Raw genomic sequence first — 57671 nt, forward strand, 5'->3', positions numbered from 1 at the left:
TTTCTGTGAACAGTTTTTTCTACACTTTTAATGTTTCCGTTTTTTCCACTGATAGAGAAGGACAAGCAGTGCCCCGGCAGCAAAAAGTGCCGCAACTACCTGAGATACGGCGATTTGTGTTCCCGGGATCAGCAGCTGGTCTGTCCGAAGGCCCTCGATCCAGAATCGTCCGACTCCATATCCGATGGCATAAATTGCCAGCATCTGGCCGTCAAATTTTTTGTGTCTGAACATGATAACAATGAGAATCAGCAGTGCAAGGTTCCACAGCCCTTCATATAAAAACGTAGGGTGTACCTGAATATAAGTATTCATATGGCTTCCGCTTCCCACAAACACAGCCTGGTCATACAGCCCGGCATCCACAATCTCTGAAAGTCTTCCGTGCTTTACGAAATAGTCTGTGGGGATCTGCATAGCCAAAGGCCCGTTGGTAAAGCCTCCGAATGCTTCCCTGTTGAAAAAGTTCCCCCATCGGCCCAGGATCTGGCCGATCAGCAGCCCCGGCACCGCAATATCCGCCAGTTTGAAAAATTCTATTTTCTTCACTCTGCAGAAGATGACCATCACAATGACCGAAGCAATAATCCCTCCATAAATGGCAAGGCCTCCGCTCCTGGTATTCAGTATCTCCGTCAGATGATCTTTGTAGTAATCCCAGGAAAAAATAACATAGTAAAGTCTCGCCCCAATGATAGCAGGAATCATCACCGCGATGATGAAATCAAAGACCAGATCCGGATTGACTCCGTTTTTCTTAGCCATTCTGGCCGCCGCAAGCATCCCCAGAAGAAATCCCAGTGCAATGACTATACCGTAATATTTGATCTCAAATCCTCCGATGCTGATGCCCTCTCCCACATGTTTGAACACAATGCCCAAAAATGGAAACCGGATTTCATTTTCCATAATCGCATTACTCCTTTCCGTCGTTTCATCTTATCCCATTTTTCTTTTCTTTTCAAGGTTCTTATGGTAGACTTGTTGTATCAATGTCCTTGGATCACAGGACTATATTTATGCAAAGACATGAAGAAAGGAATCAATACACAATGAAATTAGGAATCGTAGGACTGCCAAATGTAGGTAAGAGTACTTTGTTTAATTCTCTCACAAAAGCGGGTGCCGAGTCTGCCAACTATCCGTTCTGCACCATCGATCCGAACGTAGGGATCGTTACCGTGCCGGATAAAAGGCTGGACGTGCTGTCTGAGATGTATCACTCAAAAAAAGTCATTCCCGCAGTCATCGAGTTTGTAGACATCGCAGGTCTCGTCAAGGGAGCATCCAAAGGGGAGGGGCTTGGCAACCAGTTTCTGGCCAATATCCGTGAGGTCGATGCCATTGTCCATGTAGTCCGCTGCTTTGAAGATGAAAATATCGTCCATGTAGACGGTTCAGTCAGCCCGCTTCGCGATATCGAAACCATCAATTTTGAGCTGATTTTTTCTGACATCGAAGTTCTTGACAGAAGGATCGCCAAGTCAAAAAAAGGTTCACGAAATGACAAGTCCCTCGCCCGGGAGGTAGAACTTCTGGAACGGGTAAAAGCTCATCTTGAGGACGGGAAGCTGGCCAAGACATTCGTGACCGATGACGAAGAAGAACAGGAAATCCTGGATTCCTGCAATCTCTTAACGATCAAGCCTGTGATTTTTGCCGCCAATGTCTGTGAGGATGATCTCATGGATGATGCCGCATCCAACGAGTTTGTAAATGAAGTGAGAACTTATGCAAAAGATGTAGACGCCGGTGTTTTCGTGATCTGTGCCCAGATTGAACAGGAAATCGCAGAACTGGATGATGAAGAGCGAAAAGAATTTTTAGAGGATCTGGGTCTTAGTGAGTCAGGCCTTGATAAACTGATCTCTGCCAGCTATTCACTGCTTGGCCTGATCAGTTATCTGACATCAGGGGAAGACGAGACGAGGGCATGGACGATCACAGAAGGAACGAAGGCGCCTCAGGCAGCCGGAAAGATCCATACGGATTTCGAGCGGGGCTTCATCCGTGCCGAAGTAGTTTCCTATGATGACCTTGTTGAAAATGGAAGCATCGCAGCAGCCAGAGAAAAAGGGCTGGTGAGACAGGAAGGAAAAGAATACGTCGTACAGGACGGTGACGTGATCGTGTTTAAGTTTAATGTGTAAAATTTTCTGTATGATTTCCGTTCGGCTCTTAGAATGCCTCACTCCAATCATGCAGAAAATAGATATCATATCTGCTGGAGAAGACATCCTGCCGGATAGAAAGTGCTGTCTTGCAGCAGCTTCTTCTTGCAGAGAGAAACCGCCGTGGTTCACAAATGTGAACCGCGGCGGTTTCTTGGTATATGTAAATAATCTTCTCTCACTTAGTTGATGATGCGCACTGCTTTGCACGGTGTCCGGTATCCCATACTGGATACTTTGATGCCTCCCCTTGGATATGGGGCGGAATTGCTCGCGTGGACGACCTGACCGTTTCCGATGTACATGGTCACATGGTTGATCCGGCCTCCCCGTTTATAGAACAGCAGATCCCCCGGTCTGACGCTGCTGATGGAGATGGTGCGTCCATCGTTTGCCTGGGAATAGGATGTTCTGCTGATGTTGTAGCCAAAATGTCCAAGCACCTGCTGAGTAAATCCGGAACAGTCCGTACCGTTTGTCAGGCTGTTTCCGCCGTAGCGGTACTTATTCCCCACAAACTTCAGGGCATAGTTCACGACCTGCTGACGGGTAGTTCCTGAGGAACTGTCTCCGCTCTCCTGAGAAGAGGAATTCTGACTTTCGCTCTCGGTTGTTCGTTCTGTACTCGTGGTACTCTTTGCCGGCTTTTGTTTTTTCACCGTTGACTTTGCACTGGTATAGTAATACCCAAGACTGACGTAATCTTTTGCCAGATAGCCTTTGTCTCCGTCTGCCTTCACATTGACCCACTCTGCGGATTCTCCGAGAACTTTGTAGCTGTCATCTCTGGAGACCAGGGTCAAAACTTTTGCTTTGGTGGACTGTTTCTGTCTGACTTTCAGTGTGTCCACTTTCACGACGGCTTGTTTCGGAAAATTATGTTTCTTAGCGTAACTGTGGATATCACTTCCCCAGATCAGATACTCGTTCTTCACATAACCGGTCACTTTTCCGGAACGGATCCTGCTCCATTCTTTTCCCTTTTTCAATACAGTGCCGATGTTTCCTTTTTTGAACTTTCCCACCACAGGGCTGGAAATGCTCTTTTTCTTTCTGATGTTCAGTACGGAGCGCACGTCGGGTGCTGCTTTTCCTTTGTAAAAAGAAGCGGAAAACTCAGGCTCTTTTGTCTGTTTCTGCACCGCGGCCGCTGCCGCCTGTTTTGCTGTCACTTTTGGTTTTGCGGAAGTCGCTGCCGCCTGCTTTTTAACTTCTGTAATATGCTGCGTCTTTGTCGTCTTCTTCACTGCTGCTGCAGCCGAAGGTGTTTTTACTTTCTTCTTTGGTGCTGAACTGTCTGACTCTGTGTACTGTTCCATAGCTGCCGCAGATCCCGCAAGACCGGTCTGGTACTGATCGCCTTTGGCGTCTGCGAATGTGGAAACTCCGAGAATGAATGCCAGTGACAGTCCGGCTGCCATCGTTCCCTTTGCTATCTTATGCTTCATATCCCTCTGTGTCTCCCTCTCCTTCCTGCGTATTGTGAACTTATTACAACATTATTAAAATTAACTTAACACATTCTGTGTAAAATGTCAACGAATCGTCATATTTTGACAAAACTCTATGTCAGGAACATTAAAAGGACCATGCCGGCAAAGGCATGGTCCTGCAAAATACAGTTATATATTTTTAATCCGTTCAATGGCTTTCACCGTATTCTCATAATTTCCGAAAGCCGTGAGCCGGAAATAGCCTTCCCCGCTCGGTCCGAAACCTGATCCCGGTGTTCCCACAACATTTGCGTGTTCCAGCAGATGATCAAAGAAATCCCAGGAGGACATTCCATCCGGAGTCTTCAGCCAGATATAAGGAGCGTTGACTCCTCCTGACACAGTATATCCCGCATCTTTCAGACCCTCATAGATCACCCTGGCATTGTTCATGTAGTAGCCCACCTGCTCTTTAAGCTGTGCTTTCCCGGCTTCAGAATAGACAGCCGCTCCCGCTTTCTGCACAATATACGGTGCGCCGTTATACTTTGTACCGTGGCGCCTTGCCCATAAGTCGTGAAGTTTTACATCACCGCATGTAAGATCTTTCGGCACTACAGCATATCCCAATCGTACTCCGGTAAATCCTGCATTTTTAGAAAAACTCTTTAACTCAATGGCACAGGTTCTTGCGCCTTCACATTCGTAGATGGTATGTGCCACATCATCCTCTGAGATATATGCCTCATATGCAGCATCATAAATAATGACTGCCCCATTTTTATTTGCATAGTCTACCCATCCCTGAAGCTGATCCTTTGTAATCGTAGATCCCGTCGGATTGTTCGGGAAACAGAGATAAATGATGTCCGGAACCTCTTTCGGAAATTCCGGTGCAAAATTATTCTCCGCCGTACACGGCATATAGATTACATCGCTCCATGTCTCGGATTTCGGATCATAGGTTCCTGTCCGTCCGGCCATGACGTTGGTGTCCACATAAACCGGATACACCGGATCACAGACCGCAATCTTATTATCCTGTGCAAAGATCTCCTGGATATTTCCCGAATCACACTTTGCTCCGTCACTGACAAAGATCTCATCCGCCTCAATCTGCGCACCCCGTGATCTGTAATCACCGTCCACAATAGCGTTTCTTAAAAATTCATATCCGAGGTCCGGTGCATAACCGTGAAAGGTCTCCGCTGCGGCCATCTCATCCACAGCGCCGTGAAGCGCCTCGATGATTGATGGAGCCAGCGGCTGTGTCACATCCCCAATTCCCAGACGGATCAGATCTTTTTCCGGATTGGCTTCCTGATATGCATTGACCTTTTTGGCAATGGTTGAAAATAAATAACTTCCTGGTAATTTCAAATAATTTTCGTTGATCTTAAACATGATGTCCTCCTAATAATTTACTGTGAAAGTCCGTTTAGTATCTATATGAATCCCGGATCATCTTTGCCATTTCAATCAGTCCCACACCGCTGTTCATACTGCGGCGCTGAATATACTCGTGGGCTTCCTGTTCTGAGATCCGGTTGTTTTTCATCAGCAGTTTCTTCGTTTCTTCGATTATTTCCAGCTCTTCTCTCGTGCGCTGTCTCGGCCTTTGCTGTTTTTTCTTCTGGGCATTGCTCAGAGCGTCCGACATTTTCCGTACTTTTTTCATCAGAAGCGGAGGCTTTAAAGGCATCGGCAGATACTCCATCCCCCGGATATCCAAAAATTCCAGACTCGCCTGTGGAGCTAAAACAATCATCCTGAATCCGTCAGGGAGATATTCTCTCAGTTCACTGCAGACCATGTCCGCAAACTTGTATCCGCAGACGATCAGCCCGTCTTCCAGGCTTTCCGCCCGCTGCATGATCTGGGAGCCTGTGACACAGGCAGCCGTCACTTCAAATCCGTTTCTCACAAGCAGATTTCGGATACTCCTTGTCTGCTCCTGTTTCGGGAAAAGAACAAAAATATGAACCAAGCTTCCCACCTCCCCGTATGAATGACGCCTGCCTTCTGCCGGTTAAATCTTGTACAAATATTCATCTATTTCCCACTGAGAGACAGTTTTCTGATAGGATTCCCATTCTCCCTGTTTTGCATCCAGATACCGGTCAAAAATATGATCTCCGAGAACCTCTTTCATGAATTCACTGTCCTTGAACAAATCCATCGCTTCCTTCATATCCCTTGGAAGAGCCCCGATGCCGGCCTTTAATTTCGCCTTCTCTGTAACTTCGTACTGGTTCTTTGTAGATGCCTTTCCAGGCTGCAGTTTATTTTCAAGACCGTCAATTCCTGCCGCCAGACTCACTGCAAGCGCAAGGTAAGGATTGGCCGCGGAATCCGGGCTTCTGAATTCCAGGCGTGTTCCGCTTCCTCTGGCCGTCGGCACACGGATCAGCGGACTCCTGTTTGCAGGAGACCATGAAATATCCACCGGAGCCTCATAGCCCGGCACGATCCGCTTGTAGGAATTCACCAATGGGTTTGTGATCAGCGACATCTCCGGCGCATGCTTCATAAGACCCGCCATAAAGTGGTACGCCTCGTCGCTGAGTCCCAGTTCGCCTCTGGAATCCGCAAATATATTCTGCCCTTCACTCCAGAGCGACATATTCAGATGCATTCCGGAACCGTCCACACCGGAGATCGGTTTTGGCATAAAGCTCGCATACAGCCCATGCCGCTTTGCAATATACTTCACGACAAACTTAAATGTAAGAATATTATCTGCAGTGCGCAGTGCATTGTCGTATTTAAAATCTATCTCATGCTGAGCCGGTGCCACCTCGTGGTGGGAGGCTTCGATCTCAAATCCCATATTTTCCAGATTCAGGATCATATCTCTTCTGGCCGCTTCTCCAAGATCCAGAGGCGCCACATCAAAATAGCCGGCTTTCTCGTGTGTCAGCGTCGTAGGACATCCTTCCTCGTCCGTGTGGAATAAAAAGAATTCACACTCAGGCCCTACGTTAAAATTATATCCGAGTTTCTTGCTCTTCCTGAGCACTTTCTTCAGGATATAGCGGGAATCCCCGATGAATGGAAGCCCGTCCTGTCCGTACACGTCACAGACCAGCCTCGCGACTTTTCCGCTCTGGGAATGCCATGGAAATATGAGAAAACTGTCCAGATCAGGGTACAGATACATGTCGGATTCTTCTATCCGCACAAAACCGTCCACGGAAGATCCGTCAAACATACACTTATTATCCAATGCTTTTTCCAGCTGTCTTGCGGTGATCGCCACATTTTTCAGCGTCCCGAACACATCGGAAAACTGCAGCCGGATAAACTGTACGTCATTTTCCCTGACCAGATCTATGACGTCCTGCTTAGTATATCGGTCCATATCATCACTCCTCTTTTCTTTTTTATTCGGCTTTAAAATACAGCCGGCAGTTAACATAATTTTATCAAGTTACATTTTTATTGTCAATCAGAGCAGAGGGAACACCGCCCTCCTGAAATAGAACTTTCCGATGAAAGAAAAAAGGGGCACCTTTAATAGACTTAAAGGTACCCCGTTGTACGTTTAAATTTGTGCAATGTCCACAACTGATAAATTGTCTCTGCTTCCTGATTCCAGGCTGGTGAGCAGTGCGTCTGCCGTATCCAGGCTGGTCAGACAAGTCACACCGGTTTCAATCGCATACCTGCGGATCAGGAATCCGTCCCTGCTGCGCCCTACTCCCTGAGAAGGTGTGTCAATGATCAAATCTATTTTATCATCTAAAATCAAATCAAGCAAGTTCGGAGATTCTTCTTCCAGCTTGTTGATCGAATGGGCAGGCACGCCGTTTTCATTCAGCACTCTGCACGTGCTCCTCGTGGAGAAAATTTCATATCCGAGATCCACGAATCTTCTTCCGATATCCACCGCATCGATTTTATCTGAATCCTTCACCGTGAGAATCATCTTCTTGTACTTCGGAAGGTTAATGCCCGCTCCGAGAAATGCCTTGTACAATGCCTCATTGTAGTTTTTGGAAACTCCCAGACACTCTCCGGTGGATTTCATTTCCGGCCCTAAGCTGACTTCTGCGCCCCTCAGTTTTTCAAAAGAGAACACCGGTTTCTTGATTGCATAATATTCAGACTCTTCCTGGAGTCCCGGCTTATATTCCAGATTCCTGATCTTGGCTCCGGCGATCACTTTGGCCGCCAGATCTACGATCGGAATTCCGGTTACCTTGCTGATATAAGGAACGGTACGGCTGGAACGAGGATTTACCTCGATGACATAAACCTCCTCGTCACAGACAATAAACTGGATATTGATGAGTCCAATAACGTTCAGTGATTTTGCCAGTTTCCTTGTATACTCTGCGATTACCCTTTTCACCTTTTCGCTCAGGTTAATGGACGGGTAAACAGAAATACTGTCACCGGAGTGGATTCCGGCGCGCTCGATGTGCTCCATGATACCAGGGATAATAATTTCTTCCCCGTCACATACGGCATCCACTTCCACTTCTCTTCCGACCAGATATTTGTCGATCAGGATCGGATGCTCCTGGGTCTGGCGGTTAATGATCTCAATAAAGGATACAATATCTTCATCGGAAACAGCAATCTGCATTCCCTGTCCGCCGAGAACATAAGACGGCCTTACCAGAACCGGATACCCCAGTTCATGTGCTGCGGAAAGCGCCTCCTCACATGTAAATACGGTCGTTCCTTTCGGTCTTGGAATACAGCACTCTTCCAGAATCTCATCGAACAGTTCTCTGTCTTCCGCCGCGTCTACATTTTCTGCGCTTGTTCCGAGGATCGGAACTCCCATCTCCATCAGAGCCTGCGTCAGTTTAATCGCAGTCTGTCCTCCGAACTGTACCACGGCTCCGTCCGGTTTTTCCAGATCCACGATGCTCTCCACATCCTCAGCAGTCAAAGGTTCAAAATAGAGCTTATCCGCCACGTCAAAGTCTGTGGAAACCGTCTCCGGGTTGTTATTGACGATGATGGTCTCATACCCTGCGTCTCTTAATGCCCATACGCTGTGCACAGAGCAGTAATCAAACTCGATTCCCTGTCCGATCCGGATCGGTCCGGAGCCCAGTACCATGACCTTTTTCTTCTTACTCAGTTCTTCTACTTCATTTTCACTTCCGAAGACGGAGTAATAGTAAGGAGTACTCGCCTCAAATTCTGCTGCACATGTATCGACCATCTTATAAGCCGCATGAATACCGAATTGGTTTCTCAGTTCCTTGATCTCTTTTGCAGTTTTTCCTGTCAGCTTTCCGATCACAGAATCAGGGAATTCTAAGCGCTTAGCCTCTGCCAGCAGTTCTTTCTCCAATTCTCCTGCTTCTTTCAGTTTCTTTTCCATCTCTACCAAAACAGCAATCTTGTCCAAGAACCAGCGGTCGATCTTCGTGATGTTGAAAATCGTGTCGTAGTCAAATCCTCTGCGGATCGCCTCTGCGATCACATAGATTCTCAAGTCGTCGATCTTCTCTAATTCCTTTGTCAGTTCTTCGTCTGGCATTTCCCCATAATTACCGAAGATCAGGCTGTCCACGTTCTGTTCCAGGGAACGGATGGCCTTCATCAGTGCACCTTCAAAATTATTGCAGATGCTCATGACTTCCCCGGTTGCTTTCATCTGAGTGGTCAGTGTCCTCTTTGCATGAATAAACTTGTCAAACGGAAGACGCGGCATTTTTACCACACAGTAATCCAGCATCGGCTCAAAACTTGCATAAGTCTTTCCTGTGATGGCATTTGGAATCTCATCCAGATTATATCCGATGGCGATCTTTGCCGTCACCTTTGCGATCGGATATCCTGTAGCCTTGGATGCCAGTGCAGAAGAACGGCTGACACGAGGGTTTACCTCGATGACACAATATTCAAAACTGTCCGGATTCAGAGCAAACTGTACGTTGCATCCGCCGTTTACTTTCAGTTCTGTGATAATGTTTAATGCAGAAGTACGAAGCATCTGGTATTCTTTGTCCCCTAATGTCTGGGAAGGAGCTACTACGATGCTGTCTCCGGTATGAACGCCGACCGGGTCAATGTTTTCCATATTACATACGGTGATGCAGGTTCCGTTGGCATCGCGCATCACTTCATATTCGACTTCTTTCCATCCGCCGATGTAACGCTCTACCAGAACTTCTCCGACACGGCTCAGCCTGAGACCATTTTCCAGGATCACTTCTAATTCTTCTCTGTCATGGGCGATTCCTCCGCCGCTTCCCCCTAACGTATAGGCCGGACGGCAGACGACCGGATACCCAATCTCCTCGGCAAACTCAGCACCCGCAGGAATGTCTGTGACAACTTTTCCTGCCGCGATAGGCTCACCGATCTTTTCCATCGTATCTTTAAATTCCTGGCGGTCCTCAGCCTTTCTGATCGTAGTGGAGGAGGTACCGATCAGGCGCACTCCGCTTTTTTCAAGGAAGCCGTTTTCCTCCAGCTCCATCGCCAGATTCAGTGCAGCCTGTCCTCCCAATGTCGGGAGAATACTGTCCGGTTTTTCCTTTTCTACGATTTTTTCTACAACTTCCGCAGTCAGCGGTTCAATGTAAACTTTATCTGCGATATCCTTATCGGTCATGATGGTAGCCGGATTAGAGTTCACCAAGACAACTTCGATTCCCTCTTCCTGAAGGGCGCGGCAGGCCTGGGTTCCTGCATAGTCAAACTCTGCTGCCTGTCCGATGACGATCGGTCCGGACCCGATGACTAATACTTTCTTAATACTTTCAATCCTAGGCATTTTTTGCTCCTTTCATCATTTCAATAAATTCATCAAACAAGTAAGCGGTATCTACCGGTCCCGGACTGGCCTCCGGATGGAACTGCACGGTACGGACATTTTTCCCCTTATACCGCAGTCCTTCAATACTCTTGTCATTGACATTGATAAATGAGATTTCTGCCAGATTCTTTGGTACGCTCTCTTTTTTGATCACATATCCATGGTTCTGAGAAGAAATGTAGACACGGCCGGTAGCCAGATCTTTTACCGGATGATTTCCGCCCCGGTGCCCGAAGCGCATCTTCCTCGTATCCGCTCCGTTTGCCAGCGCCATCAGCTGATGCCCCAAACAGATTGCGAAGATCGGCACATCACTGTCATATAATTTTTTTATTTCTTTTATAATGGACACACATTCTTTCGGATCTCCAGGCCCGTTGGATAACATGATCCCGTCCGGCTGATCCCCAAGGATTTCCTCTGCCGTTGTAAACGCCGGATAAACGGTCACATCACAGCCTCTTTTGTTGAGAGAATTTGCAATGTTGCTCTTTGTGCCCAGATCTAACAGGGCAACTTTCAGTCCGTCTCCCGGAAAATGTTCTTTTTCTGTTCTTGATACGGTCTTGACTGCATCTTTTACCTGATACCCTTTTAATTTTGGAAGGATCTCATCCAGATCATAGTCCGGATTAGTTGTGATCATGCCTCCCATACAGCCTTCTTCTCTCAATATCTTCGTGATCGCTCTCGTATCCACTCCCTGGATTCCTGGAATATCGTTGGCGATCAGATAACTTTCCAAATCCTGCTCACTTCTGAAATTACTTGCGGTTCTTGATAACTCTCTTACAATAAAAGCTGAATGCCATGGCTTTACGGATTCTGCATCCTCAAGACATACGCCGTAGTTCCCAATCAGCGGATATGTCATGACGACACCCTGTCCCTGATAGGACGGGTCCGTAAGCACCTCCAGGTAGCCTGTCATCGATGTATTGAATACAACTTCGCAGATAACTTCTTTCCTGGCGCCGAAACTTTTTCCTTTAAACACTTGCCCATCTTCCAAAATCAAAAATGCGTCCATGAATCTGTTTCCTCCTTAAAAATGTGCATAAAAAAAATATATCCAAAAATAAAAATCACGAATCCAAGCATTGATGCGCAGACGCAGTTCAATGCAATATGTGGTATTATTTTAGATATATCTCTCTACAAATTGTAAAAATTCTATCACAAATAAAAACCTTTTGCAAGGGTTTTTGACAATTATTTTTCGTTTTTCGAAAAAACACATCCGCAAAAACTTTGCCTATACAAATCAAACTTTTGTGATAATTCCACAGAGCGTTTATAACCGTTTTTCTTTTTAAAATCGGACGGCAGAAACTTTACCTGATACTCTTTTTCTAATTCCTGTCCAATTTCATTGAGCCATTGGGCATTTTTCAGCGGACTGATGGTAAGTGTCGTGGTAAAATAGTCACTCCCCAATTCGCCTGCCTTTTTCGCCGCCTCAGTCAGTCTCAGCCGATAGCACCGAAGACATCTGTTCCCGCCCTCCGGCTCTTGTTCATATCCTCTGACTGCCTGATAGAACTCTTCCGGCCGAAACTCTTCCTTTATAAAAGATACCTTTTCCGGAAATTCCATCTCTGAGATCAGGCGCTTCTGCTCCTCAGCTCTTTTTTCGTATTCTTCTTTGGAGTCGATGTTAGGGTTATAATAATACACTGTGATTTGAAAATACTTTGAGAGATATTCCAAAACATAACTGCTGCAGGGGGCACAGCAGCTGTGCAGCAAAAGAGAAGGCCTCCCGCCCTCAAGCCCTTCTATAATATTGTCTAACTTTTTTTGATAATTTTCCTTCATCATTTTCACTCCTGTGTATTATTATACACGAAAACAGCAGGAATTCAATTTATCAAAGTTGGAAATTGGACAAAGAGGGAAAGATTCATATTTTCCTTACGCATCTGTGCACAACCAGCGGAGCGTTTTTATTTCATAGGGAAGGTCGTAGAACTTTCCTATGAAATAAAAATAGCATTGCCTTCTGGAATAACTCCAGAGCCGGCAATGCCATTTTTTATTTAAATTTAACTGCTGTGCCGTAGGCCATGATCTCGGCAGCACCAGACATGACTTCTGCTGATGCATAGCGGACACATACAACTGCATCTGCTCCTAACGCTTCAGCCTCTTCTACCATACGTTTTGTGGCGAGAGCACGAGCCTCATTCATCATCTCCGTGTAGGCTTTCAGTTCGCCGCCAACCAGATGCTTAAATCCCTGAGTAATGTCTCTCCCTACATTTTTGGTCTGGATGGTATTGCCTTTGACCATTCCTAAGGCTTCAAATTCTTTTCCCGGTATTGTTTCAGTAGTTACTAAGATCATCTTCCTCACCACTCCTTACTTCCTTAATGCGTTCAACGAGTACATAGACGGAGACACCTGCCAGGCAAAGCGGGATCAGACCGATCAGCAGACGGAGACCGACAGATAATGGAATGAGAACAAAAATCATTCCGAAGTATCCTAATAGAAATGCGATTGTGAAAACCGTCACGATGATTGGGGCAATCAGCTTCTTTTGCATATATGATGCGCCTCCTTTTTGTATTAATGATATAATACAATAATATAATAAAGTTTGTGAAAAGTCAATTAGAAATTTCCATTTCAGCATGTCTCTTTAACCAAACAAAATATTTAATTATCTCCCTGGTTATCATCATATATTCTTTTTGACTAGCTTCATTGATTATGTAGGTAAATGCATTGTCCGCCTCTTTTGGAATTGAAAAGACAAATGAAATCCATTTCATTGATTGCTCAAATATTTTCTGTTCTATTGAAGACGTCCCTTTTCCTTTAAAAAAAGCAAAAGTATTGATAAATCCATTATCCCTCATAAGAACTGGAAGTTTTCTGCAGATGGTTCTTAACTGCTCTCTTTTGCTTTTTATACTTTCCTGTACTTTTGGATCTCCAAGATCTTTTGATTCTTCAATATATTCTATGAGGTCGTTAATTGCATGATAGGAAGCCAATGCCCTACGACGATTTAAATCTACAAAGTGATTTTCCATTCTTTACTTCCTCCCTTTTCATTTCACTGATTGTCACACTTCCTTTTCCAGTATTAAGATTTCTTCCAATCTGATATTCTTTACCTTCTTTTTCATTCGTTTCAATCCATCTAGAAATTTGAGGAAGCACAGGTGCTTTTACTGGTCTGACAAGATCCTTGAATTCACAAATAAATCCATACAAAATACTTCCTTCCGGCAAATATTCTTCTGTAAACAGTGCCTGGTTTTCGAGTCTGTTGCGAGTAATAATCTCTGTATGATATCTAGTAAAATATCTAAAATCTTTATCAGATACGATTCCAATATGTTTAATCACTGTTTGGGAAAGTCCAAGCTTTCTTAAAAGATCCTTTATCACATTATCTTTATAGTTAACTGCCTGTAATTTATATCCTCCAATCCATTCTGTATCATCGTGATGAGACCACTGACATATCACACCATCTACAACCCGCCTTTTCAGTCCCTTCAATTCTTGGTAAACATTATCACATTCATATTCGTTCCATGAAATTTCTAAAAAGAATTGTTCTAAACAGTTTACACTTGTTAAAAGCCTGTAAATCCCATGTGACGATTGAACGGAAAAAAACAGCAGCCTTAAATCTGAAAAGGAAAGTTTTGCCTGATCCGGTGATTGATTTTGAATTATTTTTTTTAGCTTACCGTCCATTTTATAGAGCAGACTTCCTTTGAACGTCCCTGCATCTATTTTAGGGAAATCATCACTTCTTTGGATATTGCAGTCCGCTCTAAAATCTCCTTCGCCTGACCCTGCACAAACTGGCGTATTTGCTATACACCAAACTGCATTTGCTCTGTTTTTCATGCTCATAATATTCGCCCCCTTTTTCTCACAGTGCATCTTTGAACAAATCCTTTAAATCCTCTTTAAGAGTATCCAAATGAAAAACTTCCAATCCGGCACGGCGTGCAGATGAATATGCCTTTGTTATATTTTCATATCCATCAGACTTTACACCTTCTACTGCTTCACGTTTGCTCAGTGGTGTTATCAATATAGGTTTTCCATATACACCGCCTAACGCATAAGCTGTATACTCCCGTGACTTTGCGTTTTCTGCTGACATAAACCCAGATTTACATTCAAAGACAACTGTTTGTCCCGATCTCAGCAATAAAACAAGATCCAATTCACAAAATTTTTCTTCCTCCCTCCAATCATGTTTGCGTACTTTTACACTATGAGATAAACTCTGAAAAAAATCTGCATCTTGCTTTGACATTTCTTTTACTGCATTCCAAATCACTGCTGCCGCCATATATTCCAGAAAATATCCAAAAAGATAATTTGTTCTATTCTTTAACGACTTTTTTATTATCTTAAAATCATCATCAGTTACTTCTCCCTTATGTTTTATACCGTCAAGCAATTTAAAAAACTCATTTGCATTATTTTCTTTCTTATTCCACTTATTTGACTCGATTAACTTTTTCCGTACTTCTTCATTTACTTGATATAGTTTGGAATAAAAATTAGAATAAGCCTTCAGCAGATCTAAAAAATCTTCTTCATTTTTGTCTTTATTAATAGATACAGCATTACTGATCTTCGATTCGTATCCTGCCAGACGAAACAGGTTGTGTAAATCTATCGTATCGCTTCTATAACTATTGTTTACAGCTCCAAATTTCCACTCATTTCTATCATAATAGCCAACAGTAATCTTTTGTGTATTGCCCTCCAAGTACATGACTGTATGGTTTGAACTTGTATCGGCATTATCCTCTATATATTTCATTGTGGTAAATAATATATTTCTCTGTCCTCCCGTGACATTCCAAATAAAGTTTTTATTTTTTCTGTCATCAATACACTTGTCAATTTCTCTAATATAATTTTCACACTTAAATCTTCTAGGTAATTTTATATCATCAGAGTCAATCCATGGCATTCCCTCATATCTGTCGTTATAAACTGTAGAAAAATTTTCGTCCCACATCTTATTTAAAAATCGTTTATTTTCCCCGTCTTCATAAGTCAAATTTATAATTTCTAAAGATTTATTTTCCCGATTTTTTAAATTTTCTAACGGCAGATAATTTACAATTTGATTTAGTGTAGAACACATGACATATACATCGCATTTTTCCTGAGCTTGTCTCCATCTATTTTCTAAATCAGTCATAGACAGCCTCCTCATTTCCCAGTATAAAACTGCCAAATCCTCGATGCTTTTGAACAATTACATCCGACAGTATCTCCGATAATAAATTTTTATTTTGTTCATTCGTGTTAGATTTAAAATAACTGCTTTTTAACAGATATAAACTTCCTTCTGGGATGACTTTTTTCAATTCTTTGGGCTTATTCTTTGCCATATCCCATCCTCCGGCTGTCTCTGGTTTTCCTATAATCTTTGACAAGACCGAAATTCCTTTTTCTTTTAATACACTCTCCAGACTTTTTTCATTCTTCATAATAAACGGTGTGGTAAAGATCAATTTTAGGTTTTCACTGCTGCTTTTCTTTTTGTTATATTCTCTAACATCTTTATGATACTCGTCCAATGACCCCAAAAATAGTTCCAGCCTGGCCATCCTGGCCTCTCCCCCTAATAAAATATTCGCTCTAAATCCCTTTGATATTTCATCATGTATCTCTGCCTCGATAAGAAAGCAAGTATTCTTATATGTATAATCTCTCATTGTTGTAAAATATAGATGTTCTTTTTTTGCTATCTTCTTATTATGTTCCAATTCTATTCCTGTCTTTTGATATTCACCTGCAAACTCTTGTTGATTCTTTAAATAAATTTCTTCTTTTTCAGATATATCATAGCAAGTCATAAATTCATATAAACTGATATATTTTCCCGAAGCTGGTTTAACTTTTTCTTGAAGCTGTGGATTCGTATAAAGCAATCCCTTTTGAAAATCACTATCCCGAATGTCACCCTCCTCATTTACCATAAGATCTCTCGGAGCAGGAAGATAAATTTCATTCTCCATCTCTAAATATATCTGTCTGATTTTTAAATTCTCTTTTAAAACATCTTCCAGTATTGTCGTATTTCTTTCTATAAGAGTTTTATGTACCTCATTCAAATACCCATTTTCCATCAAACTCGTACATATTGCACCATAAAAAACAGAGGGATATGGAAAAAATCTGCTTTCCACATAATTAGAAGTTTTTTTATCCAATAAAGTCCCATCCCGAAACATAACTGTATCCCACGGTTCTATTTTTAATGTAATAATCCCCATCCCATTCCTCCTATTTTTCACTGAAAGATGCTAATTTCTCTGCTATATGCATCAGATCAAAATAAGCATTAAAGTCTATGTAAAATCCATCTTTGGCTTCTTTTGTAACATCATTTCTTAAATCAATTAACAAATCAGTTAATTCTTGTTTTTCCTCAGAACTCCTTCCCTCGCTCTTCCTTCCCACAATCCTTTTTGTCTCATTATTCATAATCAATCTTAAATCTGTATATTCATCCACACCAAAGTTTTCTCCCCAGCCCGTGAATTCCTCTTCCATTTGAAAAATAACACTTCTTGAAAACTGATGCCTGCATAACGCGGAAATCAGGCTGTAAAAATGATCCTGCATTCTATCCCCTTTTACAAAAATCATTCTTGAACCACTGCCTCTATATAAAACAGAGAAACAGCATCCCCCTTTTCCGTCTTTTCTATAATGTTGTTTTACTTGTTCCATGCTCTCTCTGGACTTTTTCAGAACATATCGAAGCGGCTCCTTGCAGTGCGCAACTATAATACTTTGAGAAAATGTCATTCCTGAATCACACATTTCAGTCCAGTCTGACTCCAGCTTCTTTGTAATATCCTTTATACAAAAAACAGGACAAAAAAAGAGCATATCATCTCCCCCGGCATAGATCACAGCGTTCTCGTTCTCTGTTACTCTTTTCACCTTTTGGTTAATGAATTCTTTCTCTTTTATGAAAAATTCATTTGCTGCCCGACTTATTTTTTTCTGATAATTATGTAATTCCTCATCCCTCTCCCATCCTTTTTCCCCTGAGATGTACATCCCCATATCATCAATATCAATTCGTACTAGTGCGTAATATAGAGAACCAAAGTTCTCTGTTGATGGAAATGCAATGCGTTTTCCTTCTTTTCTTTTGTTACGGCATTCGTTGCACAAATACTCTTCATCAACTAGAGCGTCAGCTAACCGAATTCCACAAATACTACAAATATGGGATGTCACTTTTTCTTCAGATTCTTGTTTCGGCAAAAATGCGTTCAGCCTATTATTTTTATACGCTTGAAATTTTCGGTACAAAAATTTATATGTCTCCTGATAATTCTCTTTCATAGAACATACGGTAATAAAACATGGCAGATCTTCAGAACATCTCTTTCCTTCTTTCATCAATACATCCAAAATCTGTTTTTCTACTTCTTCAGAAGTTTTATCTGTCTGAAATTTAGCAATAAAAAAATTCGGAGGATCTCCGACAACACCCTCACCCAGCAATAATTCGCAGGATTCAAACTCTCTTTGAATTCTTTTTTTAATCCATAAAATCTGCTTAATGACTCTCTGACTGCTTCCGTAAAGATCTGCAGTCTTTTTGGCACGACTAATGTATTCTTGAACACCGCTGACTGATACCAACAGTAACTTTTCTCCCATAATTACCCCTCTATTAAATGCTTAATGTATGTTTGACAATAATTTTCAACAAAATCATTATATTGATCTACCCAAAATTCACTGACAACAGGTATGACTTTTGAATTTCCACCACAATAACAAGATACATTTAATAAGTACTCTTTTGTTCTGGTCCTCTTGCAAATACATCTCTTTAAATCATCAAAAAATTTATCCCTTCCTCTTACTCTTCCAACGTTGATCTTCTTCAAGCATAAATATTGAGTATTCTTCCTATTAAGAGCAATATTTTTCTTTTCATATGAGTACTTTATATATTTTTTATCCGTTATATCAGAAATTAATTGAATCAGTACACTTATTATATCTGTTTCTATTGGTACAATATCGCCATCAATTTCAACAATTTTAAATGCTCCATACCCCTTCCGGCTTCTTTGTCCGATTCCTCCAAGATAAGAGGTCAGTTTTAAAATTTGCAAGTATTCATCTAATTTCTTAGAGTCATAGGAAAGCAATTCAATTTCAATCGTTTCTCCAACCTTAAAAAAATTTCCAGATCCCCCTTTCCCTAATTTAACAGGTTCTGTTTTTAGTCTATCAAATTTATATTGACGTATGCTGACCGGAGCCTTTCTACCTAAACTTCCAAACAACGCTGATTCTTTACGATACAACTCTTCTGCGGAATCAAAGCACTGTACAGCTCTCCACCAAAATCTCATGGCAGACTTTAACTCTGTAATACGAAATTCTAATTCCTTATTATTAGCACCATGTGTCCCCATAGCCGTTATTAATTCTAACTTAATTCTTTTTTTCAAGATAGCCATAACCAACCGCCCCTTTTGCCCCAAAATTACATACTTGAATACACTCAAGAAATGCTTTTTCTATATCATCTTTATCCCTATTGCCTTTTCCAATTATCATTTGTATCGTTATATCTTTAATTTCTACTGCATAGAAATTTACCAAATTTGGGTTTTTTAGTGTTGGAAAATTCATTTTTTCCCCAGTTTGTGATTGCTGATAATAATTACCATACTGATTAGAAATGATATCCTTTTTGATTGTGTATTGTTCCGGGGTAGCCGTTAAAAATATAATTTGTCCTTCATTGTCTTCATCGCCAAACCAATTTTTGATTTTTGCTTCAGATATGTGCCCATCTTGTTCACAAAAGGAACGAAAGACTCCTTTGATTGCTGTCGCTGGCAGCTCAGGGATACCATATAAAAAATTCATATGAAAATATAAGTCTTTCTTGATTGTTTGACCTGCCCCAATCAGCATTCTGCTTTCTCCAAATCTTTGCAAAGAAAAGTTTAAAGTATGCCATTTCTCTTTTGAATATATTGACTGTATTTTATTTTTTTTATGATGAATATACTCTTTAGGTATATTAGGAGTTCTGACAATCAAATCTTTTTTGGAACTGGTAAAATAATAATGTAGATATGGATTTTGAATATCCAACAGCTCTTGCTCTGTATGCTCAATTCTAGTCATGTATTCTTTCCCTTTTAGTTGGTCATTACATTTTTTATTGGCATTATTGCTTTCAGGATGAACAGAGATCAAGATTGCAGTTTTACATAATTTCATTGTATCTCTTACACACTCAGCATAACTTTCGTTATCAGAAGGAAATTTGCATTGATCTTTTTTCATTCCCCCTTCACCAAACAAATAATAGTATATGAACTGGAAAATATGTCTCTCAGAATCATTTTCTGACCTCTTTGTAAACAGAAACTCCATCGTATAATCCAGTCCAAATTTATGGACATAGGATGGTATTTTTTTGAGGAGATTCATATCCGAACTACTAAATTCTTTCATGCAGTCCATTATATAAGTCAAACATTCCTTTTCTGTTTTCAACTTACTTACCCTCCTCTGTCTTAATCGCCACGAAAGAAGTAATTCCCTTTCCTATTGTCGTATCTCCGCCAAGTTGAATCATTCCCTCGACTCTAGGGAATATGTTTGATTCTGCTTCCTTTATTTCTTCCCCCTGTTCCTCCAATATTGTCTTAGCAAAAGAATTTTTATCACAGTTCTGCATATCTTCTACAAAATTATATAGTACAGTCTGTTCCGGCAAAAATTCTTCTGTAAACAGTCCGCCATCCTGTACGACTCCGTTATCTCCAATTTTAATTCGGGTAATCACCTCTGTACTGAATTCACAAAAATAGGAAAACATATCATTGCTGACCATGTAAATATCATTTTGTATTTTATTTCTTAGATACTTATCTTTCTCTGAAACGATAAAATCCGAAGGAAATTTTAATTCCTTATTTTCCTGAACTTGAAATTCAAAATCTTCCAGTATTTTTTTGTCTCCTGGATTTTCATTTTTACCTATCATAATTATTTTATTATCATCAAGTGTTTCTTCCCATTCTCTGAACTTTATTGTTAGGTTCTCAAACCTTTTAGATCCATCAATCTCATTTAGAAACCTATTTAAAACAAATGGACAGGTCACCCATACAAATAACTCTTTTCCACTACTTTTTACAGGTAGAAATAGAATCCTGGCGTCTGTAAAGCAGATCTTTCCTGGTTCTCCCTGATCCGATTCACTATCACTCTCTTTACCAAAATAGTCTTTATGTTCACTGATACTTCTAAAAGTCCCTTTGATACTCGATGCCTCTCCCTTAGGAAATCCAGTGTGCTTTTCTCTTTGTATCGGAAGGTCAACAACCCCTAATTCAGTTCCTGTTCCCATATGTAAAGGTGTTTCATTTCGATAAAATACTAGAAATCTCATAATCAATACTCAGCGTTGTTGTAATAGCTGTTTCTCCTTTTTGTTTAATATTTACATTTTTCATGCAAATTCATTTCTACATTACTAAAAATCAAGTTATAAATACTATACCCCATTTTGTTGAACTTCCCCTCAACCCCCTTATTCACAAAAAAAGACAGAAATTGTATATTTACAACTTCCGTCTAATTATATCTATGCAAAGCACACTTGTAAGAACAGCTATCGTCAGCTATTCTAATGAATTTACTATTGTTTTTCTTATCCCATTTTGAAGCGGATTGGTCCCCATATCTCTGTACGACATTCTTATTCATCATATTTATATCTGAATCCCCAAATCCTTAACCATTCTATCTACTATTTTACTACAATCATCCTGTTTTCTCAACAAATTCCAAAAAAATTCTTCACCTATATTTTAAAGATAAAATTGTAGAAAATTTATGTAATAGAAAAGAACTTCAGTATGTCTAATGTTTTTGTTTATCTATGTGGCAAAAGATGATCCTTATGCAACTGCAGAATTTCAATACATCTAATGTTTTTATTAATCTTTCGTTGTGCTGCCAAATGCGTTCCCTGGCTCGAATTTCAATACATCTAATGTTTTTATTAATCATTTCTCCCTGAAATATACAAAGGATGGGAAGGAATATTTCAATACATCTAATGTTTTTATTAATCCATGCACGGAACCCGTAAGGGGTATCTATACAAGCAATTTCAATACATCTAATGTTTTTATTTATCAAAGTGCGTGAACGATGGGAAACGTGAGTACGAAAATTTCAATACATCTAATGTTTTTATTTATCTTTTCCCGTCAATCTTGCACCCTATTTTTTTTGCATTTCAATACATCTAATGTTTTTATTTATCTTTTCCCGGTTCCAAAAGAGCGTCTCAGGGCGCAGAGGCTAATTTCAATACATCTAATGTTTTTATTAATCCATTCTCCCTGAAATATACAAAGGATGGGAAGGAATATTTCAATACATCTAATGTTTTTATTTATCAAAGTGCGTGAACGATGGGAAACGTGAGTACGAAAATTTCAATACATCTAATGTTTTTATTTATCGGAAAAACAGAACAGTATAAAAAGACAAAGATTGTATTTCAATACATCTAATGTTTTTATTTATCGGAAAAACAGAACAGTATAAAAAGACAAAGATTGTATTTCAATACATCTAATGTTTTTATTTATCGGAAAAACAGAACAGTATAAAAAGACAAAGATTGTATTTCAATACATCTAATGTTTTTATTTATCGGAAAAACAGAACAGTATAAAAAGACAAAGATTGTATTTCAATACATCTAATGTTTTTATTTATCGGAAAAACAGAACAGTATAAAAAGACAAAGATTGTATTTCAATACATCTAATGTTTTTATTTATCGGAAAAACAGAACAGTATAAAAAGACAAAGATTGTATTTCAATACATCTAATGTTTTTATTTATCGGAAAAACAGAACAGTATAAAAAGACAAAGATTGTATTTCAATACATCTAATGTTTTTATTTATCGGAAAAACAGAACAGTATAAAAAGACAAAGATTGTATTTCAATACATCTAATGTTTTTATTTATCTGGAAAATTAGGTGAAGAGTCCTATGCATTTACCTTATTTCAATACATCTAATGTTTTTATTTATCCAGATGGACAGATCCGAGGGAAGGAAGAATTGAGAATTTCAATACATCTAATGTTTTTATTTATCGTAGCGGAAAATTAGGTGAAGAGTCCTATGCATTTACCTTATTTCAATACATCTAATGTTTTTATTTATCGTAGCACAGTGTGCCTGTTCTATTCGGCTTCACAAATTTCAATACATCTAATGTTTTTATTTATCGGAAAAACAGAACAGTATAAAAAGACAAAGATTGTATTTCAATACATCTAATGTTTTTATTTATCGATGTAAGCCAGCTGGAAGATCTGGCAAAAAGGATATTTCAATACATCTAATGTTTTTATTTATCGTAGCACAGTGTGCCTGTTCTATTCGGCTTCACAAATTTCAATACATCTAATTTTTAAATTTTTCGTTCCCGATCGGTCGGTGAGATTTCAATACATCTAATGTTTTTATTTATCCTATCGAATATCGAAGCAACCTTTATCCGTGGAAAATTTCAATACATCTAATGTTTTTATTTATCGCTTCTGGGACATATAGAGTGGTGGAGGATGCGGAATTTCAATACATCTAATGTTTTTATTTATCGCTTTTACTGGGATAACTAACAGGTCCGCAGCTATCAATTTCAATACATCTAATGTTTTTATTTATCCAACGCTTTTAAGCCATTTCTATTTTTCATGATACTCTATAAACCCTTATTTTTCAACGTTTTTTAGATATTTTCCCAACCTCCGCTCTATAATTTCAATTTCCTTCCATAACTTCTCCTAACCCGCATAAAACCGAGCTTTCTTCCATTTCTAATAAAAACAAGGTTGGGAAAACGCCTTCCTTTTTGTGAAATTAGACTCAATCTCAAGACTTAATTTACAGTATCTTCAGCAGGACGATCCAATGTTCTACCCATATATTATGAGTTATTCACCACTATTTCCTTCGCGCTTTTGAAATGCGCTCCTCCAATAGTGGTAAATAACTTTCGAAAAGTGGCACCTTTTTTGACAGAGGCCCTTCTCCAACAGACATTACGTCCATTTTCCACATGATTGGAGTGAAGCATTCTAAGAGCCGAACGGAAATCATGTTAAAAATGTCACAGTATTAAACTTTCCCCCACATTATCTTCCGGATTCCCCAAAATCTCTTCCCCAAACACATTATCATTCATCAGCTTGATAATGCAGACAAAGTCCTCATCTTCATCCAATACTTTTTTAAGATCATTCCTGAGCCTAATCAACTTAGAAGGGGACATTTCTCCCCGAAACACAGATTTTTGAAAATGGGTCAGATACTTTTTGCAGATTTTAAATACCTTTTGAACACGCTTTTCATTTACGTCATAAAAGACGAAAGCATAATTATAATTCATCTTCTTTTTCATCTACATCTTCTCCTTCAGGCAGAACGGATGGAATTCTTTATCCTCTAATATAAACTTAATAAGCTTATAACAGTCCAATTTTAAGGCAGTTCGATACGTTACCTTTCGTTTTAATTTTGGATGCTGGAATGCAGTTTCCATTCGCTTTTCAAAGGCTTCAATAAATATTTTTCTTCCATCTTCATTTAAGAGACAGTAGTTTACTCTCTTATCAAAATGCTTCTCTACTTTCAGCTGCTTTCGATTCACCAGGTCAAAAATCGTCCGATATACAATCACAGGTTTGAACACTTCACACATATCAAGGCTAAGCGAAAACCTTCCTTCTGACGGCTCATGCAGGAAGCTGATTCTCTGATCCAGATGTGTTCGGTAAATAGCTGAGATTGTCTTCGTATACAAAAGAGTATTTCCAAAGGAAATCAAAGCATTGATAGGATTATCCGGCGGACGTTTAACTCTTTTGTTCATAACAAAGTCCTCCGGAAGAAAAGTTTTAAAATCCTGATAAAATCTCTGCCAGGCTTCTCCTTCCGCCGACATCAGCTGTTTAATATCTGATGCTTCATTTACCTGTCTGATGAATTCACCTCCAAGCCAATCGATGGTTGTCTTCACTTCATCATTGTCGTGCTTATAATAATGATATAAAACCTCCCTGATATTTTCTCCGATTCCGCATACAATGGCCCTTGCGATTACTATCCGCTTTGTCTGATGAGCCTCTGCCTGTTTCATTAAGAGCCTGCCGCTCATATATTGGGGCTTCGGATAAAATGTACCGCTGTATCCCTCATAGTAGTTAAAAAAATGTACAACCACATGATTCTGTGATAAAAAATCTAATAGTTTTGAATTCATTGATACCTCATTAAGGCAGTAGATTTCTTTTGTATTTTCAATGGGTATGTAAATATTCTTTCCGTCTTTTCTGAAACATAAGGAATTATCTTTTCGTGTCAATTCTCCCATCGATGTAATATATTTTGTACTTCCCATACCTTCTCCTCCTACTCGATATAACAGTACTCATAGTACGCACATTTTTTACACTTTGGCTTTCCTAATACTTCAGGAACTTGGTCACTTTCCAGCAATGATCGGATTTGTTCCTCATACAGCTTCAATTTTTCTTCCAATTCCGGCGTCAGTTCTACCACTTCAACCTTCTTGTCTTTTTTGTTTTTCTCTACAAATTCAAGTTTTCCTTTTCTGGTAATCCCGTTTCTTTTCAGCACTTTTAGATAATATAAAATCTGCCACCTTGCCGCTTCCGGGTCCGCATCAGACTTTTTGATCTCTGTCAGATATTCCTTCGTCAAACGGTCCAATTTAATGTTTTCAATCGCTAGTTCTGTATTTTTTCCCTGCTCTGCTTTCTGCTCATGAATCGCCTTTCCGATCTTAACCTCCTCGCTGTTATCCTCAAGGTTCATTCGGCTTCCAAACAAATAGCACTGCCGTTTACAGTGAAAATAATAATTGATTAACGTACCATTGATCTCCATATGATTCCTCCATCCTACAAAAAATCCGGTGTGCCGTCTCTTCCTTCCAGCAGCATTTTATTGAGCCTTCCATTCTGGAAATACTTCTCTCCATCCTCGATCATATATAGCTCTCCGATTTTGTCACTATACATTAGGTCTGTTCTCTGGATGGTATAAGTAAAGTAATTCATCTTACTTCTGACTTCTGAAAGTTTATATTTTTTCTCGGAATAGTCCATTTCCTGATCCATCAAAAGTTTTTTGTACTTGTCCCAGATCTCCTTTCCGTCAACCACGGTTCCATCTTCCTCCTCTACTTTTCGGCAAAGGTAGACCGACATGCTCCACATATCATCCTGAATCAGCTGCATTCTTTTTTCAATTTCTGGATGATTTAACAAACCGAGCTGTTTCGCAAAAAAAGCTGCGATTCCATGATCTCCCGAAGTCTCCATAAATGTCTGCTTCAATACCTCTAATACAGACTTGTAATATTTCTGAAACTCCTTCTCTGAAAGTATCGTTCTCATTTCTTCATTAGCCAGTGTGTATTCCAGATTATCAATTCTGGCATCTCCATCCCGGTAAATGTGCCGCGGATCATCCATTTCAAAGAAATAGACAACTGCGTCTTTCTTCTTACAGGACCTGTTGATCCTTCCCATAAACTGTTCCTCACTGTCCAGCTTGGACCAGTTTTTATATCCGATGTCCATGTCAATATCCACGCCGGCCTCGATCATCTGGGTTGACACCAAAATCATGCCCTGCTGTCCTGCAGTATCAATCTTTTTCAGCACCTGCTTTCTCTCCAGAATACTCTGATCTCCTGTAAGCAGTTCCGCCGGAAGTTCCAGCCGTCCATCCTCCTGAAGCATTTGAAAAAATGTATACGCAGATTCTTTTTTTATGAATTCTACCAGTATCTTTTTCTTAAGCTTCTGCTGCTCTAAAACATGGTCCAGCAGATCTTCCATGGTAAACTCTTTTTTCATAAGACTGTAATCTGCACGTACTCTGTTTTTAAAAACCGGATGGGAATAGAATTTTTCTCTGTTTCTGATCAGAGGCACGGCATTTTCAAGTTCCGGAGATAACACATCCAGGTTGGGCAGTGTGGCGGACATTATAATAATTTTCATATTAAGAAATGAGGCGAATTCTTTTAAAAACAAAATAATCTCTGTCCAGATACTGTTTCGGTAACTTTGGATTTCATCTAATACAAGAACGCTGTTTGCCAGCTGATGAAATCCAAAGGTACTTTCTTTTCTTCTTCCAAATATCGTGTCAAACAGACTGACATGAGTCGTCAAGATCATCGGATAATTTAAAAACTGGCGGTTCAGCAGTGCTTCCTGATAATATTGAAGCTCATCGGTTTTTCGTTTGGCCCGGTCCATTGGAATCGGCTTCATGGAGTTTACCACTGCGATGTCCTCCATAACCTTTGATCCCCCAAATATTTTTTCCATGGACTCAAGATTTTGTTCAATCAAAGTATTAAATGGATACACATAAAATATCTTTCCGATACCAGAGTTCTGTTTCATAAGCTGAAAGCTTAAGTTGACAGCCAAATTCGACTTCCCGCTTCCGGTCGGCGCTTCAACGAAAAAAACGTTCTGATCCATATGTTTTTTTAATTCCTGCTCAGCATCCAAAAAAAGCTCCGTCCGCATTATATTCATATTCTCTTCTTTCCGCAGATCCTTTTCTTTCAAATACTTTTCCTGCTCGTATTTACGGATTCCGTGATAAAGTTCTGTCCCATAATATTGTCTGCAGAACTCATCCATATGCTCCATTCCGCCAAAATGTCTGATCTGCACTCCACTCATATATTCTGATGCAGCATAATGGTCACTGGCGACCAGCAGAGAATAAGCCAGCCGTTCATACGCGTAAAAAAGAATCTGCCTGGTCCGGCTTTTTCGATCGCGCGCTGCTTTTTTTAAATTTCCTGCGGCTTTCCCAAGTCTTTCTCTTTTAAGCGAACACTGAAACGGCTTTTTATAAAAATTAAGATGGTCTTGATCTTCCAGCATTTCAATCAAATGATAGATATCTTCATCTTCAAAACTTTTAAGATATTTTTCAAATGTGTCTAAATCGCTGTGGTGTTTTGCTATCAGATAAGAATTCAGGAACAGGAACTCTTTCAGCTGCTTCTGATCACTTTTGTCAAGTGCCCATACTTTTTCCATAAAATATTCAAAATAAAGAACAGCCGAAATCAAAGAATGATGGCTATTTGAAAAAATCTTTTTAGCCTCCGGCATTTCATGACCCATCTTTTCCTTCTGAAAATAAGGATTTACTTTTCCAAAATCGTGAAAGGTCACAATTCCAAAGATCATACTCCGAAAAAGATTCTTCGCTTCCCAGGTGAGATGATCAAAATATTTTTCTTCAAAAACTTCCATGCAGTGCCCCAGTTTCTTTTCCTCAAAAATTCTCAGAAAATAAGCTTCTGCCAGATTGGTATGCTCTTTTAATGTTTCTTTTTTCCTGTCATCTTTCTTTGGCTTGTGAGCAAAATACCGCTCCGGTTGTTTGATCAGATCCTCTATTTTTACAACGGCTTTATCAAAATACATATCTGTTCCCCCCCTATAATGTAAAAATCCGCCGGAAAGAATCCTGCATATAGGCAGAATTCTCTCCGACGGCATTTTAATAAAATACAATGATATTTTTCCCTGCCCGGTATAAGGGCAGTTCACACTCTTTTACATATTGGTTCGTATAGACAAACGGCTCTGTGACATAAAGATTTGTGTAAGGGTCCAACGCATACGGCAGTCCTTCCTCATACTTATAGAAGTCTTCTTCCTCATCGTCGTCTTCATCCAAATATGCAAATGTGACTTTCCCTTTTGGCAGCAGACAATCCAGCTGTCTGTTTTCCGGCGGAATTTCCTCTGCCTCCATGATCTCAGGATTCAAAAGATCCGCAGGATGATCATTCTTCCCAAGATAAGGAGAATAAACACAGCGCCTATCCATCAAAGTTTCAGAAAGTTTACGGCTCTCCTCACCATCCAGAAGAATAAAAATATCCCACTCCGGTGATTCCAGCCATTGCTCTTTTATGATCAGATTGCCGCCCTGCTCTCTGGAAGCATACCCGACGGAATTATTAAAATATTGGATTTTTTTCGGAATCCAGCCTTTCTCATTCTTTGGCACAATGGAAAATCTGCAGTCTTTGAGACGTTCATAAAACTCCGGGAAACCTGGTCCTTCCGCAGAATCCTTTTTCCGCTTTTCTGTTTTTATGGATTCATAGCCTGAATAGCCAAGTATGGCTCCAAAGATTCCGAGAAGAACAACTTTATGAATCTGGCCATAAGTAAAATAGTAATAACTGTTCACATCCGGCTTTTTGAAAAAAGCAGTCCTTCCTTTCAGAGTAACCTTGCATACTTCCATTGGCTACACCTCTTTTTGTGTAATAATATTATAGTATTTTGCTCCCTTGATTTCACATTCTAATTTGGTTGTATATGGATTATAGTAAATTTCCACACTCTTGATTTTGTCAGCAAGTGCATCTAAAAATTCTGTATCTTTAAATGCAATCACATTTTTGTCTTCACCCTTTGTGAAGGTGATGTATTCAGAAAGATTTGGTAAATATAAATCCTGCTCTGTCTCCACAAACAGAGCAAACTCATTTTCGCAGCCTTCTTTTGCGTTGGTGGCAAAAGCAGTTGCTGAAACTAACGCTGTGCGTTTGAAATTCTCATAGTCTTCTTCTGTGTACCCGTCAGTCACACCCAGCTGTACAAACTCTTTATATGCCAGAGGGTTCACCACAAACGGATAGAAATAATGAGCCTCATTGCTGACGATTTTTGTTCCGAGTGTAGAGTTTTTCGCTTCTTCCTTCTTATCATCTTTTGATCCGTCCCTGAACGGAGACAAGATCTGCTGTTCCTCCGGGCTTGTCCCCTCATATTTATTGAATCCCTGCCCAAACTGGACGGCCCCGGTAATAGATATATTATTTTTTTCTTCAGCAAATGTGGCCCCAAAGTTTTTTACATCTACTGCCTGAAACAAATTTTCGATTACTTCCTTCGTGTCATTACATTTTTTCAGATCTTCTATATCATATAAATGTTCGTAACGCTCTTTCAGGGAATTTGGAACCAATGTCACTTCGCCCTTTTTCCCCTCGGAAAATTTCATAGATTTGATATAAAGAACCTTTTTTCCTTCATTCTCCCACATTTTTTTCATTGGATATTTCAGTGCCTTATCACTGCCAAAGGTTGTTCCGTCCTGCGTAGTTTTGGGATACCCGGTAAAATCCGCATTCCAGTTGGCCATAATTGAAGAAATCCCCAAAACCCCATATACTCTTTTATCCATTTACTTATCCTCCTTTGGTACATAAATCAAACTGCTGTGTAAATACCCTGCGATCATCAAGTCCTTCTCAATATCCCCTTTCAGCTCATATTCTGTTATCATGCAGTAAAGGTTATTAAAACGTCTGCTTGATACTCCAATATCATAATTATATTTCAAAAAAAATTGTACCAGTTTCTTTTTTAAGACTGCATCTGTTTTTGCATTTATAAACGGATTTGCCAATGCATGTGTCTTCTTTTTTCCTTTATTTAATGAAATATAATACTGCACCAGCTGTCCGACTGCAAAGAAATATTCATCAGCTGACTGTATCTCCGGTGTTTCCTTCGCATCCAGTTTTGCCTTTAGATCGGTCACTATCTGATTTATTTTATTCTCCATCGTATCTTCTCCTTTATCCGAAAAATATTCCAACAGTGAGTGGCGCAAATTAAAGCAGTCCATGGCCTTAAAAATGTAACCTTCTTTCAATGCTCCCAATACTAAATCTAAAGATACGTTTCCCAGAACTTTTGCTGCCTGCACCTCTTCATCTTTGTACAGCCAGTCAAAAACAGCTTCCCTGGAAATGATAAGATTCCGCTTGATATATCCATCGTTCATTCCCAGTTTATCCTGCTGAGTAAAATAATTGCCCCTAAGAAATTTAGAAAAGAAAACTGCGTCCAGCAGACTCTGTATCTTCTCTTTCGTATAATAAGCGCCATATTCCGTTCCTTCTTTATGCTCTTTCGGAGTATAGGAAAGGGCATTTCGATATACGAATGGTTTTTTCACAGAAGGATGATAACATGGAACAATATCGCTGCTGTGGATTTCTACTTCTTTTCCTTTTTGAATCCGAAGATAATATCCCTTAAAGTCACGGTCAATGATTTCATTGTTTTTGAACGCACATATCGTCCTTTCATCCGTATCTATATATACATTGGATTTACCCGCCATGGCATAGTTCATCAGATGATCAAAAAACTGTTTCTGAAGAAGAACTTCTTCTTTGTTCAGCAGAAACGGCACCTCAATTTTCTTCGTTCGGCTGGACAGAAAAGGTTTTTTTGCATTCATTCCGAGATTGTTATTCGGCAGTCCGTATACTTCGCCTTCCACCTCCAGATTATAATCATTGCTGTTATAAATATTCGGCACCAGATATCTGTCATTTTCCCGTTGATACTGCTCCATCGGCGCTTCAAAAAATAATTTCAGATAATCTTTTTTGGATAGATCCACATCCAGATGAAAGATATTCTCTTTTATCCACATGCGGATCTTTTCTGCGATATCCTTTGGAACACATCCGATTTCTTCTTCCAGCATTTGATAAATCTTTAATGTCTGTCCCTTATATTTAAGCTCCGGATAAATGACTGCATCGAAGTAACGGTCAATAGCTTCCGTGTTCAGTTTTCCATTTTGAAAACTCTCTTTCTTTACAAAAAATGAAAAATAATTATTGGAATGAATGATCTTTTTATTGTCCTGCGGTTTATTCATATCGATCAGCCTACTGTAATAGTCATACTGGCAGATTTGAGTGAAATAACGGTTGGTGCGGTTTATCTGACCGCTTTTTTTATCGAGCTCAATTTCCACAGGCTCACATAAGGTTCCGCCTTTCTTTACAATCAGATAGGTTCCATTGGCCGGTATGTAAGAATCGAACAGCAGATTTCTGTTTTGCTGTAATTGTTCCCTGAATATTTCCGTACACTCTCTAAGCAAAATGCCACCTCCTACATCCACCTGTAATTTACAAAACCAGCCCCCCGCGCATTGATTTCTCCCAGTCCTGTTCCCAGCGTCATATAGCTTAATTCCTGTGACAATTCATTATCTGCTACCTTTAACGCGATTTTATCTCCTAAAAGTTTTATTTTCTTATAGGATACAGTGATCGGCGTTCTGTTTTTGACCTCGATCATACGAATGAATTCAAAATCTTCATTGATCTTTGTATCACAGAACGCATTATATTTTTTAACAAGGTTTACAGTCAGTCTTTTCTCATATTCCTGTAAAGAAAAAACACCCCTCCAGTAGCGTTCTGCTTTCACAATCACCGGAGAGATAGAATAAATCGTATCAATAATTTTATTTTCTTTGGGGATAATTTTGATTTCGCAGGTTAATGCCTGCATCTCATCGGATCGCTCATGAATTAATTTTTCGGAAAATACTTTTGCAAGCTGTGGATCAATGGTGCGGATTGTTATGACATACACCTTATCCTTTTTATAAATTTTGTCCTTTTCCAATGGATATGGATTTCCGAAAGAATAATTCTTAAATTGATTCGTCTCATGAAATTTCAGAAGTGCTTCGTCTCTGCTCAGACAAATGTCAATTAGTGCGGCTGTCTTCTTTTGAACTGCTTCTACCGGTATATCTTCTAACAGATATACTTTTAGCCGGATTTCAAAAACTTTCAAATCCACTGCCCCACCCCTTTCTTTTGTATGCACCCTCGTATCGTATACATGCTGATAGTACCTATCGTAACGATTGCCCTGGAGGGAATGATTCATTAGTAGCTTTTATACACAAACCACTCTATTGTTCTATTTTACTATATTTTTCAAAATAATACAACATTTCATAGTACTTTCAAACAATTCAAATTAAGATAAGCAATCTATTATTCATTTTATTTTTATTTATCTGTGGACGTCCTTTGACAAAAGAGGAGGTAAGTGTATTTCAATACAACTCTTGTTTTTGTTTATCATCTTTGGCTAAATAAACTGTCCCATTTCTATAACTATTTCAATACAACTCTTGTTTTTGTTTATAAAACATGGAACCACGGTTTTATGCGGTCTGTAAGACACTGCCGACAAATTCACGACAAACTACCCACTTCTTAGAGGGCCTAACGGCTATTATTACGACTATTTTTATACACTGCCCGGCTGCCTGCCGGGCCTTTACATTATCTATAAAAGTTCACTGAATACTATAAGACTCCTGCGGCACGTCTCTTGTGCCGTCCCAAAGATTACCGAGTTCTATTTGCCCCTCCCTGCTCTACATCGGGAAGGTTGTTGCCGAATTGATCCATTGTCTGGGCTTTTTCTACTATAATTATTCATCTTCCTTACCTCCGCTATTTTCCTTTATTTTATCATGTTTATTGTCGTTTTTCTATGCTATTTTATCAAAGACATTCACCGCAGTGTGCTGCATATCCGGTATAAGATGGCTGTATGTATTGAGCGTGGTTTGTATGCTTGCATGTCCCAAACGCTCTTGAACCACCTTCGGATGAACATTGTGCGAAAGCAGCACGGTTGCATGAGTATGCCTAAGTTCGTGAAAAGTCCTCCGGGGCACCTTTGCCATTTCACAGACATCTGTAAAAGCACTTGATATGTTCCACGGTACAAAAAATGTGTCATTATTCGGAAATAGGAAAACCGATTCTGACCTATTTGAAAGATTCCACAAGAAATTCATTAGAATCTTATCGCAGGCGATCCTGCGCCGGCTCGATTTCGATTTTGGCTCTTTCAAAATAACCTTTGCATTTTTAGTTAAGGACTGCGTTTTTTGTACCTTAATAAAACCACCGTTAAAATCGATATCCTTTTTTCTCAATGCATAAATCTCACCTTTTCGCATCCCTGTTCGATATGCGATAAATTCCCCAGCATAAAGCCAAGGAAGACACTTCACTTTAAGAATTTTCTCCATCTCTGTCTCTGAAAATGGATTTATTTCTTGTTTTTCCGTTTTTGGAATGACAATTTTATAGCACGGATTTGCCCCTTTTGGAAGAATCTCATAATCAACAGCATAGTTAAATGTCATATTGATAAGTTTAAAATAATTTGTAATTGTATCAGTTTTGCAACCTTTAGAGTACAAAAACTTCACATAATCTTGTATATCGTTTTTATCTATCTCATAAATGGACTTTCCATAAAAATACTCATTAATGAAGCGCAGATTTTTGCTGTATGAGTATGCGGTGGATTCTGCTATTTCCAACTCATGCAGACTAAACCACTTCATAGAGACATCGTAAAAAGTTTTCATCCGAACACTCCTTTCTCCGGGAGAAAGCCGCTCCCGGTCGGTTGGTGTGTTTTAGAACTTTTCTACACTTGTCACTTCTAAGTAGAAAGCTTCTGCGTCTTCGTCTTCCCCATTGTCGATCGTAATTTCAAACTCAACAACAACTTCGCACATTCCTGTTCCTACTCCGGTATAAACAACTTTTTTATCTGATTTCACATCTTCCATTACCCCGTCGGCCAAAACGGAGTAAAATCCGTTTTTAACCATGACATTGTCTAACTCCACAAAACTCATTTCCTTGTTTAATAATTTTTCGATCGTTCTCATTTTACTTACCTCTTTTACTTTCCGGGCAAGTATGCTATATTGTACTTGCCCTGTGTGGGTGACGGTTCCTTCTTACTTTAGTCGGTTGTGGGAGCCGTCTTTTTGTTTGCTTATCTTCCTTACACTTATATAGTACATTATTGTGTACTTAAATTCAATAGTAATAGTACACAAAAATATACTTTATTTATTGTGAACAGTACACAATAGTATACATTCCATTGACGGATGATACCGTATAGTATATAATAGCGTACAAAGAGGTGATGAAATGACAGAGCGTAAAAAACAATACTCCGGCTCTATCTCTTATGAAAAATTATTTTCTGTGATGGATGATAAGGGAATAAAGAAAACAAACCTAAGAAATGAATATAGCATATCTCCTACTATAATAAGGAGATTGAACAACGATGAAACCGTGTCCATCGACACGATTATGTACCTATGCGAAATACTCTCCTGCCAGCCAGGGGATATTGTAGAATATATACCCGCAAAAAAATAAGCCCCGGATTGCTCCGAGGCTTTTTCTCTGCTATTTTTTCCGATTCTTGAAAAGTGCCGTGCAAGTCTTCTTACCTGCGTAGCTGCCTTTCTTCCATCCAAGCTGTTTCCAGTACCGTTCTAATTTCTTCTGTGTTGCAGGTCCCCAGATGCCGTCTGTCGCAATATCTGCACCCGGCGACAGGCTGTTTAATTTATCTTGCATCCAGCGGATCGCATTTTTAGATGATGTCTTTTTTACGGTTGTGTATTTTACAGCCTGACCACCGATAGCCTTTTTAAAAGCTTTCCACTCTGCGTTGTCTGCTCCGATCCAAGGCGCAGGGCACTCTTTCCCGTTTACGTCCCAGTGCCGGATCACATGCGATGCCGGAACGCCGTATTTTTTCATGAGGAATTTTACAAGCTCGATGGTCTGCTCCCGCACTTTCTCCGACACCTTCCCAGCGCTGTTGCACATTTCCACGGACAAGCTGTTTGCGTTCGTGCACTTCTTATAGTAGTTTCCTGCAGCCCCTGCCGTGGAATAGCAGCCGCCAACTGCCCAGGCGATTCGGTTTACTTTTACCGATTTGTAGATATACTTTCCACCGTCTACAAAGTAATTTGCGGAGGCGTGCCGGTTCTTCCCCTGGAAGTATTTACAGTTATTCAAGGCCGTGTCCCCATTATTCCCGGTGTAATGCACAGAAATGTACTCTATATCCTTTGTGCTTCTTTTACCGCCGTAATTACTCTTATGTGCAAATTTCTTTTTGAATTTTAATGCCATGTGCTGCTCCCTTCTGAAAAAAAGAGGACGATTATTCGCCCTCTGTCTCCGGTAATCCTTTTAATGATGTTAATATAGATGCAACGCCCGCCAATGCTGCTGTTCCCGCTACTGCTTTCCAATCCACTGCTGTGATCGTTGCCGCCGCTGGTAGCATTGCTGCCGCCGTCTGTGCCATCGTTTTTACGGCCCTGATTCCTGCGGCCCTGCCCCATTTTTTCCAATCTCTCATATTCTTTTCTCCTTATTTTAAATATTGTGCTATTAACAAAAGAAGCCCTGTAGCCAACGCCCCCGCTATTGTTCCAATGATTGTGTTAAAAGCGGTACGTGTTGCGTTATTCCACTTTTGTGCCGGCTCCTGCTCAAGTATGTCTACCTTGTCTTTTAGCGTGTTTACGCTCTCGCTCGTTGATTTCATCTGTTCGCATAATACAACCATACTTTTCGACATTGTGTGAATCTCAACAGCAATTTGCTCGAGATCATTTATCCTATGTTGATTGCTTTTGCTCCGCTCTTCTACCTTAGTAAGCCTTTGCTCATGTTCTAAATCCATGTGTTCTCCTAATTTAAAAAAGAGCCAAAGGCTCTGTTAATAAGTTGCAAAATAAAAAGGCCCTGCGGCCTTACTTCTGTTCTGGTGTCTCTGCCGTCTCTGTTGCTCTTGCATCCTGAGCAGCATAAAACTGCTCCGTGAACTCTGCAATCTCCTGCCGCACGCTGCCTTTGTTTGCCTCGTATAACTTGCTATCCTGGATATTCTGTGTAATGTTATCCCCGTCTCCGTCTTCTGCTACCGTGGCATTTAGATAAACCACGGTGCGGTCAGAGTCCTTGACCTTAATTTCCCCAGTGAGGGTGATTGATCTTTTAATTTCTAACATCTTATCTCCTTTCTTATTTTGCTATATACATAATGTTGATTGGTAACCATACATTTTCTGGGAGGGTCGAAGGATATGTGTTTCCTTCTCTATATCTACCGATTTTAATTGTTCCATCTGGGCTAACTTGGGTCATAAAAATTGCTTTCCCGCTGCCTTGGTGAATAGTAACAACTCCGTTTTTAGGTCTATAATTTTCTGGAAGTGTCATGCCCTGAAGTAGAAGCGATGCTTCTTCTCCATTATCTATCACGGTTTTATTTCCCACCAAACTTTTTGTCGTAAGAGTTCCCACAATATTTACAATTTTCCCAACATTACGAATTACAAGCCCTGAACCACTGCTATATTCTGCGAAAGCCAGCATATTTACACCTAAACCTTTCCATCCAGTATCAGTTTCTAAGTTCGCAATCCTGTTATCGGTTGTAGTTTTATAGCTATTTACCTCGTTTTTAAAAGTTGTTAGCTGTACATTCGTATTGGAGATATTTTCTCGGTTGCTCAATATAGCAGATTGATTTGCAGTTACACTATCATCAAGCCCTGAAATTCTTACTAATAATTCTTCATTATCTTGATACTGCTTCTGATCTGCAGTATCAAGACGTTCTTTCAGATTTGTATAGACGGTACCACTTTCGTTTTGCCTCGCATCAACAACCTCCGCAAGAGAAGGATTCGCCTGTGACATTTCGTCTAATAGTCGATCATATTTTTCGTCAAGTGCATCCTGTTTTGCTGTATATGTGTCTATGACTGCTTGCTTCGCCTCCATGTCGGCCTTACTCTCCTTATTTATTGCATCTATTCCATCGTGGATACTCTGTCTTACATCCTTTCCGAATACCGCCTGTAAAATATTCTGTAATGCTTCTTGTATTGTCATAACTGCTCCTTTCTATTAATTAGTCCTTTTCCACATATATACGGTGATGTACGGCTGTAAATTTCCGGAGTCACCACCGCCTGTGGAAGTTGTATTCCCGCTGTTTCCGCCTGTGTTTCCACTATTTCCTCCCGTGGTACATGTCCCGGAAGAGTTCATTGTATGCGTATGGTTGCCTGTTGTGTTTGACTTGTATGATGTACTGCCGCTTTCAAAATTGTTCGGTTTGTTATAAGACGTTCCTTTTTGTACAGCATCTTTGTTAATTCCGAGATAATGATAGTGATTTCCAGCCCCCTGCATCGTATGAACATGATTCGGAACAGTATGTGTATGGTTATTTAGGCTATGCACATGATTATTCATCCCATGTGCATGGCTTTGCAATTCCTTATGCCCACCTGATTTCTCCACGGCATTAAACTCTCCTTGCCCGGTATCTACTCCCACGATTGTTTTTCCAGTAGCGAATGATACCCAGCTGCCGCCAAAGAACGTTCCGGGATTAACATTTTTTACAGAGATGTAGATACTGTCCACGGGCCACAGTTTGTTCGTCACTGCATCCATTTCCACCTTGACTTGCTCTGCGGTGTTTGCGGCGTTGTTTGCTGTATTTACTGCGGTGTTCACACTCCCGGCCATCCCCTGTACAATGTTCGTCAGGTTAGATGTACCTGCCACCTTATCGGTCAGGCTACTGATCGTCCGACCCAGCACAATCTTGTTGTTCGCAGGGTTTTCCAAGTCAATCTCATATTTAGATACCAAGTAATATGTAGACACATCTCCCATGGTGCTCAGAAGTCCATGCTGCTGTGACACGCAGGGAACCATGTCTCCCAATCTGATAGCGTTTATATCCACGTCAATCATGTGTAGATCCACAGCCGTGAGTTCTATCGTGATTGCCAGATTCACGCAGGTTTTAAGATATTCCTGCCCTTTTGCAAGCAAGTCTTTCGGATCAACGGCATCCGGAAAATCCACCTTTTCGTAGATCCATCCATAGAGATCAACCGCCTCCTGGTTATAGATATAATCTTTCCCGCCGTTTGCAGAAGCAATGTTTGTAACACCATTTCCACCAACCGGAATGATTGCAGTCTTTATGTTTTCTGCCTTAGTGTACTTTTTAAGGTCCAGCAAATTTTCTCCGAACCGGATCACCTGATTGCTCACTTTTCCATACTGCTTCACATAATCCAGATAGCGGATGCCGTTTTCATGCCGCACACGCAAATATCCAGGATATTTCCCTATAAAATTTGTATTTATAAAATCCCATGTTGTTTCATAATTCGTAGATAATTTTGTAATCGGGACACTATCAATATCTATGGTCCCAATCGTGAATTGCTTTTCTGCTCCCATCTGTGAATTATGTTCTGCAATAAGGGCTTTGAAAATATCTATATTGTTATCTGCCTTATGCACTTCCGAAGATTCGCTTCCGTATGTGTGCGCCCGCTGTACGGAATCTAACAAAAAAGCAAGCTCCCCCTCACAGGAAACTTGCCCGGTCCTCTGAAAATCTATTTCATCCGTTAAGGATCTGCCCGAAAACAATAGTTCTGAATCCTCATAGACTTCAATTTTTGATTTCAGCTTATTGATAACATCTGTATTCGGATGCCTGGGAAGAATTGAGAAATCAAAGTTCCCGGTCTTGTTCAGTTCCAGGGAAATCTTCGGTTCCATCAGCATATAGTCTTCGTCCCGTACATCGTGCAGGACCTTTCCATCGCACAATACTCTATACATTACAAACTACCCCCTCTATATTCGACAGATACCGTGCCATTCCCGACAAAAGTAAGATAGTTGTCTCCTTCGCCCAGCCATATATCAAACACCTTTGACTTTCCAGCCGGGAGACTGTACTTTTTCCCATTGTATGTCACCTGCATCGCTGCGCTGCACTCGATCACGGGCACGATCTTTTTTCTGCGCCCCGGAATGTAGAGTTGATAGCTCCCATCCACCTGCAGATCTTTATATTCCCGTATGATTCCTGTTTCGAAATTGAAGTCGTCCCAGGTCCAGTCTTCCAGACTGCTATACTTTTCATATTTGTACGGGTCGACCTCCCCGGAGATGGTGATTTTACTTTCTGCCTTTTCTGACTTTTCGGTGTCCAGTTTCAACCGTCCTATGTAATAGAACGCCGGATCACTGTCCAAGAAAATCTTAAATTTCTGTCCTGCTAGGTAGTTTGCGATCTCTGATAGCTTTGCCTGCCAATCAAAGTAATCAGTATCCAGCTGGTCAAACTCCATAGAGATTGACCTTTGCTTGTATTTCACATCTCCTGTGACTGCCTCCGTAAGGTCGATAATTCCGTCTGCACCCGGTATTTCCTGCTCATACGTCTTTGCCTCCGGGAATCCAAGGGTGATCGACAACCACCCCAGATTCCAGTCTTTTAAAGTGTGCTTTCCTCCAATCTGCACACCCAACGTTCCTCTGTCTTCCATCTATACACCTCCTCTTGCCTTTCTATCGGCCATACTATTCAATCGGCTGTCCATAAACGGGGCCAGCGTCCTTGCCGCCTCTCGGCCCTCTATGTTTGTTACAACCTCTATCTTTTCCGGCCCGGTATAGACCGTCTTCTCTATCGTCGTTGTACCACCGCCTCCGGCATAGACAACCTGCGGCTGCACACTCGCTGTGATCTTGCCCATCTGTCTTGACACCGCTGTTTGCATCCTGCTCTGTAACTCCGGTATATTAAGCTTTGCTTTCGCAAAACGTGCCGCCATGGTATCCGCAACAGTTTCAACTTGCCGATACAGTCTCGGTGCCTCTTTCTCCTGTCCCTTTTCGGCTCCTTGGATCGTAAACTTTCCGATCTGGGCGAATACACGAGATGGGGATTTTATTTTCAGTTCTTTTTTTGCGGCATTTACAATATCTTTGCAAAGCTTTTTCATGGCTTTGCTCAGATTCCGGGTTTCTCCGGTTATTCCAGCTGCCAAACCTTTAGCAACGTTAGCCCCGGCCTTTTTCATCTCGGCATTCAGATTATCTGTTTCTTTTTTTATTGCTGCTTGATATTCCTTATTAATCTTCTCAAAGTCGTCTTTAAAGAAGGACTCTGAAAAGCTTTCTGCCATGGATTGCTGTTTGTTCCACTTGTCCGTATAAGCTTTCTGTTCTGCCGCCGTAAGGGACTGGAACCACGCCATGTACTGTCGGCCCTCTTCCACATCCATGCCAAGGATACGCTGCATCATGCTGTCAGGAATTTTATTTTCCAGGGATTTCAGCCGTTTCTGATAGTCTTCTATATCATATAAGTTCTGGTCCAGATCGTAGAGACTGCCGTATGCCTGTTGTTTGCTAGTAAGATTGTCTTGCAGGCTTTTGATTTCGTTATACTGCTCCTGATACTTCTCCGAAAGCTCCTGGATCTTCTCCTCGGCAATCTTGGTCAGGCGATCCGCTTCTTTCTCAAATGCCGTGTTATAAGCATTTGCGGCCTTTTCTCCGGCCTCTTTTAGCTGCTTTTCCTTCTTTGCATTTGCCGCCTTTAAATCCTTAAGTTCTTCCTTAAGCTTCGCTTTCTTTTTCTTATTCTTCTTTTTGTTGCCCAGCTTATCTATTTTCTTTTGCAGCTTCGCCTCGGCCTTTTCTGACGCTTTTACTTGCTTGTTGTATGCCTGGTCAATTATCTCCTGCACTGTCTCACTTGACCGCTGTTTCGCAATGCTTAGAGAGTCACTCAGACCACTTAAAAGATCACTGCCAATCTCAGAGTAATTACCTTTATATGTAGCATTCTTTGCCGCAGACAGTGCTGTAGAAATGACACCTTGCATTTCTGCTACAAGCTCGCTTTGCCCTTCCCTCACACCCTTTGCGATACCCTTCGGGATAGTCTCACCTTTTAGGATTTTGAACATCTTGCCTGGGGATGGGATGCCCTTCTTTGCGGCTCCTATCGTTACATTTATCACTTTCATGGCTGCTTTTGCTGCTTTCCCGGCGTTTTTCTCAATTCCTAAAGCCATTCCAAGAGGAATGTATTTTCCGATGGCTTTATTAAATACTAAAGACGGGGAATGGATACCGAGATCTTTTCTTGCTGCATTTAAAGTGGCCTGTGTCATAGCAACAGATGCTTTGGTGACAGCTCCCGATCCTTTATAGATACCTTTTGCAAGACCTTCTGGAATCGCCGTTCCTAGTTTATCCCTAAACTTTTTAGAAGGTGAGTTAACGTCTGCGCCTTTTTTAGACTTTGCCTCTGCCAGTGCCTGGTTTACAACACTGACTGCTGCCGCTGCAACAACTCCTGCATTACCTCCGATTCCGGCAGCGATTCCAGAAGCGATGCTTGAACCTAAAGAATTAAATCCGCTAGTATCTACGGTTTTCGCATTATCTACTGCGCCCTGTGTCGCGGTATTGATCTTTCCTTTGTTTTTATCCACGCCCGCAGCTGTACTGTCGTCGATCTTCTTCCCGGTTTTATTCCCAGCTTTTCCAGCCTCTTTTTCTCCGACATCTCCCATAAGCTTTGCCAATTCTTCCATGGCTTTCTTTGGAGAGGTTTTACCGTCATTTACGGATTTAACAAGGGCTTTTACCGTATCATCCCCGGCCTTCCCTGATTTCTTAACTGCATCGCTGAAATCAATCAAGCTTTGCATTTGTTTTACAGCCTCACTCGGCTTTATCTTTCCAGATGCAATGCCTTGTGCTAATGATTCGGGTATTTTCAACCCGCCGGAGAGTGACTTTTGACTTAAACCATCAAACTTTATTAGAGATTCCATCTGTGAGACTGAACCCGGAATTGCATATTTCCCTGATATGATTCCCTGGGATAAACTGATCGGGATTTCTTGTCCCTTCTTTTTCAGCTCCTGTATCATCGGATCAATCGAGATTAGCTTTTTAAGTTCGTCTCCGGTCTGCGGAGCTTCATAAATCCCCTCTTTGATACTTCCTCCGATGGTCTTCGGGATCTCTTTCGCCTTTATGCCTGCTTCTTTGGCAAGCTTATCAATGTTGTTGGTGAACTCCACATAGTTTGTCAGTGCCGCGGATTTCGCAATATTGGAATCTATCTCACCATTTAACTCATTGATCTTTTTCTGCGTATCGCCGACAAGTTTTAGTTTCTCATCATTGATCTTTTTGAGTTCCTTTTCCTCTCTCTCTGCAATCTTTACATCCGTATTAGATGTATGAAAAGGGTCTTCCTTGAATTTTCTCTCAGTCTCTTTTCTTTTTCTTGTAGCTTCTGTGAGATCATCTTCTGCCTGTTTCTGTTCTTTTTTATACTTTGTCAGGTCTTTTTCGGTCTTTATAATATCTTCTGCTACTTTTTCATTTTGAGCAGCATATGCCTTTGCAACTGCCAGTTCTCGTTGAGCCTTGATATTGCGTTGTATTGCCTTAGTAGATTGGTTTAGTTTGTCTTTTTCATCATCATAAGCCAGCCCTAAGTTAGGAAGAATCTGATTAAGCTGCTGAACAATAGATTTAATCTGTTCTTTTGTCCCTGCGCTCTTATGCTCCTGCTTCATTAATCCTTGAAGCTTGCGGGACAATATTTCAGCTGTAGCACCCTCATTTTCTGCGGACGTTATCGCATTTTCTCTTGATTTCTTGTTTTCTGAAAGTTCTTTTGATAATTTTTTATAAGAAGCAACAGACTTTTCATGTTGTTGTATTAGTTTTTCTTCTTCACTAATACCCTTGTCTGTTGCTATTGCATATGCTGCAATCCCTGCTGTCAAGGCCCCTGCTGCCAGTACGACCATGCCGATGGGTCCACCAAGGGCAGTACATGCAGCATTAAAGGCTCCCGTTGCCGCTGTAGCAAGTGTAATCTTCCCCGTAAAAATTCCAACCACAGTCTGTAATGCTGTAAGTCCTCCCTGCTGTGCCACAAGAGTGATTGCGTTCGCTTTTTCCAGAGCATTGAGTGCTTTTAATGCTGTCCCCAGTGCGCTTACACTTCCAGAAACGGCCTGTGCAGCTTTGTAGCCTTTAAGCACAACCAAAAGACTTGTTGCTAACGGAAGTGCCGTCTGCATGTTCTCTCCTAGGAACTTCGCCGCAGATCCCAATACTTTCAGACCGCCACCTGCGACTGTCTTTGCCGCAGAGCCAAGATTTTTGACCGTGGTAATCGTCTCTTTCGGAATGATGGATTTAAGCCCGTGCGCTTCTATCTGGTCCGCCAGTCCTCCGATCGCATCCGATGCCGCTGCCACTCCATCCGCAAGCGGTCCTTTGAGTTCATCTCCCACTGCAATTCCGAGCGCAGTAAACTTATTTCCAAGTATTTTGATCCGACTTTCTAGCGTCTTGTACCGCTGCCCAGCTTCGTTCGTAAGGGCCTTATTTTCGTTCCACGCATTATTGCCGATCTTTAAGGCTTCTGTAAATGTCCCAGATGCTCCCGCTGCTCTTAACAGTGCATCCCTCATACGGATATCGGAAAGCCCCATATCGTCCAGGACTTTTATTGCACTGCCGCCACTCTTATTCACCTTATCCAAGCCTTGGATGAAGGAAATAATAGCTCCTGCTGCATCTTCTTTAAATGCCTTTTTGAACTGATCCGCCGTCATGCCAGACACTTTCGCAAAGTCGTTTAATTCGTCACCGCCCTTGGTAGTTGCAAGATTCATTTTCGACATTAGGGTAGAAAATGCCGTTCCACCAGCTTCTGCCTCGATCCCTACAGAAGATAACGCCCCAGCAAAGGAAAGTATATCTGCTTCTGACATTCCAACCTGATGTCCAGCTCCTGCAAGTCTAAGAGCCATATCCGTAATCTCTTGCTCTGTTGTGGCCAGATTATTTCCTAAATCTACAATTACAGATCCCAGCCGTCCAAACTGCGTCTGTGGCATCCGTGTGATGTTTGCCAGCCTTGCCAGAGAGGTTGCCGCCGTATCTGCGGACATGTTCGTAGAATCTCCAAGCATAACCATGGTTTTAGAGAATCCTGCGATATTCTTCGTCTTAATGCCAAGCTGTCCGGCTGCCTCTGCTACCCCTGCGATCTCATTTGCAGAGGTTGGCATCTCTTTCGACATATTTAAAATGTCTTTTCGCATGATATTCAGTTCTTTATCCGTGGCATTTACTGTCTTTTTTACACCAGCAAAAGCACTTTCAAACGAAATACTTGCTTTCAAAGATGCCGCACCGCCCGCAATAACTGCGGCTCCGGTTGCTTTCATTCCGGTAGATACCGCAGGTTTTATCTTGCTGGCAGCACCAGACCAATATTTCTCTGCATTTTCCGCACTTTTCTTCGCTTGTGCCTCCGTTTGCTTATAAGACCGCTTCTGTTCCTCTCCGGCCTTTTTCGTGCTCTGCGAGGCTTTCTCTCCGGCTTGCTTTGCGGCTGTTTCCGCTGTCTTCCCGGCTTTTTTTGCCGCCTGTTCTGTTGTTTTGCTTGCTTGTTTTACAGAGGTTTCTGCGGACTTTGCCGCCTGCTTGGTCGCAGTTTCTGCGGATTTCGCCGCTTTTTTCGTCTCTGTGTCCAGTGTTCTCGATAGTTGTTTGAGTTCTTTTTCGGCTTTTTCCGAATTTAACTCAACTTCGATTTCAATACTTCCGTCAGGCATATATTCTCCTTTCTTTTTTGCCTGCGTCTGTCTTCTATGTTCACGTCTCTATCTTCCTGGGCGTAGAGTTCCGCTCCCCTGCAACCTCTGTGTTACAGTGTTTTTATTTATAAAATATTGCTTAGGTCCCCACCGCTCAAAAGGGCCTGCGTAACCTCTTCTTCCAACATCCTGTCTTCTTCGGACACATTCTCCGGTAGCTTATATATTTCTTTCATCTTCTTATAGAACTTTTTCTGTTCCTTATCCATACCTGCGGTATCTGCTGCCCGGTATCCCATCACTTTCGATATTAAGCAGTCTTCTTTTAATCCGGCGAACATGGCCGAGAACTTCCACCAGTGCAATTCGACAGCGTTCAGATCTATGCCGTACTGTTCCATAAATGCAGCATAGATATAATCCGCATCATGAGTAAAGCTATAAATCTGATCCTGTTTCTTTCCTTTTCCGGACTGCTTCTGTTCTTCTGTTTTCCCGCACTGATAAAACCACAACATTTGTGAAATGGCTCCGTCAAGGTCCTCCGGTATCTCTGGATAATACAAAACCAGGCCGCTATTGTATTTCGCAAGCAGCCTGGCTTTTTTCTCGTCTACATCAAACTCCGGGATATTCAGAATATCTTCCACAAAAAACCGCTGTTCTTCCGTGATGTTTTTATCCTGTATCATCTCCTCAAAACGGATCGACACTCGGAAGTCTGTATTGATCTTATGTTCCTGACCAGCCACCAGAACGGTTTCCGGCAGCTGATCCGTCAGAATATTCATTAGTCACCTGCCATGGACTGGACAAGTTTATTATAAGATTCCACCTGTGCCTCTCGCAGGTTCACAAGTTTGTTAAATGCAGCAACCCGCTCATGGATGTCTGTATCAGAAAACATTTTCTTTGCCGCACCATCTCCCAGCAACTTATCAAATGTCTGGTCAATAATCTTACATTCTGCCCGGACACCCTCTGCATTTAAGGCTCCGTCAATCCCATGTTTCTTTTCATATTCCATTAGTTCTTCAAACGTCTGCTGCTTCACATTGTTAAATCGCTCTATCATATCCGCATCCAGAGCAGAGAATTTAAACTCTGCCCCATTCCATTTAAAAATCTTGTTCATATCCTTTACTCCTCCATGTTCACTGTCTTTTTCTCTATGCTCCTGCTGTTACCGTAATGGCGCAGGTTGCCGTCTTATTTCCATCTGTCGTTGTCACTGTCACATCCGCGGCCCCTGCTGCAACCCCGGTCACTTCCCCAGTATCAGATACCTTTGCAATACCAGTATCCGTGCTGAACCATGTAACTGTCTTGTCTGTAGCATCTGCAGGCTCTACGGTTGCCGTAAGTGTCTCTTTCGCCGCAACTGCAAGGGACAGCGTTGTTTTATTCAACGCCACCCCGGTTACGGCTTTAAGAGGGTGTATCGCCTTTCGCTGTAAATTTCTTAGTGCTGGTATTAAATGTTCCCTCGACTACATCCCCGATACCTAACAGGTTACCTTCACAGTTCATTTCTCCATCTTCGTTTCCAAAGCTGGCTACTTCGATCGCCACGTGGAACTTGCGGGCATGGTAGGTATTCTCTGCGCTTTCCTTCTGATCCAGATCTACGATCACGTAGTCTGTCTCTGCATCTGCTCCTGTTTTTAAAAGTTCTCCGATCTCACAGATATAGGCAATCGCCTCTTCTGATCGAATCTGGTCCGCTGTGTACGGTGCCTGCCACTCGTACCCGGTGATTCCCTTGCTGGTAGATGCATCGTTTACGTACCGTTTTGAACTGGTCTGCGCTCCCGGTTCCTCATTAAGATCCGTGAACCCTGTCCCCATCAGGACAAAATTTTCTGCCTCTGCGGTCCCAATGTCCAGATAGTTCGCCTGCATCCTTCTCTGTCTTACACTTTTTAATGCCATGTTATACCTTCCTTTCCTGGTAATAAATAAAGCGGCACTGAATCTGATACTTTGCCTTGTCAAGCTCCGTATCAAACGCATAACCGCTCGTAATCGCTTCGATTTTTATTGCTTCCTTACCTTTCTCCAATTCCGGGAACTCCCCGGCCTCAGAGAATTGTTCCAGCCAGTCTGAAAAGTGCTCAAAGAACCCGATGTTTTCAAGGTTCTGCCGCACTTCTTCGCCGTATAGCTCCCGACTGGCAAAATTAAATAGATGTTGCCGTTTGGTATTTCCGACAATATCTTTTTTCAAAACTGTTTGTGATGGAACGGATTCTATCGAGTAGTACGTTGTGTCACTACCCAGGTAATCCACCCCGATCCCTTTGCAATACTCATCTAGATACGGGCATTGCTTAACAATGTTCCGTATAGCCTCCACAATCGTCATTTTGGCTTTCCTCCTACAAACCTCGCAATAGATACCAGAACCTCTCGCCCTCTGTCGGCAAACGCTCTCTTGTCCCAATGTTTTCCACGCAGTCCCTTGCCCTTATTTTCTTCGTAATTCTTCTTTGCATATGGGGTGATGTACTTTATGCAGTACGTTGTCTCAATCGCAGTATTTTTCAGTGGACCGTTGAGAAAAGGGACGTATGCATCCGATATTCTGCGCACTTCATGCACAGCAAGTCTCTGACCGGGACCACCTTTCTGCAGGTTCCTTTCTGTAAGGATTACGTTTGCAGGAGCAATCTTGACTTTTATCTTCATTCAGCCGTCACCTTCCAATGCTGCATTTCCGGGCTGCCGTTGTCGTTCGTCTCCACAACGGCGATCACCCGCACATCATCATAGGCATTTTTCAACCGTTCTTCGTCCTTTGCGCTGGTCAGTTCATCTTCCACGATGCCACGGACCACCAGGTCCCCGGCTTCGACCGTAAAAAATCCCGTCTTTTCTGTCTCCTTCACAAAGTTTTTCGGTTTCCTGAACTGCTTCTCTGTCTCTGCCGTAAACGGGATATAGATTTCTGCCACATCAGCACTTACAATCCCCTTGTCTGTGGGCTGCACGGCTGTGGTATCCTGCCAGTTCACGCCTTTTAGGACTGTCCGGTAATAGCGGTTCGTCCCGGTATCCCGGTCATATACCTTGTTGTAGAGTGTTATGTCTGCGTTTGTAACCATTACCGACACCCCCTGTATAACAACCCGGTATGGATTAAGTACGGATAAGCAGCTGCATACTGTTTCTTTGCCGCTGCCGCCTCTCTTGTTTGTCCGTCCTGCTGCTCCGTTACATAGGATACAGAGACATTTCCGACCGTCTCGGACTTCTTCTCCTGCTGTCCTACTGCATCGGCTTTATACATAACCTCCGCAACAGCACAGGCAGCCAGCCTGGCCTCTTCCGGGATCTCTGTATCATCTATCCTGCCGAACGTGATGTACTTTACATAGATACTTGCCCGAAGAATGGTAGAAGAAAAGGCAGCTTCCGGTATGGTGCTGCCATGGAACTGTTCCTGGTAAAACTTATAGTCTGCGTACTCTACCATACCGTATTACCTCCTTCTATGATGCTGGTGTTGCTGGTGTCTTTGCAAACTTCGCAAGCACAACTTTTGCATCGTTTGACAGGACAACAGTGTAATGTTCATCCGCAGTCACAAGGGTAGTCCTTGCTTTTACATTTCGGTCAGGCTCAAAGTTTACGTCACGTTTCATGTAAATTGTAAGTGCCGCAGTATCCTCGTCTACTTCCTGGTCGGACTGTGTTTTTACGATCGGACAGATATAGCAATCAATGCTATTTACCCTTTTTACAGGGACTTTCTTAGACGGAACGACCTGACACCCGCAGATTTCACCGATGACACCCCTCATTACAACTTCAAGTGGATACTGCTTAATGTCCTTGAAATCCGGGTCTTTTCTTAACTGTGTAATCTGTTTTGGATGTACATACATGATCTTAGCGAGCTGATCCTCTTCCTCAAACAAGTCCACAGCGTCTACAATTCCATCGTAATTAATCACATTTGCAGAGCCGTCATATGCCAGCTTTGCAGTCTGCAACGCATCCATGGCATCATTATCCACTTTGGATGCGATAGACAAGGCAATCTGATTTGTTGCCTCCCCCTGTGGATCTCCATATCCAGATAAAATTGCTTCATCGGTCAACTCTACGGCTTTTGCCGCTTTCTTAACCTTGGCGGTCGTTGTAGATGCCGTTAAAACGGTTGTCCCCATTTCCACGCCTTCGGCTACGTCTTCCGCATCTCCGATGTATGCGTACTTTGGTACTGTAATCGTATCGCCAGGAACTCCGCTGAGCGTTGTATCTACTGCTGCAATCGGCGTGATCTTGATTTTCTTCGGCACTTTGGCGGAAATCATATCCGCCATGACCTCCGGGTCAATAATGTTCTCTAATTTTGTTACTGCCATTGTTACCTTCCTTTCTATTTTCTTAGTTCGGCATACAGATCAGGATCTTCCTTTTTCAAGGCAACTCTATCCCTGTATCCCATTTTGTTAAATGCTTCTTTTGTTACCTCTGCCCCTGGCAACGGATCACCGCCACCTGTCCCCTTGACAATTCTAGGGGCCGGCTTATCGCTTTCAAATAGATAATCATTTTCGTTTTTTAAAGTCTCAAGCTGTTTATCCAGGCCGATGATCTCTCCCTCATTGAATTTCAGGCCATCCATATCAAGTAAAGCCTTGACTGCCTTGGTATTCTTAGCCTTTGCCCCTGTAAGAGCCTCTGAGAGCGCATAATCAAACTGCATGGCCTGGATCTTTTTATTTGCTTCTGCCTCTGCATCTTCTGCTTTCTGTTTCCAATCGTCTGCTGCCTTCTGAATACTTTCCACGTCCATGTCTTTAAATTCTTCGATCTGCTTATCAGCATCATCAAGTCGGGTTTGTAAATCATCTACCTGTTCCTTATAGCTGTCACGAGCCTGTTCTGCCTTGGTCGTTTTTCTCTGTTCTGCAGCAATGTCTTTCCCGTTTTCTGCCATGATCTGGTCAATGACATCCTGTGAAAGATTTAAGCCTTTTAAAAATTCTGTTTTCATGTTTCTGTTCTCCTTTCGCATTAGGTTGTTTTAGGTGTGTAACCATCCACCCCGAAACCGACTATTTAAGGTCTAATCTCCTGACCGATTAATTTGTTGCATAAAAATAACACGCCATGAGCGTGTCAGTACGGCGTAGCCCTGCCGCTGGGAGATGATCGGACCACCGCCTCTCTAATCTTCCTCTTTTAGATAATTTAATGCCTCCACAAGTGCTGTATTTAGAAATCGGTTCATCGCTTTTAACTGCTTATTTTCATTTTTTAATGTGTCTATCTTCATCATGTATTTATCATGAGTTTCAGCGATCTGCTGGTTATACTCATCTATTGACATGCAGATTTCACTGTCCTTTTTGTTAATGAAACTTTTTTCTACCAATGTGATTCTCCTTTCAAAATGGGCAAAAATACCACCTGAGATTTTATCAGGTAGTATTTAGTAGGTTTCAAATCTTATCTTGATATTTCCGTCATTTTCAGACCATTCCGCCCAAAAAATAAATTCTGTCCATTTGTCAGATACTTTCCCCTGCTGCCATTCCGTCTCAAATTCTTTGGCTTTCTCTTTTGGAATCAGCCATCCTCGCATATCTTCACATTCCAAATCAGGAGTCTCTAAGATATTCCCTTCTCCACAGTCAGCAAAGAATACCTTGCCTTGGCTTTTTGCCTCCATCTGCACAAGCTCCCAGAACCTATTGAATTTATCGCTTTCTTGCGTTCTTAACCCTAACATTGTCAATTCCTCCTTTCAGTATTGTGACAAATTCTCCACTTTCTTTTGCCACAACAACGTCTTTCCCTTTTATATAGAAGAAAGTCTCCCCTGCCTGACCTCTCCATTCTCCGCTTCTGACCTCACTGGCATTTTCAACAATGTCTAAAATCGTGTGCCGCATAGTCTGTCTGTCCTTGGTACTCTTAGGGTTCAGACCGTATTCTTTGGTATGTTTTCCAATCTTCTTTCCGAACTGTTTGTCTGATACCTTTATTATACTACTGTTTTCTACCTTTTGATACCGTTTGTTAGCCCATACAGCCTTCTGAGCCACGCTCCGATTGAATCCCACGATATTTCCACTACTGTCCAGAACTGCATGAACCTGAGTCCTTGCAGATTCTACCCGTCGGCCCGTCTGCTTACAAAATTCCTTGAGTTTCTTTTCCTGCCATTTGAGCCTCACCGATTCGGATTCAAAGCGCTGCTGCAAGGTATTTTTCAATACCTCGTCGTTTCCTGCTGCCTTGATCCCGGCATCGTATCCGGTCAGCTTTCGCTTTGTCCCTCTGATCTGTCTCTCCTGGAAACGCTGCATCTGTGAAACTTCATATTCTTTATATTTTTTACCTTTATACTCATATTTCTTCGTGTCATAGTCTTGAAGCATTGCATCTGTATATGCTCGCACAGACACGCCAGGAATAAAGACGTGAAAGTTATGCCTGCAATTCCATCCGCAAAGCCCCTCCCCTGTTCCATATCCGGTCATGGAAAATGGAGGGTAGTTAGGATCTTTCCCAGATATACAGAACACCAGCCCCTGCCAGAGTGCGTGCGATGGTCTGGCACCGCTATGCGCAGTTACTTCTACATAATCACAGCCCATTTCCTGCGCATATGCAAGCGTCATTTCTGCTGCCGACTGGTTCACGCCTGTCAATACGGCCCGTCTGACAGCCACATCCAGCTTATCTACATGACCGGATGGAAATAACACCTCCGTGCCTTGGCCTGCTGCCTCCTTTATTGCATCCGCTATGGCCTTATCGTAAGAAAATGCCCCTGTCTGCACCTTGAGCATGGCACTGTTGCATGCATTTATGTAAGCGCTCTGAGCCTTATTTGCCGTTGTGAGAGTAAGATTCTTTATCTCTCCCTTGGTCTTTCTAAGATTGGCGTTTAGAATCTGCTGCATTTCCTTTGACTGGTGCAACTCCTTCGGTTCCATTCCAGCCATTTTGTAAATGACAGATTCATTTTTGATATTTTTAACCCCGGCCTCTTTAAATAGACGGTCTATCTCCCGATCTATATATCCGGTTGTCTGTCCAATCCGTTTAATAGCGTCTTGATAGACCATTCCGGCGTTCTGCAGGACATGAGCCTGATGTTTTGCTGTGTCTGTGATGTGCTTTGTCTTTGCAATTCGGCGGGCAATGTCCCCGATAAGAGAGATCGACAGTTCATCTATTAAGGCTAGGAGTTGGTCACTGCATTTATCCAGGTATTCGGGATCAAGCATAAGCTATCACCTACTCTTCCTGTATACCAAACGGATTATTCTGTTGTGATGGCATCATTTTTAGTGCTTCTTCTTCGGAAACACCGTATTTCTTAGCGACATACAGCTCTTTACGAATGAATCCGCCAGTTGCGTCCTGCTGCATAGATAAGAGTTCCTGCTCCTTATCTATTACGATCGAATCATCCCAGTTGAATGATAGTTCATACTTTTTCCCTCCGGGAAGCCCGCCAAGCTGCGCCAGAACATCCATGGAATAGACTAAATGTTCCAGTGCTTTTTGCAAAGATTTTTGTATGTCTGATACCGTGCTGTACGATCTCTGTTTACTTGCTTTGATCTCTTCGGCTGTCTTGTCAACATTTTCCGGGTTGCTCAGTGTTCCGTATGCTAGACCACAGTTAAACTCTATACGACGTAGGATGTTATTAAATCCATTGAAAAGGCTCTCGTCTCTGATCGCTGGAGAGTATACTTTATACTTTTCATCGTTGTCTTCAAAATCCATGATCCTAAATAGCCTTTCACGGCCTTCCGGTAGGTCCCACTCTCCGGTTCTTTCATTTTTCTTGAACATGCCATTATCCACATCCACAGCAAGTTCCGAACCTTCGTATTCCCAAACAATTCGGGTCCATTGCCGATCTGCTTCTCTTATGTCGCTTACAGCCCTAGAATAGACAGAAACGCCAAGCGGCGATTGATCGTCTATGTTATTTGCGTTTGGTACCTTGAAGTAAGCAAACAGTGGTTTTTCTACGTTCTCGATGTTCGTTTCCGGTTCCAGATCCGCCCACTCCGGCACCGCAGTGAGTGAAACTTCCCGCCCGAGGTTCTCCGTTGTATCCGTATCGCTCTTTACATACACTCTGTTATGGATCGTGTAGCTACTGCCATTCCACTCGTGGAGTTCCAGTCTGGTGTATGTCTGCTTCCCTTTGTTAAGCGTCTCTACGAATACAGCAGACGTGATCTCTCCCCGACTATTGTATCCAGTCGGGAAAAATCTGTCTGCCTGTACTGTATCCACTTCGATATGTCCGTCTGTCACATATGGTTTAAAGGCAAGTCCGCCTTTTGCACAGCCATACTCACAATATCTGCGGATGTCTTCTATAACCGCTTGGTATTCGGTATCTAAGAAATCATTTCCGCTTACCTCTGTCTGTAATTCCAAAGTGACCAGTCTTGCCATCTCTGCCGCAACTGCTGCTGACAGGCCACAACTTAGTACATTCTTTTTTACCCAGGGAGGCTTATTTTCGTACATCTTAGCCCATAGTTCTATTGCCTGGCCCATTCTGTCCGAAATAGCCACGTCCACGCCTAAAGCGTCCTTGACCTTTTCTTTCCCAAGCATCTTTTTTATCACCTGCCTTATTCTTTCGATAAATCCTAACACCTCATCAACTCCATTTCCGTTCTCTTCGGATGATCGTATATGCAAAGTACCGTACCGCATCCATGCAGTGGTCATGCTGCTTAATCGGTTTATCCTCTCCACGTTCCAGGGCCTTATCGTCCCATATATAAGAGGAAAACTCTTTAATCGTTTCCTGGCAGTCCTCCGAGAACAGCAGCACGCCAAGGTTTAGCATGTTTCCCACGAACCGGATGCCGTCCAGCACATCATTTTTGGCTTTCTTGATCCGGAATCCTCGCTTCTTTAACTCTGCTATAAAAGAAGCAGCCGCAGGATCGACAATCACCCTCTCTATGTCTATACCCTTCGTGAACTCTTCCAGATCGTCTGCATACTCGCTGTCCGTTTTCTGGCTGCTCTCATCCCGGCCTGAGTAATAGTATTCCTTGCTGCAAATCCATTTCCCTTTCAGGTTCTTTCCCCACAGCAGGAACACCGTGGCGTTCTGAGTACCATAGTCGATGCTTATATACCTGCTTCCTATGCTCTCCTGTGATCCATTTACAATGTGCTTTTCCGCATCGAACATATCAAAGATAATGCCCTCTGCTACGGCCCACAGGCCAAGGATATACCGCTTATAGAATACTCCGCTATACATGGACCGATAACGGGCCTTGATACGCTCTGTAAGGGACAGGTTGTCTTCCATGGTAAAGTGAAGATAGACCAGCCTCTTTTCCTCTGCCCGGTCAATCCAGTTTGTTTTAAACCAGTGATACGGTCCATCTGGATTGCAGTTAAACCAGAACTTCGATCCATCGACCGAACAACGCCCTGTTGCCTGATTTACAAAGGATTCCGGCATCAGTGCCACTTCATCGAAGAAAACCCCAGCCAGGGTAATTCCTTGAATGAGATCCTGTGAACGTTCGTCTTTACCGCCGAACACATAAAAATAGTTCGCTTTCCCCTTACGTGTGACCACCACCAGATTGTCTGCCCGGTGATCTTCCACTTTATATCCACGGCTACGCAGCATAAGTTTGAGCCAGAACAGCACGTTTCTACGAAAAGAGCCAATGGTCTTTCCGCACATAGCAAAGTTCTGACCGTCAAAACATTCCATAGCCCACATGACGAATGATAGTGACATACATAGCGTCTTTCCCGACCGGATTGCACCATCCGCAATGATTCCATCCTGCTTCTGCACTGGTGAGTTAGGCAGCCACCAGGTAAAGACCTGCTTCTGTTTCTTAGAAAATGGAAGGAATTTAAAGACAGCTTTCTTTATTCTTCCTGCCATAGATCATCCACCTGCCCTTTTAGTGCTTCGATGAATCCATCATCCTCGGTTTCCTCAGGCCCATCGTCTTCCAACTTCCTACGCTGCGCCTGCAACAGCTTGACTTTCTCTTTCTGCTCAGGTGTCGCAAGATCCATGTGATCGCTGATCCACTGCATGGCCTTCATCCGGTCAGCCAGCTTCACTTTTACCCCGTCCTTGCCCTTTGATACCTCTGAGAGTAATGTACCGTCTACCTCTCTAGCATCCTTTATATTGACATAGGAAATGGTCATAGGCCCGTTATCCGTTTCTATTTCCATGTTTCCAAAATCGGTAAAGTCGGTTATATCGGCCCGGGCAATATCCAAATACCATTGAAATACGTCTGGTCCTTCCAGCATCGCTTTATTAAGCCTACCCTGCTTGAGCCGCTGTATTTCCTCTTTGATTCGTGTATTTCTGAGCAGCCCTGGGCCGTTTGTGAGTGCAGTTTCATAGCTGCACCCGTATGCTTTTCTGTATGCCTTGGTTGCGTTGAAACACTTTATGTATAGGCAGCAAAAAAGCCGTTGCTTATCCGTGAGGTTCGGGTTGTCTATAACCTGTTCCACTTCCGGCGCAATGGCTTCTCTCTCCTTGATATTCTGTTCTGTTTCCTGTTTCCGAACGTTCGCTTTCTTACCCGAACGTTCGCTATCCCATCCCTGAGTACTTTTCCACCGTCTTACGGTTCCCGGTGGCTTTCCTATCTCTTTTGCTATGTCTACCAGATTCATTCCGCTTTTATACATCCGTTCTGCTTTTATTGAATCCGGGCTTCTACTTCGTGGCACTTTTCTTTCACCTCTTGTTATCTTCCCATCTGTCTAATCCATGCCTCTACTTCTTCTTCGTTGTAACTTAGCTGTTCCAGCACTGTTACAAGAGGAACTGTCTGGTTCAGAAATATCTGTTCATATGCATACCTCATGCATCTTGCTATTTCCTCATACATCACAGCCCCTGTTGCCCCTCCAAACGCTGGGATCATGGCTGTCTGTACTCCGAGTTTTTTCAGCTCAATAAGGCTGCTTCTCATACAGTTGTAGATAACGGATTTATCTACAACTATTTCTGGTATTCTCATTGTCGGGGAGTATACGAGATACTTACCTCCAACTTTGACTGTTGTTGCACTTCCAGGCGGCAGTTCTCCATACCAATCTTTCTGTATTTTTCTTTGCAAGTCTTCTTGAGCCTTCATTCCAAAATAATTTCTTATTTCTAAATCCAGCCCGCCATCCATAATTCCGAAACTATTTCCAGGCGCTACGATTGCCTCTGGTTTATACTCTTTTATGAAAACTTGAAAATCACTAGTAACAATCTCAACATTTTGGTATTGAAATGTTTTTTTCCATGCTTCTGTCATATGTCTATTCAAATCTAATAAATACAGTTTCATGAACACCCTCTTGGATAATATGTGCGTTCTTCAAGTTGCTTCTTTACATTTTCCATTACAGCTTTAGCAACTTTGCTTGAATCAACTGTGACTTCTTTCGTTACAATATTGCCCTCCGGCAGGTCAATAGCGTCCACATCAATAAATGCCTGCAACATCTTCGGAAACTGCAATGCGATCCAGTCTGTAATCTCCTCTGACTGTCCCCATGCTTTCACATTGCCGCTATTGCTCCATAAGCCACTCTCGTACAAAAACGCATGAACAATTTCGTGTCGCAGAACTTTTTTCCTGTAAGAGTCCAGATCCTTGATACTGTCTCTATCGCTTTCTCCAAAGTCTGCGATCCATATTTCTTTAATCGAATGATCCATACATCCGTCACATTCTAGAGGCATGTCTTCCTGTGGCACATCCATTTTGATCGTGTACTCTGTTCCTAATACATTTACCTTCTGCATACTTACCTCCTTTTCTACAACGGAGAATGAAGGACTCGAACCTCCGCACCGTCTCCGGTGTACCGGTTAGCAACCGGGCGCATTACCATTCTGCCAATTCTCCATGCCTGTGTTCTTCGAATAATTATTTTTTGTATAGGATAGAACACAGAAGACCCATTACAGTTGTAAAGTTTTGCTCCTTAAAAACCACCTGTGCGCCCTCGTTTCGTACGCACGTTCCTTAATTACTCCAGAGTATTCGCATGTTGCATCTTCCACGCAAATACAACATTTTTTACGAATTAGTTTTTTGCAGCCCGCACCGTGGATTTTTATTGGACTGCCGTCTAGGTGTAAAAATGGACACTCAGGGAATCGAACCCCGGACCGATCGGTTATGAGCCGACTGCTCTGACCATCTGAGCTAAATGTCCATATAAAAAGACCCGGGGCCCGAAGGACACCCGAGTACGTTCAAAAAACTTGGAGCTTTAATACAGCTTCCGTCGTTGTTTAGCTTGGTTGCCACAGCGGCGCCACCGTGACACCCAGCTACAAAACGTTAAGAGGAATGCAAGAAAAACAACTGTTACAGTTATTCTAGTTGCTCTATTATAATTATATCAAATATTTTTATGAATTGTATGAAAGTTTCAGATATGACGTAATTCTTTTTGAAATACTGCTCTGCTCCAATCCTACAATCTCCGCAACCTCCCGTTGTTTCTTTTTCTCAAGATATGTAAGCTCAAATATCTGTCTATCTATGCTATCCGGGATTCCTGCAATAAACTGTTCTATCTCTATCATTACGGCACTCACCTGTTTTTTCCGTGCCTTTTTAATCGATATCAATTTTTTTACTGAATCTGATTCTCCTGGTTCATCCATCTGTACGGTCGTGTGAACCTCTATGTACGGAAATTCGCTGCTCGAACCTGTTACTTTGCCCATAACGGTCGGTATATTGCTTTGCCTCTCATAAAGCTTGTCAAGTTTGTCGTCAATAATCTCGATCTCTTTTCTGAGTGCACCATACTGTTTCAGTTTCTTTTTCGTCACTCTTTGGTCCCTCCTTCCCAGTCAAAACATTTATAATTTCTTTATTAAGATTAACATCCTCAAGAAGAATT

The 57671-nt window shown here is 41.7% G+C and carries 58 protein-coding genes, 2 tRNA genes and 1 CRISPR repeat array (1 of these 61 running past the window's edge); of the genes, 2 read left to right on the top strand and 58 right to left on the bottom strand.

Annotated features, from left to right (window positions below):
- Positions 1–27 precede the first annotated feature (27 nt).
- On the bottom strand, positions 28–909 hold the full coding sequence (gene lgt, locus QVP35_RS14470; RefSeq protein ID WP_006565526.1) for a prolipoprotein diacylglyceryl transferase: 882 nt from the start codon (positions 907–909) through the stop codon (positions 28–30).
- Between the two features lie 143 nt (positions 910–1052).
- On the opposite strand from lgt, the gene ychF reads away from it, so the two are divergent.
- Positions 1053–2150 (top strand): redox-regulated ATPase YchF, encoded by a 1098-nt coding sequence (gene ychF / locus QVP35_RS14475; RefSeq protein WP_009290900.1) that lies wholly within the window; start codon positions 1053–1055, stop codon positions 2148–2150.
- Positions 2151–2353: 203 nt separating this feature from the next.
- Here ychF and QVP35_RS14480 read toward each other — a convergent pair whose 3' ends face one another.
- From QVP35_RS14480 to QVP35_RS14610, 27 genes are all read right to left on the bottom strand, one after another.
- The gene (locus QVP35_RS14480) at positions 2354–3619 is read right to left on the bottom strand and encodes a C40 family peptidase (RefSeq protein WP_009290899.1); all 1266 of its coding nucleotides are present in this window, start codon (positions 3617–3619) and stop codon (positions 2354–2356) included.
- Between the two features lie 174 nt (positions 3620–3793).
- Positions 3794–5008, bottom strand: a complete 1215-nt coding sequence (locus tag QVP35_RS14485) for an LL-diaminopimelate aminotransferase (RefSeq protein ID WP_006565530.1) — start codon at positions 5006–5008, stop codon at positions 3794–3796.
- A gap of 34 nt (positions 5009–5042) precedes the next feature.
- Complete coding sequence (locus QVP35_RS14490) at positions 5043–5600, bottom strand: ANTAR domain-containing response regulator (protein ID WP_050791290.1); 558 nt, start codon at positions 5598–5600, stop codon at positions 5043–5045.
- Between the two features lie 33 nt (positions 5601–5633).
- Positions 5634–6965 (bottom strand): type I glutamate--ammonia ligase, encoded by a 1332-nt coding sequence (glnA, locus tag QVP35_RS14495; protein WP_022261308.1) that lies wholly within the window; start codon positions 6963–6965, stop codon positions 5634–5636.
- 183 nt (positions 6966–7148) lie between these two features.
- Complete coding sequence (gene carB, locus QVP35_RS14500; RefSeq protein ID WP_009290896.1) at positions 7149–10349, bottom strand: carbamoyl-phosphate synthase large subunit; 3201 nt, start codon at positions 10347–10349, stop codon at positions 7149–7151.
- A complete protein-coding gene (locus QVP35_RS14505; protein WP_006565534.1) occupies positions 10342–11421 on the bottom strand; it encodes a carbamoyl phosphate synthase small subunit in 1080 nt (359 codons plus the stop codon). Before QVP35_RS14505 ends, carB begins: the two co-directional genes overlap by 8 nt.
- 182 nt (positions 11422–11603) lie before the next feature.
- A complete protein-coding gene (locus tag QVP35_RS14510) occupies positions 11604–12212 on the bottom strand; it encodes an epoxyqueuosine reductase QueH (RefSeq protein WP_022261309.1) in 609 nt (202 codons plus the stop codon).
- 214 nt (positions 12213–12426) lie between these two features.
- Positions 12427–12738: a YbjQ family protein gene (locus QVP35_RS14515; RefSeq protein ID WP_009290894.1), complete on the bottom strand. Its 312-nt coding sequence runs from the start codon at positions 12736–12738 to the stop codon at positions 12427–12429.
- A complete protein-coding gene (locus QVP35_RS14520; protein ID WP_009290893.1) occupies positions 12719–12940 on the bottom strand; it encodes a hypothetical protein in 222 nt (73 codons plus the stop codon). Before QVP35_RS14520 ends, QVP35_RS14515 begins: the two co-directional genes overlap by 20 nt.
- 64 nt (positions 12941–13004) lie before the next feature.
- Entirely contained in the window at positions 13005–13433 is a 429-nt protein-coding gene (gene cmr5 / locus QVP35_RS14525; protein WP_009290892.1) for a type III-B CRISPR module-associated protein Cmr5, read from the bottom strand.
- Positions 13399–14271 (bottom strand): CRISPR-associated protein, encoded by an 873-nt coding sequence (locus QVP35_RS14530; RefSeq protein WP_009290891.1) that lies wholly within the window; start codon positions 14269–14271, stop codon positions 13399–13401. Before QVP35_RS14530 ends, cmr5 begins: the two co-directional genes overlap by 35 nt.
- Positions 14272–14290: 19 nt before the next feature.
- On the bottom strand, positions 14291–15586 hold the full coding sequence (locus QVP35_RS14535) for a hypothetical protein (RefSeq protein WP_022261311.1): 1296 nt from the start codon (positions 15584–15586) through the stop codon (positions 14291–14293).
- A complete protein-coding gene (gene cmr3, locus QVP35_RS14540) occupies positions 15579–16667 on the bottom strand; it encodes a type III-B CRISPR module-associated protein Cmr3 (protein WP_009290888.1) in 1089 nt (362 codons plus the stop codon). Before cmr3 ends, QVP35_RS14535 begins: the two co-directional genes overlap by 8 nt.
- A 10-nt stretch (positions 16668–16677) precedes the next feature.
- Positions 16678–17811, bottom strand: coding sequence for a Cas10/Cmr2 second palm domain-containing protein (locus QVP35_RS14545; protein WP_225103697.1), 1134 nt, complete (start codon positions 17809–17811; stop codon positions 16678–16680).
- A gap of 266 nt (positions 17812–18077) precedes the next feature.
- Positions 18078–18890, bottom strand: a complete 813-nt coding sequence (gene cmr1 / locus QVP35_RS14550; RefSeq protein ID WP_009290886.1) for a type III-B CRISPR module RAMP protein Cmr1 — start codon at positions 18888–18890, stop codon at positions 18078–18080.
- Positions 18865–19944, bottom strand: coding sequence for a type III-B CRISPR module RAMP protein Cmr6 (gene cmr6, locus QVP35_RS14555; protein ID WP_022261313.1), 1080 nt, complete (start codon positions 19942–19944; stop codon positions 18865–18867). Before cmr6 ends, cmr1 begins: the two co-directional genes overlap by 26 nt.
- A 1-nt stretch (position 19945) precedes the next feature.
- Entirely contained in the window at positions 19946–20845 is a 900-nt protein-coding gene (cmr4, locus tag QVP35_RS14560; protein WP_022261314.1) for a type III-B CRISPR module RAMP protein Cmr4, read from the bottom strand.
- 461 nt (positions 20846–21306) lie between these two features.
- A CRISPR array of direct repeats spans positions 21307–23153; the repeat unit is 26 nt; unit sequence ATTTCAATACATCTAATGTTTTTATT.
- 448 nt (positions 23154–23601) lie between these two features.
- Complete coding sequence (gene cas2 / locus QVP35_RS14565; protein WP_006565550.1) at positions 23602–23892, bottom strand: CRISPR-associated endonuclease Cas2; 291 nt, start codon at positions 23890–23892, stop codon at positions 23602–23604.
- Complete coding sequence (cas1b, locus tag QVP35_RS14570) at positions 23893–24891, bottom strand: type I-B CRISPR-associated endonuclease Cas1b (RefSeq protein ID WP_022261315.1); 999 nt, start codon at positions 24889–24891, stop codon at positions 23893–23895.
- An 11-nt stretch (positions 24892–24902) separates the two neighbouring features.
- Complete coding sequence (cas4, locus tag QVP35_RS14575) at positions 24903–25400, bottom strand: CRISPR-associated protein Cas4 (protein WP_009290822.1); 498 nt, start codon at positions 25398–25400, stop codon at positions 24903–24905.
- A gap of 14 nt (positions 25401–25414) precedes the next feature.
- Positions 25415–27982: a CRISPR-associated helicase/endonuclease Cas3 gene (locus QVP35_RS14580; RefSeq protein WP_009290821.1), complete on the bottom strand. Its 2568-nt coding sequence runs from the start codon at positions 27980–27982 to the stop codon at positions 25415–25417.
- A gap of 76 nt (positions 27983–28058) precedes the next feature.
- Entirely contained in the window at positions 28059–28817 is a 759-nt protein-coding gene (cas5b, locus tag QVP35_RS14585; RefSeq protein WP_009290820.1) for a type I-B CRISPR-associated protein Cas5b, read from the bottom strand.
- Positions 28818–28820: 3 nt separating this feature from the next.
- A complete protein-coding gene (locus QVP35_RS14590) occupies positions 28821–29762 on the bottom strand; it encodes a type I CRISPR-associated protein Cas7 (protein ID WP_009290819.1) in 942 nt (313 codons plus the stop codon).
- Complete coding sequence (locus tag QVP35_RS14595; RefSeq protein WP_022261316.1) at positions 29763–31487, bottom strand: CRISPR-associated protein; 1725 nt, start codon at positions 31485–31487, stop codon at positions 29763–29765.
- Between the two features lie 11 nt (positions 31488–31498).
- Complete coding sequence (gene cas6 / locus QVP35_RS14600) at positions 31499–32200, bottom strand: CRISPR-associated endoribonuclease Cas6 (protein ID WP_009290817.1); 702 nt, start codon at positions 32198–32200, stop codon at positions 31499–31501.
- A 706-nt stretch (positions 32201–32906) separates the two neighbouring features.
- Complete coding sequence (locus tag QVP35_RS14605) at positions 32907–33800, bottom strand: tyrosine-type recombinase/integrase (RefSeq protein WP_022261317.1); 894 nt, start codon at positions 33798–33800, stop codon at positions 32907–32909.
- Positions 33801–33851: 51 nt separating this feature from the next.
- Positions 33852–34109, bottom strand: coding sequence for a hypothetical protein (locus QVP35_RS14610; RefSeq protein WP_022261318.1), 258 nt, complete (start codon positions 34107–34109; stop codon positions 33852–33854).
- Between the two features lie 271 nt (positions 34110–34380).
- On the opposite strand from QVP35_RS14610, the gene QVP35_RS14615 reads away from it, so the two are divergent.
- Positions 34381–34617, top strand: coding sequence for a helix-turn-helix domain-containing protein (locus QVP35_RS14615; RefSeq protein WP_022261319.1), 237 nt, complete (start codon positions 34381–34383; stop codon positions 34615–34617).
- 30 nt (positions 34618–34647) lie between these two features.
- Here QVP35_RS14615 and QVP35_RS14620 read toward each other — a convergent pair whose 3' ends face one another.
- The 30 genes from QVP35_RS14620 to QVP35_RS14765 form a co-directional block, all read right to left on the bottom strand.
- A complete protein-coding gene (locus tag QVP35_RS14620; RefSeq protein WP_022261320.1) occupies positions 34648–35388 on the bottom strand; it encodes a peptidoglycan recognition protein family protein in 741 nt (246 codons plus the stop codon).
- Between the two features lie 31 nt (positions 35389–35419).
- Positions 35420–35620, bottom strand: coding sequence for a holin (locus QVP35_RS14625; RefSeq protein WP_009290811.1), 201 nt, complete (start codon positions 35618–35620; stop codon positions 35420–35422).
- A gap of 12 nt (positions 35621–35632) precedes the next feature.
- On the bottom strand, positions 35633–35947 hold the full coding sequence (locus tag QVP35_RS14630) for a hypothetical protein (protein ID WP_009290810.1): 315 nt from the start codon (positions 35945–35947) through the stop codon (positions 35633–35635).
- Between the two features lie 70 nt (positions 35948–36017).
- Positions 36018–36275, bottom strand: a complete 258-nt coding sequence (locus tag QVP35_RS14635) for a hypothetical protein (RefSeq protein ID WP_009290809.1) — start codon at positions 36273–36275, stop codon at positions 36018–36020.
- A 13-nt stretch (positions 36276–36288) separates the two neighbouring features.
- Entirely contained in the window at positions 36289–37164 is an 876-nt protein-coding gene (locus QVP35_RS14640) for a hypothetical protein (protein WP_022261321.1), read from the bottom strand.
- 15 nt (positions 37165–37179) lie between these two features.
- Positions 37180–38928 (bottom strand): phage tail spike protein, encoded by a 1749-nt coding sequence (locus QVP35_RS14645; RefSeq protein WP_022261322.1) that lies wholly within the window; start codon positions 38926–38928, stop codon positions 37180–37182.
- Entirely contained in the window at positions 38928–39641 is a 714-nt protein-coding gene (locus QVP35_RS14650) for a phage tail domain-containing protein (RefSeq protein ID WP_022261323.1), read from the bottom strand. Before QVP35_RS14650 ends, QVP35_RS14645 begins: the two co-directional genes overlap by 1 nt.
- Entirely contained in the window at positions 39642–44765 is a 5124-nt protein-coding gene (locus QVP35_RS14655; RefSeq protein ID WP_022261324.1) for a phage tail tape measure protein, read from the bottom strand.
- A gap of 107 nt (positions 44766–44872) precedes the next feature.
- Entirely contained in the window at positions 44873–45538 is a 666-nt protein-coding gene (locus tag QVP35_RS14660) for a bacteriophage Gp15 family protein (protein ID WP_022261325.1), read from the bottom strand.
- Entirely contained in the window at positions 45538–45882 is a 345-nt protein-coding gene (locus QVP35_RS14665) for a DUF6673 family protein (protein WP_022261326.1), read from the bottom strand. The genes QVP35_RS14660 and QVP35_RS14665 overlap by 1 nt, the downstream gene beginning before the upstream one ends.
- 34 nt (positions 45883–45916) lie before the next feature.
- Complete coding sequence (locus QVP35_RS14670) at positions 45917–46162, bottom strand: Ig-like domain-containing protein (protein ID WP_006566278.1); 246 nt, start codon at positions 46160–46162, stop codon at positions 45917–45919.
- A 13-nt stretch (positions 46163–46175) separates the two neighbouring features.
- Entirely contained in the window at positions 46176–46679 is a 504-nt protein-coding gene (locus QVP35_RS14675; RefSeq protein WP_006566279.1) for a hypothetical protein, read from the bottom strand.
- Between the two features lies 1 nt (position 46680).
- Positions 46681–47112 (bottom strand): hypothetical protein, encoded by a 432-nt coding sequence (locus QVP35_RS14680; protein WP_006566280.1) that lies wholly within the window; start codon positions 47110–47112, stop codon positions 46681–46683.
- The gene (locus QVP35_RS14685) at positions 47109–47435 is read right to left on the bottom strand and encodes a minor capsid protein (protein ID WP_006566281.1); all 327 of its coding nucleotides are present in this window, start codon (positions 47433–47435) and stop codon (positions 47109–47111) included. Before QVP35_RS14685 ends, QVP35_RS14680 begins: the two co-directional genes overlap by 4 nt.
- Positions 47432–47851 (bottom strand): DUF6751 family protein, encoded by a 420-nt coding sequence (locus tag QVP35_RS14690; RefSeq protein WP_006566282.1) that lies wholly within the window; start codon positions 47849–47851, stop codon positions 47432–47434. The genes QVP35_RS14685 and QVP35_RS14690 overlap by 4 nt, the downstream gene beginning before the upstream one ends.
- Positions 47851–48222, bottom strand: a complete 372-nt coding sequence (locus tag QVP35_RS14695; protein ID WP_006566283.1) for a hypothetical protein — start codon at positions 48220–48222, stop codon at positions 47851–47853. The genes QVP35_RS14690 and QVP35_RS14695 overlap by 1 nt, the downstream gene beginning before the upstream one ends.
- A gap of 16 nt (positions 48223–48238) precedes the next feature.
- The gene (locus QVP35_RS14700) at positions 48239–49117 is read right to left on the bottom strand and encodes a N4-gp56 family major capsid protein (protein ID WP_006566284.1); all 879 of its coding nucleotides are present in this window, start codon (positions 49115–49117) and stop codon (positions 48239–48241) included.
- Between the two features lie 14 nt (positions 49118–49131).
- Complete coding sequence (locus tag QVP35_RS14705; protein WP_022261327.1) at positions 49132–49752, bottom strand: phage scaffolding protein; 621 nt, start codon at positions 49750–49752, stop codon at positions 49132–49134.
- Between the two features lie 174 nt (positions 49753–49926).
- Positions 49927–50133, bottom strand: coding sequence for a hypothetical protein (locus QVP35_RS14710; RefSeq protein WP_006566286.1), 207 nt, complete (start codon positions 50131–50133; stop codon positions 49927–49929).
- A gap of 57 nt (positions 50134–50190) precedes the next feature.
- Positions 50191–50490: a hypothetical protein gene (locus QVP35_RS14715; RefSeq protein WP_006566287.1), complete on the bottom strand. Its 300-nt coding sequence runs from the start codon at positions 50488–50490 to the stop codon at positions 50191–50193.
- Positions 50459–51997 carry a phage minor capsid protein gene (locus QVP35_RS14720; protein WP_006566288.1) on the bottom strand — a complete coding sequence of 513 codons (1539 nt, stop codon included), beginning with the start codon at positions 51995–51997 and terminating at the stop codon, positions 50459–50461. The genes QVP35_RS14715 and QVP35_RS14720 overlap by 32 nt, the downstream gene beginning before the upstream one ends.
- Before the next feature lie 10 nt (positions 51998–52007).
- Positions 52008–53399 carry a phage portal protein gene (locus QVP35_RS14725; protein ID WP_006566289.1) on the bottom strand — a complete coding sequence of 464 codons (1392 nt, stop codon included), beginning with the start codon at positions 53397–53399 and terminating at the stop codon, positions 52008–52010.
- Positions 53400–53403: 4 nt separating this feature from the next.
- Positions 53404–54669, bottom strand: a complete 1266-nt coding sequence (locus tag QVP35_RS14730) for a PBSX family phage terminase large subunit (protein WP_006566290.1) — start codon at positions 54667–54669, stop codon at positions 53404–53406.
- Positions 54654–55484, bottom strand: coding sequence for a terminase small subunit (locus QVP35_RS14735; RefSeq protein ID WP_022261328.1), 831 nt, complete (start codon positions 55482–55484; stop codon positions 54654–54656). The genes QVP35_RS14730 and QVP35_RS14735 overlap by 16 nt, the downstream gene beginning before the upstream one ends.
- A 17-nt stretch (positions 55485–55501) precedes the next feature.
- The gene (locus QVP35_RS14740) at positions 55502–56095 is read right to left on the bottom strand and encodes a macro domain-containing protein (protein ID WP_006566292.1); all 594 of its coding nucleotides are present in this window, start codon (positions 56093–56095) and stop codon (positions 55502–55504) included.
- Entirely contained in the window at positions 56092–56556 is a 465-nt protein-coding gene (locus tag QVP35_RS14745; RefSeq protein ID WP_022261329.1) for a hypothetical protein, read from the bottom strand. The genes QVP35_RS14740 and QVP35_RS14745 overlap by 4 nt, the downstream gene beginning before the upstream one ends.
- 20 nt (positions 56557–56576) lie before the next feature.
- A tRNA-Ser gene (locus QVP35_RS14750) sits at positions 56577–56659 on the bottom strand.
- 239 nt (positions 56660–56898) lie between these two features.
- Positions 56899–56972: transfer RNA gene (locus tag QVP35_RS14755), tRNA-Ile, on the bottom strand.
- A gap of 199 nt (positions 56973–57171) precedes the next feature.
- Entirely contained in the window at positions 57172–57600 is a 429-nt protein-coding gene (locus QVP35_RS14760; protein ID WP_022261330.1) for a sigma-70 family RNA polymerase sigma factor, read from the bottom strand.
- Positions 57542–57671, bottom strand: the 3' portion of a protein-coding gene (locus QVP35_RS14765; RefSeq protein WP_022261331.1) for a hypothetical protein. It continues 125 nt past the right edge of the window; 130 of the gene's 255 nt are visible here — the last part of the coding sequence; its start codon lies off the right edge, out of view; it ends in the stop codon at positions 57542–57544. Before QVP35_RS14765 ends, QVP35_RS14760 begins: the two co-directional genes overlap by 59 nt.

It is taken from the genome of Anaerostipes sp. CAG:276, assembly GCF_000432215.1.
In the GTDB taxonomy this organism is placed as follows: Bacteria; Bacillota; Clostridia; order Lachnospirales; family Lachnospiraceae; genus Anaerostipes; species Anaerostipes caccae.

Excerpts from the sequence above, each read along its gene's own strand:
- lgt (WP_006565526.1), bottom strand. The coding sequence starts at position 909 with ATGGAAAATGAAATCCGGTTTCCATTTTTGGGCATTGTGTTCAAACAT.
- ychF (WP_009290900.1), top strand. The coding sequence starts at position 1,053 with ATGAAATTAGGAATCGTAGGACTGCCAAATGTAGGTAAGAGTACTTTG.
- QVP35_RS14480 (WP_009290899.1), bottom strand. The coding sequence starts at position 3,619 with ATGAAGCATAAGATAGCAAAGGGAACGATGGCAGCCGGACTGTCACTG.
- QVP35_RS14485 (WP_006565530.1), bottom strand. The coding sequence starts at position 5,008 with ATGTTTAAGATCAACGAAAATTATTTGAAATTACCAGGAAGTTATTTA.
- glnA (WP_022261308.1), bottom strand. The coding sequence starts at position 6,965 with ATGGACCGATATACTAAGCAGGACGTCATAGATCTGGTCAGGGAAAAT.
- carB (WP_009290896.1), bottom strand. The coding sequence starts at position 10,349 with ATGCCTAGGATTGAAAGTATTAAGAAAGTATTAGTCATCGGGTCCGGA.
- QVP35_RS14505 (WP_006565534.1), bottom strand. The coding sequence starts at position 11,421 with ATGGACGCATTTTTGATTTTGGAAGATGGGCAAGTGTTTAAAGGAAAA.
- QVP35_RS14510 (WP_022261309.1), bottom strand. The coding sequence starts at position 12,212 with ATGATGAAGGAAAATTATCAAAAAAAGTTAGACAATATTATAGAAGGG.
- QVP35_RS14515 (WP_009290894.1), bottom strand. The coding sequence starts at position 12,738 with ATGATCTTAGTAACTACTGAAACAATACCGGGAAAAGAATTTGAAGCC.
- QVP35_RS14520 (WP_009290893.1), bottom strand. The coding sequence starts at position 12,940 with ATGCAAAAGAAGCTGATTGCCCCAATCATCGTGACGGTTTTCACAATC.
- cmr5 (WP_009290892.1), bottom strand. The coding sequence starts at position 13,433 with ATGGAAAATCACTTTGTAGATTTAAATCGTCGTAGGGCATTGGCTTCC.
- QVP35_RS14530 (WP_009290891.1), bottom strand. The coding sequence starts at position 14,271 with ATGAGCATGAAAAACAGAGCAAATGCAGTTTGGTGTATAGCAAATACG.
- QVP35_RS14535 (WP_022261311.1), bottom strand. The coding sequence starts at position 15,586 with ATGACTGATTTAGAAAATAGATGGAGACAAGCTCAGGAAAAATGCGAT.
- cmr3 (WP_009290888.1), bottom strand. The coding sequence starts at position 16,667 with ATGGGGATTATTACATTAAAAATAGAACCGTGGGATACAGTTATGTTT.
- QVP35_RS14545 (WP_225103697.1), bottom strand. The coding sequence starts at position 17,811 with ATGAAAGAAGGAAAGAGATGTTCTGAAGATCTGCCATGTTTTATTACC.
- cmr1 (WP_009290886.1), bottom strand. The coding sequence starts at position 18,890 with ATGGCTATCTTGAAAAAAAGAATTAAGTTAGAATTAATAACGGCTATG.
- cmr4 (WP_022261314.1), bottom strand. The coding sequence starts at position 20,845 with ATGAGATTTCTAGTATTTTATCGAAATGAAACACCTTTACATATGGGA.
- cas2 (WP_006565550.1), bottom strand. The coding sequence starts at position 23,892 with ATGAAAAAGAAGATGAATTATAATTATGCTTTCGTCTTTTATGACGTA.
- cas1b (WP_022261315.1), bottom strand. The coding sequence starts at position 24,891 with ATGGGAAGTACAAAATATATTACATCGATGGGAGAATTGACACGAAAA.
- cas4 (WP_009290822.1), bottom strand. The coding sequence starts at position 25,400 with ATGGAGATCAATGGTACGTTAATCAATTATTATTTTCACTGTAAACGG.
- QVP35_RS14580 (WP_009290821.1), bottom strand. The coding sequence starts at position 27,982 with ATGTATTTTGATAAAGCCGTTGTAAAAATAGAGGATCTGATCAAACAA.
- cas5b (WP_009290820.1), bottom strand. The coding sequence starts at position 28,817 with ATGGAAGTATGCAAGGTTACTCTGAAAGGAAGGACTGCTTTTTTCAAA.
- QVP35_RS14590 (WP_009290819.1), bottom strand. The coding sequence starts at position 29,762 with ATGGATAAAAGAGTATATGGGGTTTTGGGGATTTCTTCAATTATGGCC.
- QVP35_RS14605 (WP_022261317.1), bottom strand. The coding sequence starts at position 33,800 with ATGAAAACTTTTTACGATGTCTCTATGAAGTGGTTTAGTCTGCATGAG.
- QVP35_RS14610 (WP_022261318.1), bottom strand. The coding sequence starts at position 34,109 with ATGAGAACGATCGAAAAATTATTAAACAAGGAAATGAGTTTTGTGGAG.
- QVP35_RS14615 (WP_022261319.1), top strand. The coding sequence starts at position 34,381 with ATGACAGAGCGTAAAAAACAATACTCCGGCTCTATCTCTTATGAAAAA.
- QVP35_RS14620 (WP_022261320.1), bottom strand. The coding sequence starts at position 35,388 with ATGGCATTAAAATTCAAAAAGAAATTTGCACATAAGAGTAATTACGGC.
- QVP35_RS14625 (WP_009290811.1), bottom strand. The coding sequence starts at position 35,620 with ATGAGAGATTGGAAAAAATGGGGCAGGGCCGCAGGAATCAGGGCCGTA.
- QVP35_RS14630 (WP_009290810.1), bottom strand. The coding sequence starts at position 35,947 with ATGGATTTAGAACATGAGCAAAGGCTTACTAAGGTAGAAGAGCGGAGC.
- QVP35_RS14635 (WP_009290809.1), bottom strand. The coding sequence starts at position 36,275 with ATGTTAGAAATTAAAAGATCAATCACCCTCACTGGGGAAATTAAGGTC.
- QVP35_RS14640 (WP_022261321.1), bottom strand. The coding sequence starts at position 37,164 with ATGACAATACAAGAAGCATTACAGAATATTTTACAGGCGGTATTCGGA.
- QVP35_RS14645 (WP_022261322.1), bottom strand. The coding sequence starts at position 38,928 with ATGTATAGAGTATTGTGCGATGGAAAGGTCCTGCACGATGTACGGGAC.
- QVP35_RS14650 (WP_022261323.1), bottom strand. The coding sequence starts at position 39,641 with ATGGAAGACAGAGGAACGTTGGGTGTGCAGATTGGAGGAAAGCACACT.
- QVP35_RS14655 (WP_022261324.1), bottom strand. The coding sequence starts at position 44,765 with ATGCCTGACGGAAGTATTGAAATCGAAGTTGAGTTAAATTCGGAAAAA.
- QVP35_RS14660 (WP_022261325.1), bottom strand. The coding sequence starts at position 45,538 with ATGAATATTCTGACGGATCAGCTGCCGGAAACCGTTCTGGTGGCTGGT.
- QVP35_RS14665 (WP_022261326.1), bottom strand. The coding sequence starts at position 45,882 with ATGAACAAGATTTTTAAATGGAATGGGGCAGAGTTTAAATTCTCTGCT.
- QVP35_RS14675 (WP_006566279.1), bottom strand. The coding sequence starts at position 46,679 with ATGGCATTAAAAAGTGTAAGACAGAGAAGGATGCAGGCGAACTATCTG.
- QVP35_RS14680 (WP_006566280.1), bottom strand. The coding sequence starts at position 47,112 with ATGACGATTGTGGAGGCTATACGGAACATTGTTAAGCAATGCCCGTAT.
- QVP35_RS14685 (WP_006566281.1), bottom strand. The coding sequence starts at position 47,435 with ATGAAGATAAAAGTCAAGATTGCTCCTGCAAACGTAATCCTTACAGAA.
- QVP35_RS14690 (WP_006566282.1), bottom strand. The coding sequence starts at position 47,851 with ATGGTTACAAACGCAGACATAACACTCTACAACAAGGTATATGACCGG.
- QVP35_RS14695 (WP_006566283.1), bottom strand. The coding sequence starts at position 48,222 with ATGGTAGAGTACGCAGACTATAAGTTTTACCAGGAACAGTTCCATGGC.
- QVP35_RS14700 (WP_006566284.1), bottom strand. The coding sequence starts at position 49,117 with ATGGCAGTAACAAAATTAGAGAACATTATTGACCCGGAGGTCATGGCG.
- QVP35_RS14705 (WP_022261327.1), bottom strand. The coding sequence starts at position 49,752 with ATGAAAACAGAATTTTTAAAAGGCTTAAATCTTTCACAGGATGTCATT.
- QVP35_RS14715 (WP_006566287.1), bottom strand. The coding sequence starts at position 50,490 with ATGTTAGGGTTAAGAACGCAAGAAAGCGATAAATTCAATAGGTTCTGG.
- QVP35_RS14720 (WP_006566288.1), bottom strand. The coding sequence starts at position 51,997 with ATGCTTGATCCCGAATACCTGGATAAATGCAGTGACCAACTCCTAGCC.
- QVP35_RS14730 (WP_006566290.1), bottom strand. The coding sequence starts at position 54,669 with ATGGCAGGAAGAATAAAGAAAGCTGTCTTTAAATTCCTTCCATTTTCT.
- QVP35_RS14740 (WP_006566292.1), bottom strand. The coding sequence starts at position 56,095 with ATGAAACTGTATTTATTAGATTTGAATAGACATATGACAGAAGCATGG.
- QVP35_RS14745 (WP_022261329.1), bottom strand. The coding sequence starts at position 56,556 with ATGCAGAAGGTAAATGTATTAGGAACAGAGTACACGATCAAAATGGAT.